29 protein-coding genes and 1 riboswitch are annotated in these 47,654 nt (G+C 69.9%); of the genes, 10 read left to right on the top strand and 19 right to left on the bottom strand.

What is annotated here, in order from left to right:
- Positions 1-515 precede the first annotated feature (515 nt).
- Complete coding sequence (locus ACFO6Q_RS16725) at positions 516-2,321, bottom strand: LTA synthase family protein (protein WP_380022254.1); 1,806 nt, start codon at positions 2,319-2,321, stop codon at positions 516-518.
- Between the two features lie 151 nt (positions 2,322-2,472).
- On the opposite strand from ACFO6Q_RS16725, the gene glnE reads away from it, so the two are divergent.
- Complete coding sequence (glnE, locus tag ACFO6Q_RS16720) at positions 2,473-5,337, top strand: bifunctional [glutamate--ammonia ligase]-adenylyl-L-tyrosine phosphorylase/[glutamate--ammonia-ligase] adenylyltransferase (protein ID WP_380022253.1); 2,865 nt, start codon at positions 2,473-2,475, stop codon at positions 5,335-5,337.
- Positions 5,338-5,515: 178 nt separating this feature from the next.
- On the top strand, positions 5,516-7,378 hold the full coding sequence (locus ACFO6Q_RS16715) for a patatin-like phospholipase domain-containing protein (RefSeq protein WP_380022252.1): 1,863 nt from the start codon (positions 5,516-5,518) through the stop codon (positions 7,376-7,378).
- Between the two features lie 19 nt (positions 7,379-7,397).
- On the opposite strand, the gene ACFO6Q_RS16710 is transcribed toward ACFO6Q_RS16715, so the two are convergent.
- From ACFO6Q_RS16710 to ACFO6Q_RS16700, 3 genes are all read right to left on the bottom strand, one after another.
- Positions 7,398-8,798: an amino acid permease gene (locus ACFO6Q_RS16710; protein WP_380022251.1), complete on the bottom strand. Its 1,401-nt coding sequence runs from the start codon at positions 8,796-8,798 to the stop codon at positions 7,398-7,400.
- Between the two features lie 130 nt (positions 8,799-8,928).
- The gene (locus ACFO6Q_RS16705; protein ID WP_380022250.1) at positions 8,929-12,222 is read right to left on the bottom strand and encodes an amidohydrolase family protein; all 3,294 of its coding nucleotides are present in this window, start codon (positions 12,220-12,222) and stop codon (positions 8,929-8,931) included.
- A 347-nt stretch (positions 12,223-12,569) separates the two neighbouring features.
- Positions 12,570-13,571 (bottom strand): mitochondrial fission ELM1 family protein, encoded by a 1,002-nt coding sequence (locus tag ACFO6Q_RS16700; RefSeq protein ID WP_380022249.1) that lies wholly within the window; start codon positions 13,569-13,571, stop codon positions 12,570-12,572.
- A 360-nt stretch (positions 13,572-13,931) separates the two neighbouring features.
- Between ACFO6Q_RS16700 and ACFO6Q_RS16695 the strand changes: the two genes are divergently transcribed.
- Complete coding sequence (locus ACFO6Q_RS16695) at positions 13,932-14,537, top strand: YceI family protein (protein ID WP_380022248.1); 606 nt, start codon at positions 13,932-13,934, stop codon at positions 14,535-14,537.
- Positions 14,538-14,669: 132 nt separating this feature from the next.
- On the opposite strand, the gene ACFO6Q_RS16690 is transcribed toward ACFO6Q_RS16695, so the two are convergent.
- Positions 14,670-15,917 (bottom strand): Yip1 family protein, encoded by a 1,248-nt coding sequence (locus ACFO6Q_RS16690; RefSeq protein ID WP_380022247.1) that lies wholly within the window; start codon positions 15,915-15,917, stop codon positions 14,670-14,672.
- 189 nt (positions 15,918-16,106) lie between these two features.
- Between ACFO6Q_RS16690 and ACFO6Q_RS16685 the strand changes: the two genes are divergently transcribed.
- Genes ACFO6Q_RS16685 through ACFO6Q_RS16675 form a run of 3 tightly spaced genes read left to right on the top strand, consistent with a single transcriptional unit; the run spans position 16,107 to position 18,715 of the window.
- Entirely contained in the window at positions 16,107-16,316 is a 210-nt protein-coding gene (locus ACFO6Q_RS16685) for a zinc-finger domain-containing protein (RefSeq protein WP_380022246.1), read from the top strand.
- A 22-nt stretch (positions 16,317-16,338) separates the two neighbouring features.
- The gene (locus tag ACFO6Q_RS16680; protein WP_380022245.1) at positions 16,339-17,448 is read left to right on the top strand and encodes a glycosyltransferase; all 1,110 of its coding nucleotides are present in this window, start codon (positions 16,339-16,341) and stop codon (positions 17,446-17,448) included.
- Entirely contained in the window at positions 17,441-18,715 is a 1,275-nt protein-coding gene (locus ACFO6Q_RS16675; RefSeq protein WP_380022244.1) for an O-antigen ligase family protein, read from the top strand. The genes ACFO6Q_RS16680 and ACFO6Q_RS16675 overlap by 8 nt, the downstream gene beginning before the upstream one ends.
- Here ACFO6Q_RS16675 and ACFO6Q_RS16670 read toward each other — a convergent pair.
- Genes ACFO6Q_RS16670 through lpxL form a run of 3 tightly spaced genes read right to left on the bottom strand, consistent with a single transcriptional unit; the run spans position 18,675 to position 23,711 of the window.
- On the bottom strand, positions 18,675-20,060 hold the full coding sequence (locus ACFO6Q_RS16670) for a DUF3999 domain-containing protein (protein ID WP_380022243.1): 1,386 nt from the start codon (positions 20,058-20,060) through the stop codon (positions 18,675-18,677). The genes ACFO6Q_RS16675 and ACFO6Q_RS16670 overlap by 41 nt on opposite strands.
- Positions 20,057-22,759 carry a DUF2339 domain-containing protein gene (locus ACFO6Q_RS16665; protein ID WP_380022242.1) on the bottom strand — a complete coding sequence of 901 codons (2,703 nt, stop codon included), beginning with the start codon at positions 22,757-22,759 and terminating at the stop codon, positions 20,057-20,059. The genes ACFO6Q_RS16670 and ACFO6Q_RS16665 overlap by 4 nt, the downstream gene beginning before the upstream one ends.
- Positions 22,760-22,784: 25 nt before the next feature.
- Positions 22,785-23,711, bottom strand: a complete 927-nt coding sequence (gene lpxL / locus ACFO6Q_RS16660) for an LpxL/LpxP family Kdo(2)-lipid IV(A) lauroyl/palmitoleoyl acyltransferase (RefSeq protein ID WP_380022241.1) — start codon at positions 23,709-23,711, stop codon at positions 22,785-22,787.
- A 150-nt stretch (positions 23,712-23,861) separates the two neighbouring features.
- On the opposite strand from lpxL, the gene waaA reads away from it, so the two are divergent.
- Positions 23,862-25,199 carry a lipid IV(A) 3-deoxy-D-manno-octulosonic acid transferase gene (waaA, locus tag ACFO6Q_RS16655; protein WP_380022240.1) on the top strand — a complete coding sequence of 446 codons (1,338 nt, stop codon included), beginning with the start codon at positions 23,862-23,864 and terminating at the stop codon, positions 25,197-25,199.
- Positions 25,200-25,205: 6 nt separating this feature from the next.
- Here the strand turns inward: waaA and ACFO6Q_RS16650 are convergent, their stop codons facing one another.
- From ACFO6Q_RS16650 to ACFO6Q_RS16640, 3 genes are all read right to left on the bottom strand, one after another.
- Positions 25,206-26,585: a TolC family outer membrane protein gene (locus ACFO6Q_RS16650; RefSeq protein WP_380022239.1), complete on the bottom strand. Its 1,380-nt coding sequence runs from the start codon at positions 26,583-26,585 to the stop codon at positions 25,206-25,208.
- A 52-nt stretch (positions 26,586-26,637) separates the two neighbouring features.
- Positions 26,638-27,291 carry a protein-L-isoaspartate O-methyltransferase family protein gene (locus ACFO6Q_RS16645; protein WP_380022256.1) on the bottom strand — a complete coding sequence of 218 codons (654 nt, stop codon included), beginning with the start codon at positions 27,289-27,291 and terminating at the stop codon, positions 26,638-26,640.
- A 116-nt stretch (positions 27,292-27,407) separates the two neighbouring features.
- Positions 27,408-27,767, bottom strand: coding sequence for a hypothetical protein (locus ACFO6Q_RS16640; protein WP_380022238.1), 360 nt, complete (start codon positions 27,765-27,767; stop codon positions 27,408-27,410).
- Between the two features lie 406 nt (positions 27,768-28,173).
- On the opposite strand from ACFO6Q_RS16640, the gene ACFO6Q_RS16635 reads away from it, so the two are divergent.
- Positions 28,174-28,845 carry a TetR/AcrR family transcriptional regulator gene (locus ACFO6Q_RS16635; RefSeq protein WP_380022237.1) on the top strand — a complete coding sequence of 224 codons (672 nt, stop codon included), beginning with the start codon at positions 28,174-28,176 and terminating at the stop codon, positions 28,843-28,845.
- A gap of 15 nt (positions 28,846-28,860) precedes the next feature.
- Here ACFO6Q_RS16635 and ACFO6Q_RS16630 read toward each other — a convergent pair whose 3' ends face one another.
- The 8 genes from ACFO6Q_RS16630 to rph all read right to left on the bottom strand — a co-directional run bounded on the left by ACFO6Q_RS16630 (position 28,861) and on the right by rph (position 36,954).
- Positions 28,861-29,202, bottom strand: a complete 342-nt coding sequence (locus ACFO6Q_RS16630) for a PilZ domain-containing protein (RefSeq protein WP_380022236.1) — start codon at positions 29,200-29,202, stop codon at positions 28,861-28,863.
- Complete coding sequence (locus ACFO6Q_RS16625; protein ID WP_380022255.1) at positions 29,199-31,340, bottom strand: DUF1631 domain-containing protein; 2,142 nt, start codon at positions 31,338-31,340, stop codon at positions 29,199-29,201. Before ACFO6Q_RS16625 ends, ACFO6Q_RS16630 begins: the two co-directional genes overlap by 4 nt.
- 221 nt (positions 31,341-31,561) lie before the next feature.
- Complete coding sequence (locus ACFO6Q_RS16620; protein ID WP_380022235.1) at positions 31,562-33,400, bottom strand: TonB-dependent receptor domain-containing protein; 1,839 nt, start codon at positions 33,398-33,400, stop codon at positions 31,562-31,564.
- Between the two features lie 141 nt (positions 33,401-33,541).
- A riboswitch (cobalamin riboswitch) is annotated at positions 33,542-33,844 on the bottom strand.
- Positions 33,845-33,864: 20 nt separating this feature from the next.
- Entirely contained in the window at positions 33,865-34,053 is a 189-nt protein-coding gene (locus tag ACFO6Q_RS16615; RefSeq protein ID WP_380022234.1) for a CPXCG motif-containing cysteine-rich protein, read from the bottom strand.
- Positions 34,053-35,222, bottom strand: coding sequence for a radical SAM family heme chaperone HemW (hemW, locus tag ACFO6Q_RS16610; protein ID WP_380022233.1), 1,170 nt, complete (start codon positions 35,220-35,222; stop codon positions 34,053-34,055). Before hemW ends, ACFO6Q_RS16615 begins: the two co-directional genes overlap by 1 nt.
- A gap of 27 nt (positions 35,223-35,249) precedes the next feature.
- Positions 35,250-35,843, bottom strand: coding sequence for an RdgB/HAM1 family non-canonical purine NTP pyrophosphatase (gene rdgB / locus ACFO6Q_RS16605; protein WP_380022232.1), 594 nt, complete (start codon positions 35,841-35,843; stop codon positions 35,250-35,252).
- On the bottom strand, positions 35,840-36,232 hold the full coding sequence (locus ACFO6Q_RS16600) for a VOC family protein (protein WP_380022231.1): 393 nt from the start codon (positions 36,230-36,232) through the stop codon (positions 35,840-35,842). The genes rdgB and ACFO6Q_RS16600 overlap by 4 nt, the downstream gene beginning before the upstream one ends.
- Entirely contained in the window at positions 36,229-36,954 is a 726-nt protein-coding gene (gene rph / locus ACFO6Q_RS16595) for a ribonuclease PH (RefSeq protein ID WP_380022230.1), read from the bottom strand. The genes ACFO6Q_RS16600 and rph overlap by 4 nt, the downstream gene beginning before the upstream one ends.
- A gap of 72 nt (positions 36,955-37,026) precedes the next feature.
- On the opposite strand from rph, the gene ACFO6Q_RS16590 reads away from it, so the two are divergent.
- Together ACFO6Q_RS16590 and ACFO6Q_RS16585 are read left to right on the top strand one after the other, a co-directional pair.
- On the top strand, positions 37,027-37,887 hold the full coding sequence (locus tag ACFO6Q_RS16590; RefSeq protein ID WP_380022229.1) for a YicC/YloC family endoribonuclease: 861 nt from the start codon (positions 37,027-37,029) through the stop codon (positions 37,885-37,887).
- Positions 37,888-38,912: 1,025 nt separating this feature from the next.
- A partial coding sequence (locus ACFO6Q_RS16585; protein ID WP_380022228.1) for a toxin TcdB middle/N-terminal domain-containing protein occupies positions 38,913-47,654 on the top strand: 8,742 nt, incomplete at its 3' end.

Raw genomic sequence — 47,654 nt, 5'->3', positions numbered from 1 at the left:
ACTCGAAGATCGATGCGTGAACTCAAGGGCCTCCCTCCGGGGAGGCCCTTTTTTTTGGAACCGGTTTCGCGGCGACACGCCCGCGGGGCGTGCGCGGACGATGGATGGCCGCGGTCGTGGGAATGACGCTGCGGAAATCTGGTCCGCGCGACGGGATGTCGCGGGAGGTTCGTCGCCGCGTGCGGGGACAATGGATTCCCGCGTTCGCGGGAATGACGGCGGTGATGTTGTACCGATCTGCGTGACGAGAGGGCCGTTGAAGGCTTGCTGTCGAACGGGCGGGATCGATGACGCCGCGCGTCGCACGGACAATGGATTCCCGCGTTCGCGGGAATGACGGCGGTGGGGTGTGGCGGTCCGTGCGTCGGCGCGACGGCTGGTCGTTGTAGACAGGCTGCCGAACCGTGTGGCATCGACGACGAGACGCCATTCCGGCCCGCATCTGATCGCCGCCGCCGCACGTAAATCCGGACGTCATGCCCGCGAACGCGGGCATCCATGGAAGCCGCGGCGCCTCAGCCGAGTTCGTCGGCGTCGGCGAGGTCGAGCGCTTCGTCGATGACCGGTTCCAGTTCGCCGCGCAGATGCAGGCGCGCCAGCGCGGTCAGGCCGGCTGCCGTGTCGGCGTCGTCGGGATCGAAATCGTCGTCGTCGAGCAGCGCGGACAGCAGTCCGAAATAGGAGCGGTCGGCGACGCCAGCGGCGTCCAGCAGCACGGCCGGCAGCGACCAGCTGCGCGCGTCGAGATGGCGCGTGCGCGGCGCGGCGCTGTCCAGCAGCAGCCACGGCACCGGCTGGCGCATCGCGTCGCGTCCGTCGTCGAAGCCGAGCTGCGCGTACACCGGCGCCAGGTCGGGCAGGTGGTCGCCATAGAACAGCAGCAGGGTACGCCGCTGGCGCTGCAGCAGCGCGTCGGCGAGGCGGCCGAGTTCGCGATCGGCATCGTCGAGCAGGTAGAGGTAGTTCGCGAACCAGCCGCGTGCGCCGGCGTCCAGCTCCTCCGGCATCGGCAGCGCGTCGAGCCGCCGCGCGTCCAGGCCGGGCCGCCAGTCGAACGGACCGTGGTTCTCCATGCTGATCGCGAAGACGAACTGCGGCGGGCCGTCGTCGGCGAGTTCGTCGAGCACGCGGTCGGTCATCGCGGCATCGGCGGTGAACAGGCCGACGATCGGCGCGTCGGCGAAGGCGGCGCCGTCGACGAAGCGCTCGAAGCCGAGCGCCTCGTAGGCGCGCGTGCGGTTCCAGAACGCTCCGGCGTTCGGATGGATCGCGACGGTGCGATAGCCCTGCGCTCCGAGCGTGCGCGCCAGGCCCGGGTATTCGTCGCCGTCCAGCTCCAGCCACGGGTACTGCACGCCGCCGAGGCTGGTCAGCGGCACGCCGGTCAGCACCTCGAACTCGGTGCGGATGGTGCCGCCGGCGTAGGTCGGCACGGCAAGATCGCCGTACGTCGCCAGCGGCGTCAGGCGGTGGTATTCGCGCAGCCAGCGGCCGCTCAGCACGCGGCGCAGGCGCGCCGGATCGAACAGCGATTCGCTCTGCACGACCACGATGTCGGGCGGTTCGGCCGCGCTCGCCGCCGCGGTGGCCGCGTTGCGCAGCGCCGGCGCGTGCAGGCGCAGCAGGTTCAGCGCCGCGTCGCGATCGGCCGCCGGCACGCCGTTGCCGGCGATCTCCCAGTGGTAGACCAGCAGGCTGCCGATCAGTCCGGTCTGCAGCACGCTTTCGGTCAGCGCCCACGGGCGGAACGCGGTTTCGGTCGACTGGTACAGGCCGCGCCAGGGCGTCGAGCCGACGGCCAGCCCGACTCCGGCGAGCAACGTGGCTGCGCCGAGCGTCGGGGCGCGCCAGCCCGACAGCACGCGCAGCCGGCGCTCGCGGCACAGCGCCAGGGTCAGCGCCACGGCGACGGCGATCAGCACGAGGTGGAGCAGGTCGACGTGCAGGTACTGCGAGAACAGCCGGAAGGCCGGCCCCGGCTCGGCCAGGAAGCGCAGGTCGGCCGGCAGCAGCGGCGTCTGCAGGCTGCCGAGCTTGACGCTGTTGGCCGCGTACAGCCCGCCGACCGCCAGCAGCACCAGCCAGCTCGCCAGCAGCACGCGCCGGGTCAGCGCGAGCAGCAGGCCGAACACGGTCAGCGCCGGCAGCGCGTTCAGCGCCAGGCGCTGCACGATGTCGTGCTGCGGCAGCGAGTACAGGTCGATGCCCGGATCGAGCTGGCCGACCGCGAACAGGATCGCCAGGGCGCAGGCAAACACGCGCACGCCCTCGCGCACGGCGCGGGGGCGGGACGGGGCGGGAATGTCGAATATGGCGTTCATGACCAGCGCGTGACGATGCCATGACAGGCGCCGGCTTGCATGAATCCCGAGTCATTTTGGTGAAGCCGTGCCGGGATCGACCGCCGCGGCGGGTGGGAGCCGGCCCGCCGCGCGCTGGCCGCCCGTACGAGCCTGCTGCGACAATCCGCGCATGCTTCCGCAAGCGAACTGGCCGCGCGCGACCGCCGCCTTCCTCAACGAACGCCTGTCGCGGCTCGAGCACGCCTGCCGTGAGGCCGGCGTGCCGTTCTACGACGACGCCGGCGTCGACGACCACCTGCAGCGCGTGCTGCTGGCCAGCGACTTCGCCTACGAGAGCTTCCTGCGCGATCCGCGCCTGCTCGGGCCGGAATTGCTGCAGCTGATGAGCGATCCGCGCCACGCCGACGCGCGCGCCGGCGCGCTGGCCGACCTGCACGACGACGAGCTGCGCGCCGAGCTGCGCCACTTCCGCCGCCGCGAGGCGCTGCGCCTGATCTGGCGCGACGTCAACGGCGCCGACGCGGTCGAGACCACGCTGGCCGGCGCCTCGGTGCTGGCCGAGGCCTGCGTCGAAGCGGCTCTGCGCGGCGCCGAACGCCAGGTCGCCGCGCGCCACGGTGTCGTGCGTGACGCGCACGGGCAGCCGCAGCGCCTGGTGGTGTTCGCGCTCGGCAAGCTCGGCGGCGGCGAGCTGAACTTCTCCTCCGACATCGACGTCGTGTTCGCCTTCGCCGAACACGGCGACAGCGACGGCGCCCGTTCGCTCGACGCCGGCGCCTACTACGCGCGCATCGGCCAGGCGCTGGTCGCGCTGCTCGCCGACCACGACGCCGACGGCTACGTCTACCGCGTCGACCTGCGCCTGCGTCCGTTCGGCAGCGCCGGCCGCGTCGCGCTGTCGTTCGCCGCGATGGAGCAGTACTTCCAGCGTGAAGGCCGCGACTGGGAGCGCTACGCCTGGATCAAGGCGCGGCCGGTCGCCGGCGACCGCGGTGCCGGCGCGCGCCTGCTCGATGCGCTGCGGCCTTTCGTGTTCCGCCGCTATCTCGACTACGGCGCCTTCGCCGGCCTGCGCGAGATGAAGGCGCTGATCGACGCCGAGGTCGCGCGCAAGGATCTGGCCGACCATCTCAAGCTCGGTCCGGGCGGCATCCGCGAGATCGAGTTCATCGTGCAGCTGGTGCAGCTGATCCGCGGCGGCCGCGAGCCGACCCTGCGCGCGCGCGGCCTGCTGCCGGCGCTGGCCGCCTGCGAGCAGCTCGGCTTCATTCCCGCGGCGCGCGCGCAGCGGCTGCGCGCGGCCTACCGCTTCCTGCGCCGGCTGGAAAACCGCGTGCAGATGTTCGCCGACCAGCAGACGCACGAGATTCCGGCGGACGCGGCGATCCGCGAGCGCTTCGCGCTGGCGCTCGACCGCGACGGCTGGCCCGCGCTGGAGCGCGAACTGCAAGAACACCGCGCCGCGGTCGCCGAGGAGTTCGGCTCGCTGATGGCGGTCGAGGCGCGCAGCACCGCGCAGCAGACCCAGGCGCACTGGAGCGAGCTGTGGCGTGCGCTCGACGGCGGCGACGGCGTCGACGCGCGCGCGCTCGCCGCGGCCGGCTTCGATCCGCCGCAGGAAGCCGCCGCCGAACTGGAAGCCCTGCTCGGCAGCACGGCCCTGCGCAACATGTCGGCGCGTTCGCGCGAACGCCTCGACCGCGTGATGCCGGCGCTGTTCGCCGCGGCGGCGGCACAGGCCGAGCCGGTGCGCACGCTGACGCGCCTGCTCAAGCTCGCGCATGCGGTCGCACGCCGTTCGGTGTATCTGGCCCTGCTCGACGAACAGCCGGCGGCGTTGCGGCGGCTCAGCCGCGTGTTCTCGGCCAGTGCCTTCCTCGCCGACCGCGTGATCGCCCATCCGCTGCTGCTCGACGACCTGTTCGACGACCGCGTCGACCAGGCCGCGCCGACGCGGCGCGAAGCCGAGGAGGAACTGGCACGCCGTCTCGCCGCGCTCGGCGAGGCCGATCCCGAGGCGGAGATCGAGCTGGTCCAGGAAGTGCGCCAGTCCGCGCTGTTCCGCATCGGCCTGGCCTTCCTCGGCGGCCGGCTCGACGCCGTCGCCACCGCGCGCGCGCTGGCCGAAGTTGCCGAAGTCGTGCTCGCCGCCGTGCTGCGCATCGCCGAACGCGACCTGGTCGCCGCGCACGGGCGGCTGGGCGATCGTGCGCACGACGGCACGGGCCTGGCGATCGTCGCCTACGGCAGCTTCGGCGGCGCCGAGCTCGGTTTCGGTTCCGACCTCGACCTGGTCTTCCTCTACGACGGCGAACTCGCCCAGTCCGAGTCCGACGGTGCGCGTCCGCTCGACGGCCAGCGCTACTACGCGCGCCTGGCGCAACGCATCGTTCATCTGCTCGGCGTGTTGACGCGCGCGGGGCGGCTCTACGAAGTCGACGTGCGCCTGCGTCCGGACGGCAGCAAGGGCATGCTCGTGCTGAGCCTGGCCGCATACGAGGCCTACCAGCGCGAGCGCGCCTGGACCTGGGAGCTGCAGGCGCTGGTCCGCGCCCGTGCCGTCGCCGGCGACGTCGCGCTGGCGCGCCGCTTCTCGCAGCTGCGCGAGGACCTGCTGGCGAACCCGCGCGACGCTGCGGCGATCCGCACCGACGTCGTCGCCATGCGCGCGCGCTGGCGCGCGGAGCGCGACCGCTCCGACGCGCGGCAGTTCGACCTCAAGCAGGGGCCGGGCGGTCTGGTCGACGTCGAGTTCCTGCTGCAGGCGCTGGTGCTGGTGCACGCCGCGCGGCACGCCGAACTGCGCGGCAGCGGCAATTCGTCCGAACTGATCGCGCTGCTGGCGAAAGCCGGCGTGCTCGACACCGCCGATGCCGACGCGCTGTCGCGCGCGCACGCGGGGCTGCTCGAGTGTGCGATCCGTTGCACGCTCGACGGGCGCCCGCGCATGGTCGCGCGCGGCGACGCGGTCGAACGCGACGCGTCGGCGGTGCGCACGCTCGCCGCGCGGCTGGGGTTCGACTGGAGTCCGTAGCGAAGCGGAAGCGTCGGCCATCTCCGATGCCGTGACGCGGTGTCAGTCCAGGGTCGAGGAGCGCAGACGCCTCGACGCGTCCGGTATCGTCGATCGCTTCACGCCGTCGTCATCGGCGTCTGGAAAAAAGCGCGGCGCATCGTCATGTTGGGCGTCGCCCCGACGCCACGAGGACGCCATGAGCGCGAACCATCCCCGCCCCGAATGCGACGTGGTCCTCAAGGGCGGCATCACCAGCGGCGTGGTCTATCCGCTCGCGCTGGCACGGCTGGCCTCGCACTACGTGCTGCGCAGCCTCGGCGGTGCCTCGGCCGGTGCGATCGCCGCGGCGGCTGCGGCGGCCGCGGAGTACGGGCGCGCGCAGGGCGGCTTCGAGCGGCTCGCCGAATTGCCCGAGCAGCTCGCCGCCACCGATGCGGCCGGCGCGACGCACCTGTTCCGCCTGTTCCAGCCGCAGGCGTCGACGCGACGTCTGTACCGCCTGCTGGTCGCCGGCCTGATGCCCGAGCGGCCGCACTGGGGACTGGCGATCTGGCGCTGGCTGTGCGCGGCGGTCACCAGCTTTCCGTTCGCGGCGCTGACGGCGGCGGTCTTCAGCGTGGCGCTGCTGTGGGCGCTGGACGTGCGCTCCGGCGAGGGCACGTTCTGGATCGCCTGCGTGGCGGCCCTGTTCACCGCCGCGCTGGTGTTCGTCGTCGCGCTCGCGCTGTCGATCGTGCTGTACGCGCTGCGCCGCGTGTCCGCCAACGGCTACGGCCTGTGTTCGGGCCTGGGCGAGGCCGATGCGCTGACGCCGTGGCTGCACGCGACCCTGCAGTCGCTGGCCGGCCTGGATCCTTCGCGGCCGCTGCGCTTCGGCGATCTGTGGTGCGGTCCCGTCGCCGATCCCGGCTATCGCGTCGACGCGGCGACGAGCGATGCGCAGCAGCGCTTCGTCGACCTGCGCCTGATGACGACCGCGCTCAATCACGGCCGGCCGTACAGTTTTCCGCTGGCCGACGAATCGTTCTGCTTCGACGCGGACGAGATGCGGCGCCTGTTCCCGGCGGTGATCGTCGACGCGATGATCGCCGACTCGCCGGGCCGCTACACCGACGGCCCGCTCGCCGGCCGCTACCGCCTGCCGGCGATGGCCGACCTGCCGGTGCTGGTGCCGCTGCGCATGAGCCTGGCCTTTCCGCTGCTGCTGTCGGCGGTGCCGCTGTGGCGGCTGCGCGTCGAGCCGCGGCCGCGCCGTCGCGGCGCGTGGCGCCGCGTCGCCGAGAAGGTGTGGTTCTCCGACGGCGGCATCTGCAGCAATTTCCCGATCCACTACTTCGACGTGCTGGTGCCGTCGCGACCGAGCTTCGCCATCGATCTCGTCGACGGCCGCTACCTGCCGGCGCAGGCGGAGGACCCGCGCGATTTCGTCTGGATGCCCGAGCACAACGGCAGCGGCGGCGGCACGCGCGTGGTCGACGTCGACGCCGGTTCACGGCCGCGCCTGTCCGGCTTCCTGCGCGCGATCGTGGTGACGATGCAGGGCTGGGGCGACGGCATGCAGCTGCCGATCCCCGGCTATCGCGACCGCATCGTCGCGGTGCGCCTGCGCGCCGACGAGGGCGGCATGAACCTGCGCATGTCGCCGGAGCTGATCCGCCGCCTGGCGCGGCGCGGCGAGCGCGCCGCCGAATTGCTGCTCGAGCACTACGCCGCCGAGGCGCCGCCGCGCGGCAGCGTGACCGGCTGGCGCAACCATCGCTGGGTGCGCTATCGCGTCGCCATGCGCCTGCTCGGCAAAGCGCTGGAGGAACTGCGCCAGGTCGAGGCGGCCACCGCGGAGAGCGCGGCCGCGCTGCAGCCGATGCACGCCGATCCGCCGAGCTACGATTTCCGCTCCGAACGCCAGCGCGCGGCCGCGCTGGCCGCCTATCGCGAGCTGCTCGCGCTGGCCCAGCGCTACGCCGACGAGGCGGCCGAACTCGGCTATCCGATCTTCGAGCACGATCCGTACGACGGTCCGCGGCCGCGCGCGCTGCTGAGCATCCGGCCGCCGCTGTGAGCGGCGGCGCGGCGGCGAGTCAGGCCGCGTCGCGCCGCCTGCGCCAGCGCCGCGCCAGCTCGCTGCAGGCGGCGATGCCGAGCGTCAGCGCCGCAGTCGACAGCAGCTGCAGGCGCGGGCCTTGCGTGCACATCGCCAGCGCGAAGACCGCGCCGAGCATCGCCAGGCCCAGTCCGCTCAGCCACGGAAAGCCCGGCATGCGGAACGCCAGCGGCGTGCCGGCGCGATCGGCGCGGCGGCGCAGGATCCATTGCGACAGCAGCGAGATCGTCCACACCACCAGGCAGGTGGAGCCGACCAGGTTCAGCAGCGCCGGCAGCACGCGCGACGGATAGAGCAGTTCCAGCCCGGTGGCGAAGAAGCCGAACGCCACGCTCGACAGCACCGCGACGACCGGCACCTGGCGGCGGTCGAGGTGCGCCAGCAGGCGCGGCGCCTCGCCGCGCTCGGCGAGCGAGAAGATCATGCGCGAGGCGCCGTAGAGGTTCGCGTTGAGCGCCGACAGCAGGGCCACCACCGCGACCAGGGTGATCGCCTCGGCCGCGCCCGGAATGCCGGCGTGCTGCAGCACCGCGGCGAACGGCGACTTCAGCGTTTGGCTGGTCCACGGCACGACCGCGATGATCACCGCCAGCGAGCCGACGTAGAAGACGAGGATGCGCCACACCACGGTGCGGATCGCGCGCGCGATGCTGCGTTCCGGATCCTCGGTCTCGGCCGCGGCGACGGCGACGATCTCGGTGCCGCCGAAGGCGAACACCACCACCAGCAGCGCCGCGCCGATGCCGGCCCAGCCCTTCGGCGCGAAGCCGCCGTCGGCGAAGAAGTGGGTCAGGCCCGGCGAGGCGACGCCGGGAAGCAGGCCGAGCAGCAGCAGGGCGCCGACACCGATGAAGGCGAGCACCGCGACGACCTTGAGGATCGCGAACCAGAATTCGAACTCGCCGAAGTTGCGGATGCCGAGCAGGTTGATCGCGGTGAAGACGAGCATGAACACCAGCGAGGTCGGCGCCACCGGCAGTACCGGCCACAGCGTCGCCAGCAGGCCGGCGGCGCCGACCGATTCGGCGGCGATCACGACCACCAGCTGCGCCCACCACAGCCAGCCGACGGTGGCGCCCGCGGTGGCGCCCATCGCGTCGGCGGCGTACACCGAGAAGGCGCCGCTGGTCGGCCTGGCCGCGGCCATCTCGCCGAGCGCGTGCATGACGATGATGACGAGAGCGCCGGCGAGCAGATAAGACACCAGCACCGCCGGGCCGGCGGTCTGCACGCCGATGCCCGAGCCGAGGAACAGGCCGGCGCCGATCGCGCTGCCCAGGCCCATCATGATCAGCTGGCGCGGCTTCATTGCGTGCCGCAGCTGCGTCGGATCGTGGTCGCCGACGGGGGCGGAATGCGCGGGTTCGGATCGGGACATCGTCGGTATCGGGAAAACTCGGGGCGCGCGAACGGTAACCGCAGCGCGCGCCGGCGCCTAGCCCGGCGGGCCGGCGCCGACGCGAACCGTCACGGTCCGCGCCAGCCTCGCCGGTCCGCGCGAGGGCGGATCAGTGCACGTGGCGCGTGCCGGACTTCGGGCAATGGCACATCGCCGTCGGTCCGAACTCGACGCCGAAGCTGCGGCCGTCGCGATGGCGCTGCCAGTAGAACTCCGGCGCCTTGCGACCCTTGCCGCCGACCTCGGCCATGTCCGCGTCGACGTCGAACACGCGGCCGTTGACGGCGACGTAGCGCGTGTCGGCGGTGGCGCGGATGTTCTCAAGCGGGTTGGTGTTCAGCACCACGAAGTCGGCGCGCTTGCCCGGCTCGAGCGAGCCGATCTGCCTGGACAGGCCGAGCAGGTCGGCGCCGTCGTAGGTCGCCGCGCGCAGCGCTTCCCAGTTGCTGAAGCCGCTCTGCGCGAGCATCCAGATCTCCCAGTTCTCCGACAGGCCCTGCAGCTGGCCGTGGCCGCCGGTCTGGATCTTCACGCCGGCGTCGCGCAGCTTCTTCGCCGCGGCGCCGACGGTCTGGTAGTAGTAGTCCCAGTCGGGCGCGGTCTCGCGGCGGATCGAGCGCGCGTCGAGCGTCTCGCGGGGGAAGAACCGGTTGAGCTTCTTGTCTTCCCACACGTTGTCGCGCGCGTACCAGTAGTACTCGCCGGACAGGCCGCCGTAGTTGACCACCAGGGTCGGCGTGTTGCGCACGTCGGTCTGCTTCCACAGGCCGATCACGTCGGCGTACAGCGGCGCGACCGGCAGGTTGTGCTCGATGCTGGTGACGCCGTCGAGGATCATCGGCAGGTTGTGGTTGAGCGTGGAGCCGCCTTCCTCGACCACCAGCATGCCCAGCTCGCGCGCGGCCTGGTTGATCTGCTGATGCTGCTCGCGGCGCGGCTGGTTGTAGCTCTTCACGCTGAAGGCGCCGTTCGCCTGCATGCGGCGCAGATGCGCGCGCGCGTCGTCGAGCGAGTTGACCACCGCCTTGAAGTCGCCGTCGGCGCCGTAGAGGATCGTGCCGGTGGAGAACACGCGTGGTCCGGCCAGGTCGCCGGCCTTGACCAGCTCGGCCTGCGAGAACACCGTCTCGGTGGTCGCGGAAGGATCGTGCATGGTCGTGATGCCGAACGACAGGTTCGCGTAGTAGGCCCAGTTCGCCTGCGGCACCACGCCGGTGAAGAAGTGGTTGGCGTGTGCGTGCGCGTCCACGTAACCCGGCGTGATGGTCTTGCCCTTGGCGTCGATGACTTTCGCGCCCGGCGGGATCGCGACGTTCGCGCCGACCGCCTTGATGGTGTCGCCTTCGACGAGCAGCGTGCCGTTGTCGATGACTTCCTGTTCGCCTCCTTGCGCGTTGCGCATCGTGACGATGCGCGCGCCGGTGAAGGCGAACACGTCGCTCGGGCGATCCATCGGCACGGTGAGGCCGACGTCGACGCCCTTGTCGCTGCCGGGCTTGGGCAGGTCCTTCGGCGCGCCGGGCACGAAGGCGAACGCGTCCTTGAGTTCGCGCGTGTGGTAGTCGCGGCCGACCATCCAGTGCAGCGCGCGCGAGTCGTCGGACCAGTGCAGGTAGGAGCCGACGTCCTTGCTGACCGGCGTCACCGGAATCGCCTTGGTGTCCTTGCCCAGCTCGATCGCGCCGCCGGTCTGCGGCAGCGGTGCGACGTAGGCGTTGAAGAGTTCGGTGAAGGCGACCCACTGGCCGTCCGGGCTCAGGGAAACGAAGTCGACGTACTTGAGGTCGAACACCTCGCGCGGTTCCTCGCCGTTGACGCCGACGCTCATCAGCTTCTTCTTCAGCCCGTCGCCGACGAGATAGAACACACGCTTGCCGTCGGCGGAGAACTGCGGGTTCGCGCCGGACCTGGCGATGCGTTTGGGCTCGCCGCCGGCCGCGGGCAGCAGGTACACGCCGGTCTCGCCGGAGTTGAGGTTGCCGGTGATGGAGGCACCGGCGGTCTTCGCGTAGACGATGCGCGCGCCGTCGCGCGAATAGCGCGGGCCGTAGTAGAAGCCGGGCTCGCTCGTCAGCGTGCGCGTCTGGCCGCCGGCGAGATCGCGTTCGACGATCGCGCCCTGCCGGGCGTCGGACCAGGTCGTGTAGAGCAGCTTGCGGCCGTCCGGGCTGAAGGCCGGCTGGTACTCGAACTGTGCCGCCTCGCTGGTCAGGCGTTCGGGCGCGCCGCCCGGCAGCGACTTCTTCCACAGATGGCCGACCGCGTGGAAGACCACGGTGCGGCCGTCCGGACTGGTGGCGACGTCGCGGATCATCTTCGGCGCGAAGCTGCCCTGGTCGAGCTTCTGCTCGAAGCGCAGCGGCTGCGCGACGGTCTGCTCGACTGCGGCGCTGAACGGGATCTGCGTCGGCTTGCCCTGATCGGCGTCGACGCGCCACAGCTTGCCCTGCGCCCAGATCACCAGGTTCTTCGAGTCCGGCGTCCAGGCGAAATTCGAGTACGGCCCGAAGATCGCCCAGGCCTCCTGCAGGTCGTGCGAGAGGCCGTCCCACAGCGGGCGCACGTCGCCCGAGTCGAGGTCGACCACGTGCAGCACGCTCTTGTCGCGCACGCGCTTGACGAAGGCCAGCGACTTGCCGTCCGGCGACGGCTGCGGGCGCACCGCGCCGCCCGGTGTGGCGACGATCGTTTCGGTCTCGCCGGTCTGTCGGTCGAGGCGCTTGATCGCGTAGATCACGTCGTAGGGGTTCTTGTTGTACTGGAAGAACGGTCCCGCCGTGACGTCCTCGGAGTAGTAGACGTAGCGGCCGTCCGGGCTGACCGCCGGTTCGCCGAGGTCCTGCTGGTCGTTCTTCTGCTTGGTCAACTGCAGGCCGGCGCCGCCGGCGCGGTGGTACATCCACAGTTCGCCGGCGCCGAGCGAGCGCTCGCCGGTGAAGTGCTTGCGGCCGATCAGGTACTGGCCGTCCGGCGTCCAGGCCGGATTGTTGAGCAGGCGGAAGTCCTCCTTGGACACCTGCGTCGGCGCGCCGCCGCCGACCGGCATGCGCCACAGGTTGTTGCCGCCGCCGCGGTCGGAGGTGAAGGCCACTTCCTTGCCGTCGGGCGAGAAGCGCGGCTGCACGTCCCAGGCGGGACCGGACGACAGGCGCTTGGCCGCGCCTCCGTCGATCGGCAGCAGATACAGGTCGCCGAGCAGGCTGAACACGATCTGCCGTCCGTCCGGGCTGACGTCGAGGTCGAGCCAGGTACCCTCGTCGGTGGTGAATTTCACCGTCCTGGTCGGGCCGTGCGCGGCGTTGACGTCCCATGTCGGCTTGTCGTCGCCCTTGTCGGCGGCCTGGGCACAGACGCAGGCGAAGGCGATGCAGGCGGCGAGGGCGGTGCGGCGAAGCGAAGGCATGACGGGGCTCCCGGGACAAATTCCGCCGAGCTTAGGCGATGCGCCACGCGGGCGGGCGGGCCGAAAGTCCCGGTTGCACGGCGGTTCTCTCGCAGAGGCGCGAAAGGGCGCAGGGAGAGAAAATCGAAAGGGCTTTTTCTCGGCGTTCTCCGCGCCTCCGCGAGAAACCAGCCTTTCGATCTCTGCCGTACGGGCACTGCATCAGGCGGCTGGAGGGCGAGGTCGTGATTGAAAAGCGTTGTCTCGCAGAGGCGCAGAGGTCGCAGAGAGAGAAAAACCGAAAAAGCTCTTCTCAGCGTTCCCCGCGTCTCTGCGAGAAATCCGTCTTCTCGACCCAGGCCGCGCGCCTACTCGGCGGATGAGGCGAGCCGCGACGCGCCTGCCGCCTTCCAACGCTCGCGCACCAGTTCGGCGATCGCGGCCGTTTCCGCCAGCGGCGGCGGCTGCGGCGGGCCCTGCAGCGGATCGTCGAGGCGGCGCAGATGGCCGCTGCCGGAAAGTTCGGCATGGAACGCGGCGAGCTTGCCCTCGATCATGCGCGGCGCGAAGGTGTAGACCGGCTTGCCGGTCGCGCAGGCCTCGGAAAGCATGTTGACCGAATCGGGCGTGACGACGATGCGGTCGGCCCAGCCGAGATAGCCGGCGTACGGATTCTCGCCGTCCTGCGTGCCGCTCCAGAACCGGCCGGGAGACGTGCCGAACGCGGCGCGCAGCTCGGCGGCGAGCGCCGGCGGCGTGCGCCGCGACACGCTGACGAGGAAGCTGCCGCCTTCGTCGGCGTGGCGTGCGGCGAGGCGTTCGATCAGCGCGGCCAGGTAGATCTCGTCGATGCGCTGCGCGCGGTTCGAGCCGCCGATCAGCACCGCCGTGCGCGGCGACGGCAGTTCCGACAGCGCCGGGAAATGCGTGCGGCCGGCGCCGAGCCAGTCGGCGTCGACCGCGTTGAGCGCGCCGATGCTGCGGATCACGTTGGCGCCGTCGATGCCGTCGTGCTGCGGCGCCACGACCAGATCGAAGGCGCCGGGATCGATGCGCGGATCGAGGATCTGCACGGTCCAGCAGCGCCGCCCGCTCCAGTCGCGCAGCAGGCGCGTGACCAGTGCGGCGCGGCGGCCGCAGCCGATCGCGATGTCGGGCCACGGAGGCGAAAGCGGCGCGCCGTCCTGGTCGCGGATTGCGGCCGCGGCGCCGAGGATCAGGCGCGGCGCGAAGGCGGACCAGGGCTGGCGCAGGCGCACGCGCAGCACGCGCGGCGGCAGCCCCAGCGCGCGCGCCAGCGCGACGGCCTGGTTCTCGTTGCCGGCGGCGCCGTCGCTGATCGCCCAGCAGGTCGGAAGGTGCGAAACCATCCGGGCAGGTTAGCCGACGCGCGCGGTCACCGCGACCCGCCTTGCGCCGGCGCGATTGTGCTCGTCACGGAAACGATGTTTCCTGCCGGCGTCGCTTGTCGGAAGCGTCGGCACGCTCCACTCTCGCAGGCTGCGGGAAAACGCCTCCGGAACGACCTTCGTCGCGCCGGGTGCGCCGGGGTCGGGGAAAGGCGGGAAACGCTTTCCGACGCCTCCGCCGGCCGGTTTCGCTTTCGGGAAGGTCTGTCGTATCGTCGGGGAACTGCCCCGGCGTCACGCGTTCCAACCGGATCCGACATCGACGATCGATCCGTCTTTTCCTTTCCGACCCATGCCTGCTCTGCCTACAGGAGTTCATCCATGATCCGCCGCATCGCTCTCGCCGCCGCCGTCGCGCTGGTTTCCGCTCCGGCCTTCGCGGCCAACACCGCCTATACGCTCGATCCGGGCCACACCCAGGTCGTGCTGCAATGGAGCCACTTCGGCTTCTCCAACCCGGAAGCGCAGTTCGGCAAGATCGAAGGCACGGTCGAGTTCGACCAGGCCGATCCGACCAAGGCTTCCGTCAACGTGAAGATCGACACCGCCAGCATCAACAGCAACGTCGCCAAGTTCGACGAGCACCTCAAGAGCGCCGATTTCTTCGACGTGGCCAAGTATCCGGACGCGACCTTCAAGAGCACCAAGGTCGAGAAGGGCGCCGCGCCCGACCAGCTCAAGGTCAGCGGCGACCTGACCATCCACGGCGTGACCAAGCCGGCCACGCTCGACGTCACGGTCAACAAGGTCGGCGAGCATCCGATGCGCAAGGCGCCGGCGGTCGGCTTCGACGCCAAGACCACGATCAAGCGTTCGGACTTCGGCATCGGCAAGTACGCGCCGAACGTCAGCGACGACGTGAAGATCAACATCACCGTCGAGGCGATCGAGGCCAAGGCCTACGCCGAGAGCCAGAAGAAGAAGTGATCGTCGGGCGGCGGCGCGCGAGGCGCGGCGCCGTCGTGACGCGTCATCCGGCGTGAACGCCGGGCGACGGCTGCAAGCCAAGCCGCGAGCGGGAAGCCGCCGCGGCTTTGTTTTTTTTCCGGACCCGCAGCGTCAGCCGTTCTTGACGCCCTGCGTCTTCAGCGCTTCCAGTGCGCCGAGGTCGACGCCGCCGACGGCGGCCTTGAGCTGGTCGATGCTGTCGGCCGCGCCGCTGGCCTTGACCGAGAAGCGCTCGCCGACGACGACCGCGTACTCGCCGCGCTTGTCCTGGCCGTCCCACTGCTCGTGCACGAGGCGGCCGTTCTGCTTGTAGGTCTTCTCGTAGCCGCGGTCGGTTTCCTTCTGGCTGTCGAGCGCGGCCCAGCCGGCCAGCGCCATCAGGCCCTTGGCCGATCCCATGTCGACGACTTCCAGCTCCAGGCTGCGGTTCGCGCCGTCGGAATAGGTCGCGCGCGCCTCCGACACCTGCATGCCGAGCGCGCCGTTGCGCTCGGCCGAGAATTCGGTGCGCTTCAGGCCGGCCAGCGTCTCCGGCACGAACGGCTTGAGCACTTCCGGCGCCAGCGCCTCGACCTGGCCGCCGCCGGCTGCCGCGCCGATCACCGCGCCGAGCGCCTGGCTCTGCGCGTGCGCGTCGCCGGACTTCTGCGCCGCTTCCAGCTGCTTGCCGGCCGCCTCGACCTTCTTGCTCCAGGCGTCGAGCTGGCCGGCCGCGCTGTTGGGATCGATCGACACCTGGCCGCCGGCGCCGCTGACCGTGGCGCCGCCCATCATGGCGTTGGTGCCGACCACGCCGGCGACGACCAGCGAGATGATCCAGCCGAGCACGAGCGCGGCGAGGATGCTCACCACGGTGTAGCCGACCGCCTTCTCCTGCGGCGCCTTCATCGTCTGCGGCAGGCCCAGGTACAGCAGGTAGATCGCGTAGATGCCGCCGGCGAGGGCGATCAGGAAGCCGATCCACGGCAGCAGCAGGCCGACGTTGGCGATCCAGCTGGCGGTGTAGGCGTAGGCGACGGTCTTGAGCGCCTGCACCGGGCTTTTCTGGGCGCCGAAGGTCGGGGCGAGGGCGTCGATGATCAGCGCCATCACGTAGACCAGCGCCAGCGACAGCACGTAGCCGAGGATCGCCGCGGTCAGGCCGGCGCCGACCGGGATGCGCACGGTGACGCCGAACGCGCTGTAGCCGATCAGGCTGCTCTTGATGAAGCCGACCACGGCGGGAATCAGCGCCAGGATCGCGATGTAGTTCTTGTACAGGTCGGGCACCGTGGCCGGCTCGGCCGCGATCACCGGCCATTCGGTTTTCGGCGTCATGAGGATCGCCTTGACGCGCGCGATGAGCTTGTTGAAATCCATGAAAAATCCCCTCGTCGTATGGAAACTCCGCGGCGGCATTCTAGGGCAGAATTCCGGCATTCTTGTTCAAGCGGTCTTCACGCCGATCGCACGGTGCCGCGCGGCGGGCCGGCGGGCGGCGTGCTGCTAAACTCGCGCTCCCGCCGCGGCGCCCCGCGAACCGCGCGGTCACCACCGATGGAGTCCCTCATGTCGCGCCCCAATCCCGCGGCGGAAAAGACCATTCCCGCCAATGCGGAGAACCGCTATCGCATCACCCGCGCCGATCTGCCGCTGTCCTGCCCGATGCCGGGCATGTCGCTGTGGAATTCGCATCCGAAGGTCTACCTGCCGATCGCCGAGGAGGGCGGCCACGCGAAGTGTCCGTACTGCGGCGCGGAGTACGACCTGGCCGATTGACCCGCACCGATCGAAGCCGCCCGTGTCGCGCAAGCTCACCGTCGTGCAACTGGTTCCGGCGCTGGACGCCGGCGGCGCCGAGCGCTCGACGCTCGAGATCGCGCAGGCGCTGGTCGCCGACGGGCATCGTTCGATCGTCGTCTCCTGCGGCGGGCGCCTGGTCGAGCGGCTGGTCGCCGCCGGCAGCGAGCACGTCGAGCTGGACGTCGCGCGCAAGTCGCTGGCGAGCCTGGGCCGCGCGCCGAGGCTGCGCGCCCTGTTCGAGCGCGAGCGCGTCGATCTGGTGCACGCGCGCTCGCGCGTGCCGGCCTGGCTGGCGTGGTTCGCGCTGCGCGCGTGGCGCGAGCGTCCGCGCTTCGTGACCACCGCGCACGGCCTCAACAGCCCCGGTTTCTACAGCGCCGTGATGACGCGCGGCGAGCGCGTGATCTGCGTGTCCAACACGGTGCGCGACTACCTGCTGCGCCACTACCCGCGCACCGATCCGGCCAAGCTGGTGGTGATCCCGCGCGGCATCGATCCGGCGCAGTTCCCGTACGGCCACCAGCCGGACGCGACCTGGCGCGAATGGTTCTTCGCCGAATTCCCGCAGCTGGCCGGCGCGCCGCTGCTGACCCTGCCCGGCCGCGGCACCCGCCTGAAGGGGCATGCCGACGCGATCGAGCTGATCGCCGACCTGAAGGCGCGCGGCATCGACACGCGCCTGCTCCTGCTCGGCGCGCGCCAGGTCGGGCGCGAGGCCTACATCGCCGAGCTGGAACAGCTGGCCGCCGCGCGCGGCGTGGCCGACCGTCTGGCGATCAGTGCGCAGCGCGACGACGCCCGTGACGTGTACGCCTGCTCGGCGCTGGTGCTGCAGCTGTCGAACAAGCCCGAGTCGTTCGGCCGCACGGTGGTCGAGGCGATCGCGCTGTGCCGCCCGGTGCTCGGCTACGACCACGGCGGCGTCGGCGAGCTGCTGGCCGACCTGTATCCGGCCGGCCGCGTGCCGCCGGGCGACCGCGAGCGGCTGACCGAACGCGCCGCCGAGCTGCTGCGTTTCGCGCCGGCGATCGCGCCGCTGCCGCGCTATCGCCTCGCCGACATGCAGGAAGCGACGCTGGCGCTGTACCGCGAACTGGCGCATGCCTGACGTGCCGGCGCGCCGGTTCCTGTCCGCCTGGCCGGTCGCGCTCGTGCTCGCGGTGGCCGTGCTGCTGCCGTTCGGGCGCGGCGCCGAGGCGCCGGTGGTGCTCGGCGCGATCGCCGCGCTGGTGCTGCTGGCGCGCGGACGGCTGGACTGGCGCGCCGACGGCAACCGCCTCGTGCTCGTGCTGTTCGCCTGCTACTGGCTGCCCGCCCTGGTTTCCGGCATCAACGCGATCGAGCCCGGCAAGACCTGGTCGACCGTCGCGGTCACGCTGCGCTTCCTGCCGTTCGCGCTGTTCACGGTGTGGGCCCTGCGCCGCGACGCGAGCTGGCCGGCGGTGCGCACGACGGTCGCCGTGGTGGTGCTGTGCTGGGTGGCGGATGCCTACGTGCAGATGGCCAGCGGCCACAGCCTGGGCGGCGCGGCCGAGAAGGAACGCCTGTCGGGCATCTTCGGCGCCGCCAACCTCAAGCTCGGACCGACGCTGGCGGTGCTGTCGCCGTTCGTGCTGCTGGCCGCGCGCGCGCGCTTCGGACGCAGCGGCCTCGCGCTCGCCTTCGTGCTGCTGTCGCCGCCGATCCTGCTCGCCGGTTCGCGCGCGGCCTGGCTCGCCTACGGTCTGGTCTGCCTGCTGCTGGCCTGGCGCGAGACGCGCAGCCATCGCCAGTTCCTCGTCGTGCTGGCGGTCGCCGCGCTCGGCGTCGCCGCGCTCGCCACGCTCGCGCTGCGCGATTCGGAGCGGTTCGGCGCGCGCATCCAGCGCAGCCTGCTGGCCCTGGATGGCACCGAATCCGCGGTCGACGCCGCCTCCGCCGGACGCATCCGCATCTGGCGCACGGCGGCGAAGATGGCGCTGGCGCATCCGTCCAACGGCGTCGGCGTGCGCGGCTTCCGCTACGCCTATCCGCAGTACGCCGCGCCGGGCGACCAGTTCGTCGACACCGCCAGCGACGTCGGCGCCTCGCACGCGCACCAGATCGTGCTCGAGGTGCTCAGCGAGACCGGCGTGTTCGGCCTGCTGCTGTGGCTGACCGGCGCCGGGTTCGCGCTGCGCGCCTGGAGGCGCGCCGACGCGGCCGCGCGCGAGCGCGCGCTGGCGCCGGGGCTGGCTTTGGTCGCGATGTGCTTTCCGCTGAACACCCACCTCGCGTTCTACTCGGCGTGGTGGGGCCTGCTGTTCTGGTGGCTGCTCGCGCTGTACTGCGCGGCACTGGCCGTGCGCGAGCCGGCTAGTCCTGCGGGTCCCGCTTCCGTTCGCGCAGCAGGCTGAGCGCGAAGCCGCCGACCAGCGCGGCGCCCGCGGCGAGCACGCCCCACAGCAGCCAGCGCCGCCACGGCAGCGGCGGCTCGGGTTCGCGCAGCGCGGCTTCGCCGGCGCCGACGCGTGCGGCACCGAGCGTCGCGCGCGGCGGTTGCCAGTCGCGGCCGAGCTTGCCGCGCAGGCTGGCCAGCGCGGCGGCGACCGGATAGTCCGGATGGCGCGCCTGCCGGCTGCCGGCCGCCAGCACGTACGGACCGGCACCTTCGGCGAGGAACACCAGCGTGTCCGGCCGGTAGCCGAGCGTCAGGCGCGGCGCTGCGGCCAGCGGTGTGCGCGCCTCGATGCGCCATTCGCGCACGCGTCCGCCGGGCGGCAGGTCTACGTCGTCGTTGTGCAGGACCTGCTCGCCTTGGCGCAGGCGGAACGCATCGAAGCGCACCAGCGGCCGCCACGGCTGCGCGTCGTCGCCGGTCCTGGCCGAAAGCGCCAGCGGCGCCAGCGCGTTGTCGCCGGCCAGCTCGACGCGCGCGCGTTCGACCGGCAGCGCGGCCGGCAGCGCGTAGTCGAATGCGCCGCCACCGCTGGTCGTCGTCGCGCCGCTCGCGGCAACGGGTTCGGCGCGCAGCCACGCCAGTGGCGTGTCGGCCTGCGTGCGATCGGTCGAGCGCGCCTGCGCCGACAGTCCTTCCAGGTCGACGCCGTCGTCGAGGCGGCGCAGGCGGAAGTAGCGCGCGCGCACCGGCTCGAACGCGAGCGTGCGGCGGTCGATGCGCGTGCCGTTCTGCTCGAGCGCCAGCACGCTGCCGTCGCCGAGTTCGCGCCAGTCCTGCAGGTCGTCGCCGGCGGCGATCGAGAAGCGCGCCGACACGCCGGATTTCGGCTCCGTCCATTGCAGCTCGAAGCCGTCGACGGAACGGCCGAGCGCGCTGGCGTCGATCAGCCAGTCGCGCGAACGCCGGGCGGTGGCGGCCTGCTCGCCGGCGTCGATGCGGCGCAGGCGGCCGTCGGCGTCGCGGTCGATCACCAGGCGCAGGTCGTTGCCGCCGGCCGCGGCCGCGGGCAGGGCCAAGGTCGGCAGCGCGAGGAAGCGTTCGCGCGCGACCGGCTCGGGCGCGGCATCCAGACGCGCGAACGGGACCGGCTGCCCGGCCGCGTTGAAGATCGCCAGGTCGCGCAGCTCGGCGTCGCGCGTCCAGGCGTAGACCTCGGGCGTGAGTTCCACGCGCCAGGCACTGCTCGCGCCGGCCGCGCCCGTGTCGATCGGAAAGGTGTAGGCGTAGTCCGCCGGCGCCGCGGCGGCGGCGGTGCGCAGCAGCGCGGCTGCGGCGAGGGCGAGCAGCAGGCGCGGCATCATGCGTTTTCCTTTTCGGCCGGCGCACGCGCCGGTGCCGGCGCGAAGTAGCCGATCACCGTGCACAGCAGGCCGTAGGCGATGAACGAGGCGATGCCGAACAGGTTGCCCAGGCGCAGCCGGTCGATCAGCAGCAGCTTGGCCAGCACCAGGCCCATCAGCACCGCGCCGGCCAGCCACAGCGCGCGCTGGCCGCGGCGCGAACCGCGGATCCAGGCGAGCACGCCGCCCAGGCTCCAGACCACCGTCAGCGCGGTCTGCGCGGGATTGGAATCCCACAGCGGCGCGCCCCACGACACGCCCTCGTAGTGGTGCACGGCGCGCAGCGTCGCCATCGTGACGAAGGCGAAGCCGGCCACCGCCAGTGACAGCGTGCGCAGCGGCGGCGGGAAATCGGCCGTGGCCGGATCGGACAGCCAGCGCGCCAGGCACAGCAGCAGCCCGATCTGCGCGAGTTCGACCGGGTTGAGCAGCGGCACGAACGGCAACGGCGCCGCGCCGCCGGCATGCGCGAGCAGGGCGACGAAGACGATCGCGCCCGCAATCGCCTGTGACACGAGTAGCGCAGGGCGGTGCTCCGCGAAGCGCTCGCCCACCGGCGGGGCGAGCAGCGCCGGGCGCAGCAGCGCGAGGGCGAAGGCGGCGACCAGCGGCAGCGCGGCCAGGCCCAGGCCCCAGCCGTCGGCGAGCTGCGCGCGCGCGGCGAGCTGGAACAGCAGCAGCGCGGCGGCGGCGGTCCAGGTCCACAGCCAGCACAGGTGCGCCACGCGCAAGGGCAGCGCCGGGCCATCGCGCAGCACGCGCAGGGCGTAGCCGCCGAAGACGGCGTATGCGGCGAGCGCGGCGAGCGGCACCGGGCGGTACAGCGGCGAGCCGCCGTCGACGCCGTCGAGCACGAACAGCAGCGCGACGGCAACCATCGCGGCGGCCGTCCACGCCAGGGCGGCGGACGACAGGCGCCGCCACGTGAGCGCGGCGAGCAGCGCCGTCAGCGAGGCGAACGCGAACGCGGCGTGCACCTGGAAGGCCGGATCGACGAAGCGGTCGATCTCGCCCAGGCCCGCGCCCAGCCACCAGGCCAGGCCCCACAGGTACAGCGGCAGCGCCAGCGGCGGCCGCGTCGGCGTGCGGCCGTGCAGCCAGGCGCTGACGAAGGCCGCGCCGGCGATCAGCAGGGCGCCGATGAAGTTGCCGTTGGCGATCGGCATCGCGCCGGCGGTGCCGTCGACGAACAGACCGAAGCCGAACGCCGCCGCGGCCAGCGCCTGCAGCAGCAGGCCGCTCAGTCGCGGCAGCAGGCGCCCCTGGCGCAGGCCGAGCCAGACCAGGGCCGCGCCTTCGAGCGCGAAGGTGCATGCGGTGGAACGCGCGCTGAGTGCGAGCGGCACGGCCAGCGTGGCGAAGCCGACGGCGAGCACGGCGAACGATTCGCCGAGCACGCGCAGGCGCTCGCGCGGCAGCAGGCGCCAGGCGAGCAGGGCGTAGATCGCCGCCAGCGCCAGCGCCGAATACGCCAGCGGCAGGCGCGCGCCTTCGAGCAGGGCGGCCTGCAGGGCGAACGCGACCAGCGGATTGCCGAACACCAGGGTGCCGTCGACGAGGTCGCGCCGCTGCGGATCGCGGCGCCGCGCGTACAGCACCGGAATCGCCAGATAGATCGCGAAGTAGATCAGCAGGAACGGCTCGGTGCTGGCGAACAGCTCGCTGCGGTAGCGCAGCACGCCCCAGGCGGTGCCGATCGCGTAGGTGAAGAAGAATCCGAGCAGGTTCAGCGCGCGCCACGGCCGCAGCCAGGCGATCGCCAGCACGGCCAGGTTCAGCAGCGCGTAGTAGGCGAACAGCACCACGTGGTTGCCGCTGCCGGTGGAGATCAGAATCGGCGCGGCGAAGCCGGCGAGGATGCCGAGCACGGCGAGCGCGAGCGAATCCTGCAGCACGGCGAGCACGCCGGCGCCGGCGACCAGCACGAGCATCAGCGCGAACGCTGCGCCCGGCGGCAGCAGGCCGTAGAGGCGGAACGCGGCGAAGACGGTCAGCAGCAGCACGCCGATCGCGCCGCCCTGCAGGCCGAGCGCGAAGCTGCGCCGCAGACGGCGCTGGCGCCAGCCGAACGCCAGTCCGGCGATCGCGGCGGCGGCGACGCCGGCCAGACGAAATTCGATCGGCACGCTGAGCCAGCCCTGGTCCGAGGCGAGCTTGAGCAGGGCGGCGACGCCGGCGAACAGCACGAGCATGCCGATCTTGACCGGCACGTTGCCTTCGGTGAACCAGCGCTTGAGCGCCGCGGCGAGGTTTTCGACGAGGCCCGGCGCGCTCGGCGCGGCTTCGGCGGCGCGCGGCGACGGAACGCGCAGCGGCTCGGCGGCCGGCGTCGCGATCGGCGCCGCCGGTGCGGGAGCGGCTTCTTCCGGTATCGATGTCGCGATCGGTGCAACGGCGTCCGTCGCGGCTTCCTGCGTCGGCGTCGGCGGCGCGGCGACGCTCGCCTCGGGCGCCGGCGCAGCCGTGCGCGGACCGGCCTGCGCACGCCGCAGCTCGGCGATCTCGCCCTGCAGGCGGGTCACGGCCTGCGTCAGCGTCTGCAGGCGTGCCAGCACGAAGCCGATGCCGATGCCGCTGAACAGGCCGATCGGCAGCGACTCGGTCTGGAACGCGATGACGGCGCCGGCGACGAAGGCGGCCAGGATGCCCAGCAAGGTCATGCGATCTCCCCGGTCGGTGTGCGCGTCATCGACGGTACACGTCCGCCTCCCCGGGCGGTCGCGTCTTGAAGCGCTTGTGCATCCAAAGGTACTGCGTCGGTGCCGCGCGCACCATGCGTTCGATGCAGGCGTTCACGCGGGCGGTGTCGGCGACGACGTCGGTGCCGGGGAAATCTTCCAGCGGCGCTTCGAGGCGGATCTCGTAGCCGCCGTCGTCGAGGCGGCGATGAAAGAACGCGATCACCCGCGCGCCCGACAGCCGCGCCAGGTGATGCGTCGCCGTGATCGTCGAAGCCGGCACGCCGAAGAACGGCGCGAACACTGCGTCCTTGCCGCGCATGTCCTGGTCGGGCGCGTACCAGATCGTGCCGCCGCTCTTCAGCCAGCGCACGCTCTGGCGCAGCTCGTCCTTGGTGAACATCGCGTCGGCGTAGGCCAGTCGCGCGCGCTTGATCGCCCATTCGAACGCGGCGTCCTCGTGCTCGCGGTACATGCCGGCGATGCGCACGCGCTGCGAGACCAGCCGCGCGCACAATTCCAGATGGGAAAAATGCGCGCCGACCAGCAGCACGCCGCGGCCCTGCGCGCGGGCGGCTTCGAGATGATGCAGTCCCTCGATGCGCAGCGGGATGCGCCCGATCGCGCGTTCCGAGCCCATCCAGGCCAGCGCGAACTCGACCAGCATGACGCCGCTGTCGCGCAGGTTTTCCTCGAGCATGGCGGCGCGTGCGGCCGGGTCGAGCTGCCGATAGCACAACTCCAGGTTGCGCGCGGCGACCTCGCGGCGGTCGCGCAGGCCGCGCGCCGCCAGCCAGCCGAAGCCGCGGCCGATCCTCAGCAGCCAGCGGTACGGCAGGAGAGCGGCGAGGCGGATCAGGCCCAGGCCGATCCAGGCGGGCCAGTGGCGCGGTGCGAGCAGGGCGGGGCGGAACGGCGGGGCGGGCTGCGGCATCGGCGCGATTGTAGCGGCACGAGTGCGGCGGGATCGTCGCGGCGGACCGCGATGCCGCGGGCGGCGGGAATCCTGCCGCCGCGAACGGCGCGACGGTGCCCGGCGGCGCGAAAGCTATACTGCGCCGTTTTCCCGCAGCCGAACCGAGCCGTGTTCCAGCGCTTCATCTACACCCTGACGCTGTACCTGCTGACGCCGTTCGTCGTCTACCGGCTGGCCGCGCGCGGCTTCAAGTACCACGGTTACCTCGCGCGCTGGCGCGAGCGCTTCGGCTTCTTCGCCGACCCGGGCATCAAGGACAGCATCTGGATCCACGCCGTCTCGCTCGGCGAGGTCAACGCGGCCGTGCCGCTGATCGAGGCGCTGATGTGCCGTTACCGGGACACGCCGTTCGTGATCACCACGGTGACGCCGACGGGATCGGATCGCGTGCTGCAGCTGTTCGGCGATCGCGTGTTCCACGTCTACCTGCCGTACGACCTGACCACCGCGGTGCGGCGCTTCCTCGACCGCGTGCGGCCGCGGCTGGCCGTGATCATGGAAACCGAGATCTGGCCGAACCTGTTCATGGCCTGCGCCGAGCGCGGCGTGTCGATCGTGGTGGCGAACGCGCGGCTGTCGGAGAAGTCGCTGCGCGGCTACTGGCCGATCCAGCCGCTGGTGCGGCGCGCGATCCGCTGCGCGAGCTTCGTCGCCGCGCAGTCGGCTTCCGACGAGGAGCGTCTGCGCACGCTCGGCGCGGCCGAGCCCAAGCTTGCCGTGGTCGGCAACCTGAAGTTCGACATGACCGTCCCGGAAGGCGTGGTCGAGAGCGGCGTCGCCTTCCGCGCCGCCGCCGGCGGCGGCCGTCCGGTGTGGATCGCGGCGAGCACGCACGAGGGCGAGGAGCTGGTCGTGCTGAAGGCGCACGCAGCGGTGCTGCGGCGTTTTCCCGACGCGCTGCTGCTGGTCGCGCCGCGCCATCCGGAGCGTTTCAAGCCGTTCGCCGCGGCCTGTCGCGCGTTCGGCTTCCGCACGCTCACGCGCAGCGAGAAGGGCGGCGCGGACCCGACCTGCCAGTGCTTCGTGATCGATTCGATGGGTGAGCTGCTCGCGTTCTACGCGGCGGCGGACGTCGCCTTCGTCGGCGGCAGCCTGGTGCCGGTCGGCGGCCACAACCTGCTGGAGCCGGCGGCGCTGGCGCGGCCGGTGGTCGTCGGTCCGCAGACCTTCAATTTCGCCGAAGTGACCGAGGACCTGATTACGGCCGGGGCGGTGATGCGCATTGCCGATCCCGATGCGCTCGGGCCGGCGGTGGTGCGTCTGCTGTCGCGCGACGTCGAGCGTCGCAGCATGGGCGAGGCGGCGCGTGCGGTCATGGAGCGCGAGCGTGGAGCGGTCGCGCGGACGATGGCGATCGTCGAGGACGTGCTGGCGCAGGCCGGCAATGCGGAATCGGGAGCCGGGAATCGGAACCAGCGTCCGATGCCCGTCGCTCCCGATCCGTAGCCTGCGTCACTCCAGCAGGGCGTTGACCGCTTCGAGATCCTTCAGCTCGACCACGCCGGCCGCCTGCTTGAGCAGCAGGCCGTTCATGACGAACGCGTGGCGCGCGGCCGAGTACTGGCTCTGCGCGTTCAGCAGGGTCTGCTGGCTGATCAGCACGTCGACGATGGTGCGCGTGCCGACTTCGTAGCCGGCCTGGGTCGCTTCCACCGAGCTCTGCGCCGAGACCACGGCCGCCTTGGTCGCCTCGACCTGGCTGGCGCCGGCGATGACCGAGCGATAGCTGTTGCGCGTGTTCGCCTCGACCAGGCGGCGGTTGAACTCGAACTGGTCCTGCGCGAAGTCGCGCTGGTGGACTGCCTGGCGCACGCGCGACTGCGTGTAGCCGCCGCTGAAGATCGGCACGCTCAGCGAGAGCGTGACCGACGGACCCCACTTCGGGTCGCCGGCACCGTCGTGGAACGGACCGCCGAGGCCGCCATAGCGGGTGTCGCCCCACTGCGAGCTCTTGGAATAGTTCAGCCGGCCGGTGATCGTCGGCAGGTGGCCGGCGCGCGCGGTGTTGATGTCCGCGTTCGCGGCGTCGACCTGCAGCGCGGCCGAGCTCAGGGCCGGATTCTGCTTCAGCGCGACGTCGACCCAGGCGGTCGGATCGTCCGGCGTGGGATGGTCGAGCGGCAGGCTCTCGCGCAGCTTCTTGAATTCGCCGGGCTCCTTGTTGGTGAGCCGGCGCACGGATTCGCGCGCGGTGTCGACGTTGTTCTGGTTGCTGATCACGCTGGCGACGGCCTGGTCGTGGTTCGCCTTGGCGTCGTTGACGTCGGTGATCGCGGCGAGGCCGACCTCGAAGCGCTGCTGCGCCTGCTCCAGCTGACGCGCCAGCGCCTTCTCGTTGGCATCGGCGAACTTCAGCGCGTCGATCGCGGAGAGCACGTTGAAGTACGCCTGCGCGGCGTCGATCATCAACTGCTGCTGGGCCGCGGTATACGTGGCGTCGCCGGCCTGCGCGGTGTACTTGCTCGACTTCAGCGCAGTCCACTTGCTGATGTCGAGGATGCTCTGGTTCAGCGACACGCCGTAGGTGCGCGTGTGGCTGGTCGTGGTGGTGCTGGTGTACGGCAGCGGCAGTTCGTTCGGGTCGTCGCTGCGCAGCGTGCCGTCGGCGTCGTTGCCGGTGCGCGAGCGCGTGTAGTCGATGTTCGCGCCGAGCTGCGGCAGCAGGAACGAACGCGCCTGGTCGACGTTCTCGTCGGTCGCCAGCTTGGTCGATTCGGCCCCGGCCAGGGTCGGGTCGGATACGCGTGCCTCCTGGTAGACCTGGATCAGGTCGTCGGCCTGCGCGGCGGATGCGCCGCACGCCAGCAGCAGCGCCAGCGACAGTGAACTCATGCGTATCATTCGATGATCCTCGGGAAGTTGGGGCTTTCCTGTGCCGCGCGCTTCAAAGGGAGAAGCGGCGCGGCGGCTCGGCATTCTTCAGGTACGGCACATCGGTTTCGAACAGGACTTCGTGCTGCCAGTGCGTCTCGTCGACGCGCCGGAACAGCGTAGCCTGCATCACCGGCGAATCGCCGACGATCGCGAACAGGCGACCGCCAGGTTTGACCCAGGAGCGGAAGCGGTCCGGCAGCGCGTGCACCGCACCGCCGACGACGACCGCATCGAACTGTTCGCCGGTCGTGAAATCGCGGACGGCGTCGGCGATTTCAAGGCGGGCGTTGCGAATCTGCGCCGCGGCCAGATGGGCGCCGGCGGTCTCCGACAGGTCGGCGTGCCGCTCGACGCTGACCACGAAGTCGGCCAGGTGGGCCAGACAGGCGGTCAGGAAGCCGCTGCCGGTGCCGATCTCCAGCACGCGGTCACCGGCTTCGGGGGCGATCGCCTGCAGGATGCGGCCCTCGACGATCGGCTTGAGCATCGTCTCGCCGTGGCCGATCGGCAGCGCCAGGTCGGCGAAGGCGAGGTTGCGGTGGCGTGCCGGAACGAACTCCTCGCGACGCACGTTGCGCAGCGTGTCGAGCACGCGCGCATCGAGCACTTCCGAGGGGCGTACCTGGTTCTCGACCATGTTCTGTCTGGCCAGCTCGGTGTTCATCATCGCGGGCAACTCCAACCGGCAAACAAAAGGATCGGGAGCATAGGCACTCCCCGAGCTTGCTGCAATCTACCTTGACGCGTTGCGAAACCGCGAAGTGCCGGAAGTCACCGCGTTCAAGCGGCCGTTCCGGTGCCCGCAGGGAACAGTTCCTCGCGCGTGCGCACCAGCGCGGCCCCGATCTGCGCGGCCAGGGCGGCATCGACCCGCGCGAACAGGCGCAGCGCGTCCGCCGCCTGGGCCCCGCCGCTGGCCAGCTGCAGCCCCAGCCACCGCTGCAGGTGCGCGTGGTCGTCCGCGGACAGTGCGGACAATGTCCGCCGCGCCGCGCTGCGCAGCTGCGCGAGGCGGAACGCTCCGGTGGGGCCGCGTCGCGCTTCGGCCAGCGCGGCGAAGGCCCGCTGTGCCAGGCGCAGCGGCAGAGGGGCGTTTCCGCCGTGGAATTGCTCGCTCGCAGCGGTCGCGGTCGTGTTCATGGAAGGACCCTCGAACCGGCGGCCGTACGGACTGCGACATGGAGATGCTCGATACGCCGACAAGGTTGCATGGTGTCCCTCCTAGCAAGACACGCGCCAATGCGGAAACGGGTTGTCCGGATATGAAAAGGTCCGGCGTCGAGAGATGCCGGACCACCTTGGTGCTGATGCTCTCGACCGCGTCGTCCGGGTGCGGGAGGGGAGATTTCCCGGGCGACGCGGCGAGAGACTTGAACTGGGGCACGGGGACAGGATCTTTCAAGGGCCGCCGGCAGCTCCGAAATCTCCGTCCGGAGCCCCTCCACCTGTTCGGCCGTCGTGCGCAGGCTTTAAAATCGCGCTCGAACTGTTCATGTACCGACCGGTATAGTATAGTAAATGAACTCAGCAGTCCAGTAGTGATGCCATGACTCTAGCCATCGCCAAGTCCTGCGGCCCGGGCCGTCCGAAGGACCTCGAAAAGCGTGCCGCCATCCTCGAGGCGGCCAAGCGCCTGTTCCCGCATTCGGGTTTCGAAGGCACCAGCATGGATGCGATCGCCGCCGAAGCGGGTGTGTCCAAGCTCACGGTCTACAGTCATTTCACCGACAAGGAGACGCTGTTCGTCGCGGCGATCCGCGAGCGCTGCCAGGAGCAGATGCCGGCCACGCTGTTCTCGATCGACCGCAAGGCGCCGGTGCGGCGCCAGCTGGAAGCGATCGGGCGCGCGTTCTTCGCGCTGATCACGCGGCCCGAATCGATCGCGCTGCATCGTCTGATCACGGCCGGCACGGCGTCGTCGCAGAAGCTCGCGCAGCTGTTCTGGGATTCGGGTCCGCGCCTGGTGCACGACGACTTCGAGAAGTTCCTGCGCCAGGAAATCGAGGACGGCCAGCTCGACATCGACGACGCCTCGCGCGCGACGTCGCAATTCTTCGCCCTGATCAAGGGCGAGCTGCACGCGCGCATGCTGTGCGGCTGCTCGCAGCCGATGACGCCGGAGGATGTGGACGCCCACGTGCGGGCGACGGTCGAGTTCTTCCTGCGCGCCTACGCGCCGTGCGCGGAGCGCGCGGCGATGATCAAGCCGGTCGCCTGACGGCCGCGGCGGTCCTCAGGGGGCCGCCGAAAGCCCCAGCCATTTCCGCAGGACGCCCGCTTCGGCCTCGCCGAGGTCGATGAAGCGGAACCCCGCCCAGTAGCGGCCGGGGCGGTGCGTCGGATCGCTCCAGAGCTCGTGCACGCCGACCTCGATCGGCTGCAGCCGGCCGTGTTCGTCTGGCAGCTGGAACGAGAACTGGTACAGCGCGTCGTCCGTGATCGCGACGTCCGCCAGCAGCATCATGCCCTCCAGCGAGAGATTGCCGATCTGGCCGACGACCAGGCCGGTCATCGCGTCGATCACCTGCAGCGGAGCGGCCGGGCGCTTGCGCGGAAGCCGACGTTTCTCGATCACGATGCCTCCTGTTGCGACAGCGCCTCGACGATGGCCTTCCAGGCGCGGTCGATCAGCGAAGACTGCGGCGGCACCTCGATGCGCACCTGGCCGCGCACGATGTCGCGCGCCAGCTGGTCGAGCGTGCGGTCGTCGCAGCGCGCGCCGCGCTGGTTGACGAACAGGCAGCGCCGCGTGACGGTGGAGAACCAGGCGAGCTTGCGCCGCACCGAGGCGCCCTGCTGGTTCAGCGTGAAGACGAACCAGGTACCGAACGGGACTTCGCGCAGGCGTTCGAGCGTCGCCGTCTCGACCGCATTCAGCGGGATCGGCTGCGGCTTCACGGCAGCTTCGACGGGCGCGATCTGTTCGCCGAAACGCGCCTTCACCGGCGCGGTGTCGTCGGCGGGCTGCGGTTGCGGCGGCGTCCCGGCCGCGCCCTCGATTGCGCGATCGAGGCCGGCGATCAGGCGTGCGGTGTCGTCGGCGTGCACGCCGACCTCGCCGAGGCCGGCTTCCAGCTCCTGCCGGATCGCGGCGTCCAGCGCCGCCGGTCCGCCGCTGCGGACCAGGGCCGAGGCGACGGCGAGCCGGCGCCGGAATTCCGCGCTGCTGCTGCCGTGGCGCAGTGCGCTGAGCGCGAGGGCGTCTGTCCAGGCCTGGTCCAGCAGATTGCGTACCGCGTCTGTCGGTGAGCCGTCGCGCAGCGCCTGCGCGATCGCGCCGCGCGCCGTGGCGCGTGCGACCTCGAGCTTCTCGCGGCCGCGGGCGGCGTCGACCTGGCGGCGCTCGAACACCTCCGCGCGCCGCGCCAGCAGCTGCATGTGCCGGCCGAGGTCGGAGAGCAGATTCTCGAACAGCGTCAGGTCGCCGTCGTAGTCGGCGCTGACGCTGTCGACGACGAGGCGCATCTTGGCGGACAGGTCCGGGTCGGAATCGCTTTCGTCGATCCAGCGCTCGCCGGTCTCGGCGATCGTGTTCAGCAGTTCGCGCGCGGGGTGCGAGCGGCGGGTGAAGAAGCTGCGATCGCCGAGCGCGACGCGCAGCACCGGCACGTGCAGTCGGTTCAGCAGCGCGCGTGCGCCGCTGTTCGCGCGCAGGTTCGCGCCGATGTACTCGAACAGCAGGCCGACCAGCTCGATCGTGTCGACGTCGTCGTCGACCAGACGCAGCGCGCTGCCGTGCGGGCCGGCCTTGCGCAGGCGGTCGAACAGCTCGCGCTTGAACTGCGCGGTGTCGTGGGGCGGTTCGTCGCCGCGCGCTTCGAAAGGCGCGGACTGCTCCCGCTGCAATGCGCCGAGCAGGCTCTGCAGGTCGTCGCGGCTGGCCGGCGTGGCCGAGGGCGTCGCGGCCTGCGCCGGGCCGTCGCCGCGGCGGCGGCGCGTGGCGAGCAGCCGGTAAAGCGTATCGAAGAGGCCGGCATCGTCCGCATGCGCCGGCTCCGGCGCTGGCGTTCCGGCGGATGGCGGTTGCGTCGGCGGCGGCATCTCCGCCGAAGGCGTCGACGCGGCAGGGCGCGGGCGCGTGGCGCTCCAGTGCAGATGCGGCAGGATGCCTCGCGCCGCGAGCTGCGCGTTGATCGTCTCGTAGAAGCGCCCGAGCGTCGCCATCGCCGTGCGATCGAAGATGCGGCAGGCATGCACGCGCCTTTCGACGCCGAAGTCCAGATCGCCGAGCGCGTGACGGAATGCCTCCACCAGTCGCGCCGGCCCCAGCGGCAGCACTTCGTAGGGCAGCGCCGGGGTCGCGCCGAGCACGCCCAACCGGTGCGCGATCGCGTACAGCGCCTGGCTGTTGCGGATCTCCGACTTGCCGGCGATCTCGCGCAGGGCCAGGTCTTCCTCGAGCACCGAAGGATCGACCAGTTCGAGCGCGGGCGTGGGGAGCGGAGCGGGTGCCTGCGGAGGCGCACCGCTGCGCAGCCGCGCCAGAGTCGATTCGGCGTGCTGCAGGAAACGCGGCACGAGGTCGGTGCGCTTGCGCCTCAGCTCGCCCAGGCTTTCGAACAGGGTCTGTTGCTGCGCGTTGCTGGCGGCGCGCTCGGCCAGCTTGAACAGCGCGCGATCGATCTCGTCCAGGGCCTGCGGCAGAGCGGCTCCGAAATGCGCGCAGGCGGTGCGCAGCAGATCGTCGAGCGCCGCGCGTACCCGCGGCGGCAGGTCGGTTCGCTGGGACAGCGAAGCAAGCGTTGCGCCGTAGTCGCGAATCGTCCTTCTCCCTGCGGCGACGCACGGGCGGGCGCCGCCGGACGAGATCCTCGTTTACGCCGGGCACGCATCGCGCGGCCCAGCGCCCCCTGCGTCCGGGCGGAGGCCGTCCGGACGGGGGCTATTCTGGCACGCCGCCGCGTCCTGCGGCGGCCGTGTCACATCACGTCACATCAACGCGACGGCTGCCAGATCACCTCGAGGAAGCCGGAGCGCCCGGTCGTGTTGTAGCCACGCACCAGTTCGTAGTCGCGATCGGTCAGGTTCTCGACGCGGGCGGCAAGGCTCCAGTCCGGGCTGAGGGTGAAGCCGGCGCGCAGGTTGAGCAGCGTGTAGGAGGCCAGGTCGACGGTTCCGCTGCCGCCGACGTCGTCGCGGCGCCCGGCGTAGACGATCTCCGCGCCGGCGCGCCAGCGTTCGCCGAACGAGCGCTCGATCACGCCGGTGACCTTCTGCTTCGGCCGCCGCAGCAGCGGCTGGTCGGTGTCGCCGTTGCGCGCGTCCATCCAGGTGTAGTTGGCGCGCAGCGACCAGGCGTCGAGCTTGAGCTGGTACTCGAACTCGGCGCCGTCGATCTCGGCCTTGGCGATGTTCTCGGCGCGGTTCTGCGGACCGGTGAAGCTGATCAGGTCCTTGACCCGCGCGGTGTACAGGTTGGCCTTGAAGCGCTGGTTCGCGTCGGGCGCGAACTCGACGCCGACCTCGGCGCTGCGCGAGCGCTCCGGGTCGAGGTCCGGATTGCCGGCGAAGTAGCCGCCGTAGCCGGGATGGAACAGCTCGTTCATGGTCGGCGCGCGGAAGCCGCGGCCGACGTTGGCGTAGGCGCGCAGCAGCGGGCTGAAGCGCCAGCCCAGCGCCAGCGAGCCGGTGGTGGCGCCGCCGAAATCGCCGTTGTCGTCGTGGCGCAGCGCGATCTCGGTGTCGAGTGCGCCGAAGTCGCCGCGCCAGCCGCCGAACGCGGCGCGGTTGTCGCGTTCGCGTTCGTAGACGGTGGTGCCGCTGAAGGTGTCGCGCGTCTCGCCCTTCTCGCGCACGAAATCCACGCCGGCGACCAGGCGCTGGTGTTCGTCCAGGCGGAACTCGTTCTGCCACAGCAGGCTGTTGCGGCGCGTGCGGTGCAGCGTGGTGAACGCCGGGGTTTCCAGATCCTCGCGCGAGTTGCCGAAGGCCAGGCGATGGTTCCAGTTCTCGCCGAGCGCGCCCTCGAGGTTGACGCCGCCGGACTGCTCGATGACGTCCGAGTAGCCCTGGTCGAACTGCACTTCGGCCTGGCTGCGGTACAGCGAGGCCGACAGCACCTGGCTGCCGAATGCGTGCGCGGCGCGGCCGGTGAAGTTCTTGTTGCGGTAGCTGTCGTCGTCGGGGTTGAAGATGCAGAACGGGTCGTCCGGCCCGTTGCAGATGCGGCGGTTGGTCGCCGAGAAGCCGCCGACGTGGCGCGCGCCGACCTGCACGCTGTAGCCGTCCGTGCCGTTCCAGTGGCCGATGCCGGCGCTGCCGTCGGCGTCGCCGTAGCTGCCGTAGCCGAGCGCCACGCGCGGACCTTCCAGCTTGCGCGTGAAGATCTGGATCACGCCGCCGATCGCGTCGGAACCCCAGTAGCTGGCGCGTGGACCGCGCACGATCTCGATGCGCTCGACTGTGTCGAGCGGCAGCTGCTCGAACGCGAATGCGCCGGTGTTCTGCGAGGACACGCGCACGCCGTCGATCAGTACCAGCACCTGGTTGGAGTTGGTGCCGCGCAGGAACAGCGAGGTCTGCTGGCCGGCGCCACCGGTGCGGTACAGGTCGACGCCGGCTTCGAGGCGGAGCAGATCGATCGCGTCGCGTGCGACGCTGGCGTCGATGTCCTCGCGCGTGATGACGCTGACGTCGGCCAGGGCCGAATCGACCGTCTCGGCGACGCGCGAAGCGGTCACCTGCACGGTCGGCTGCAGTTGTTCCTCGTCGGCGCTGGCGTTTGCGCAGAGTGCGCCGGAAAGCGCGATGAAAAGCATGGAACGGCGAAGCATGATGGGTTTCCTCCTGTCGCACACCCGCGTGGCCAGGCTGTGGAGGAGGAACGCGCACGACGACGGACGCCCGTGCCCGTCCGTTGCCCGCCGCAACGCCTGGAGCTGATCGTCGTCGCGCCGGCGGGAGTTGCCCGGGCACGAACGACGAGAGCGCAGGCCGGTCTCCGGGCTCGCGAGCGACGCGTCGGAAGAGTCTGCGACCGGGGTCGCGGAGCCTTCCGGCGCGTCGACTCGATCGCCTTCCCGCCGCGGATGCGGCAGTGGCATTGGATCGAGTCGGACTCGCCTACCGTTGCGGGGGCAGCGTGGGCATCGACGGCGGGAGCGGATCGCTCCCTGTTTCCGCGATCGGGAACGATCGCCGGAAACCCATCTCACCCACTTCCCGTTTCACCCCGGCGCGATGGTCCGCGGCGGGGCACCTGCGGCGGCGCGCAGTGTAGTCGCCGCCCCGGTGCGGTTCAATCGCGATCGGTGCGCAGGTCCACGCCGAGCAGCTCGCCGTCCTCGTCCACGCGCACGGCGATCTCGATCGGCCGGCAGCACACCGCGCAGTCCTCGACGTAGCTCTGCGAACCCGCCGAGAGGTCGACCTGCGTGGCGTAGCGCTCGCCGCAGTAGGGGCAGTCGATGGTGATCGTCTCGAGCATCAGGTCGCTCCGAGAAAGAGTTGAAGCAGATCGTTGAGCAAGCGCCGGCCGTCGGCGGTCGGCTGCAGGCGGGTGTCGTCGTCGACCAGCCAGCCGCGCCGGCGCGCCCGTTCGAGCGGGGCGGCGATCGCGGTCAGCGGCAGGCCGGTCCGCGCCTCGAACAGGTCGGCGTCGACGCCGACATTCAGGCGCAGCGCGTTCAGCATGAACTCGAACGGCCGCTCCGCAGCCGGTACCGGATTCGCGCCGCCGAATGCCTCGCCGCGTGCAGCGCGCTCGAGATAGCTGCGCGGCAGTTTCAGCTTGGTCGTGCGCACGATCGAGTCCGCGCGCGCGTCGCCGAGCTTGCCGTGCGCGCCGGCGCCGATGCCGAGATAGTCGCCGAAGCGCCAGTAGTTGAGGTTGTGCGCGCATGCGCGCCCCTCTCGCGCGTACGCCGACACCTCGTACTGCGCGTAGCCGGCGGCGGCGAGCCGCGCCTGACAGGCTTCCTGCATGTCCCATGCGCTGTCCTCGTCGGGCAGCGGCGGCGGCTTCGCCGCGAACAGCGTGTTGGGTTCGAGCGTGAGCTGGTAGTGCGAGACGTGCGCCGGCCGCAACGCGATTGCGTGTTCGACGTCGGCGATCGCGCCGTCCGGCGTCTGCTCCGGCAGCGCGTACATCAGGTCGAGATTGAGATTGGTCAGGCCCGAGTCCTGCGCCAGCTTCACGGCGCGCTCGGCCTCTGCGGCGGAATGGATGCGGCCGAGCCGGCGCAGCTTGTCGTCGTCGAAGCTCTGTACGCCGAAGCTGATGCGGTTGACCCCGGCGCTCAGGTATTCGTCGAAGCGGCCGTGCTCGACGGTGCCGGGATTGGTCTCGAGCGTGATCTCGGCGTCGCGCGGCAGCGTGATGCGCGCGGCGACGCCGTCGAGGATGCGCGCGATCGCCTGCGGCGCGAACAGGCTCGGCGTTCCGCCGCCGAAGAACACGCTGTGCAGCGGCCGGGCGCCGATCGCCGCCGCATGCTCGCGCAGGTCGCGATCCAGATCGGCCAGCAGCGCCTCGACGTAGGCGTCGACCGGCAGCGCGCCGCCGCGCTCGTGCGAATTGAAATCGCAGTACGGGCATTTGCGCACGCACCACGGGATGTGCACGTACAGCGACAGCGGCGGCGGAATCATCGGCATGGCGGGACGGCGGACAGCCGCGGCGGCTCAGACGCCGCGTTCGAGCAGGGCGCGCAGCTGCGCCAGTGCCTGGCCGCGATGGCTGACGCGGTTCTTCGTCGCCGGGTCGAGTTCGGCGGCGCCTCGTCCCAGCGCCGGATCGAAGAACACCGGGTCGTAGCCGAAGCCGTGCGCGCCGCGCGGCGCGGCGAGGATGCGGCCGTCCCAGCGCCCGTGCGCGAGCAGCGGGGCGGGATCGTCGGCGCTGCGCAGCAGCGCGATCGTGCAATGGAAATGCGCGGTGCGCTGCGCTTGGTCGACGTTGCGCAGCGCGTCGAGCAGCTTGGCGATGTTCGCGCCGCTGTCGCCGTGCGCGCCGGCGTAGCGTGCCGAGTACAGGCCCGGCGCGCCGCCGAGGGCGTCGACGCAGATTCCCGAATCGTCGCCGAGCGCCGGCAGCCCGGTCGCGCGCGCCGCGTGGCGCGCCTTCAGCAGGGCGTTCTCGACGAAGGTCGTCGCGGTTTCCTCGGCGTCGGCGACGCCCAGCTCGCTCTGCGCGACGAGTTGGATGTCGAGCCCGGCGAGGATCTCGCGCATCTCGGCCAGCTTGCCGTGGTTGCCGCTGGCGAGGACGAGTTTCATTGGGGCGGCCCGATCAGGTCCCAGCGGTTGCCGTAGAGGTCCTCGAACACGATGACGGTGCCGTAGGCCTCGTGGCGCGGCGCCGCGTCCATGCGTGCGCCGGCGGCGGCGAGGCGCGCATGGTCGCGCGCGAAGTCGTCGGTGTGCAGGAAGAAGCCGACCCGGCCGCCGTGCTGGCGTCCGACCGCGGCCCCCTGCTCGGGTGTCGTCGCGCGCGCCAGCAGCAGCTGGAACGCGGCGTCCGCGTCCGGTGCGACGCGCACCCAGCGCTTGCCGCCGCCGAGGTCGCTGTCCTCGACCAGCACGAAGCCGAGCGCCTGCGCGAACCATGCGATCGCTTCGTCGTAGTCGCGCACCAGCAGCGCGATATAGGCAATGTGGCGGTTCACCTCGACAGAGCCTCGCGTTGCTTCGCGCACAGCTCGGTCACGCCGGCCGAAGCCAGCGCGAGCAGGGCATCCAGTTCCTCGCGGCGGAAGGCGTGGCCCTCGGCCGTCCCCTGCACCTCGATGAAACCGCCGCCGTCGTTCATGACGACGTTCATGTCGGTGTCGCAGGCCGAATCCTCGGCGTAGTCGAGGTCGAGCACCGGGGTGCCCTGCCAGATGCCGACCGAAACCGCGGCGACGGCGCCGAAGACCGGATCGCGCTTGATCGCATTGCGCGAGCGCAGCCAGTTCACCGCGTCGACCAGGGCCACGTAGGCGCCGGTGATCGCCGCGGTGCGGGTGCCGCCGTCGGCCTGCAGCACGTCGCAGTCCAGGGTGATCGTGCGCTCGCCGAGCGCGTGGCGGTCGACGCAGGCACGCAGGGCGCGGCCGATCAGGCGCTGGATCTCCATCGTGCGGCCGCCCTGGCCGCCGCGCGCGGCTTCGCGCTGCGTACGCTGGCCGGTCGCGCGCGGCAGCATGCCGTACTCGGCCGTGACCCAGCCTTCGCCCTTGCCGCGCAGGAACGGCGGCACCTTTTCCTCGACGCTGGCCGTGCACAGCACGCGCGTGTCGCCGAACGCGACCAGCACCGAACCCTCGGCGTGACGCGTGTAGTGGCGCTCGATGCTGACCGGGCGCAGTTGGTCGGCGCGGCGGCCGGAGGGGCGGGCGAGGCTCATGCGGGAGACTTATGCTTTGGGATCGAAGCCGCGCAGTTTACCATTGCGGCCCTTTCGTTCCGGGATACGCCCATGTTGCGCAGCATGACCGCCTTTGCCAGCGCCGAGGCCGACGACGGCCAGGGCACGCTGGCGATCGAGCTGCGCTCGGTCAATCACCGCTATCTGGAGCTGGGCCTGCGCCTGCCCGACGAGCTGCGCTCGCTCGAGCCGGTGATGCGCGAGCGCGTCGCGGCGCGGCTCGCGCGCGGCAAGGTCGACCTGGGCCTGCGCTGGAGGCCGGCCGTCGGCGCCGCGTCGATCGCGATCGACCAGGAGCGCGTCGGCCACCTGGCCGAGGCGGCACAGGCGATGGCGGCGAAGTTTCCGCAGATGCAGGTCGAATTCACGTCCCTGCTGGGCTGGCCGGGCGTGCTGATCGAGCGCGGTACGGATCTGGAATCGCTGCGCGAGAAGGCGCTGGCGGTGCTCGACGCCGCCCTGGACGACATGACCGCCGCGCGCGGACGCGAAGGCGAGCGCCTCGGCGGCTTCCTGCGCGAGCGGCTGGACGGCATCGAGCGCATCGTCGCCGACGTGCGCACGCACCTGCCCGAGGTGCGCGCCGCGTTGCGCGCGCGTTTCGACACGCGGCTGGCCGAGCTGAAACAGCCGCTCGAGCCCGGCCGAATCGAGCAGGAAGTCGTGCTGCAGCTGCAGCGCATTGACGTGGACGAGGAACTCGACCGCCTGACCGCACACGTAGCCGAGGCGCGCCGCATCTTCGGCCTGAAGGAAGCGGTTGGCCGCCGGCTCGACTTCCTCATGCAGGAGTTCAACCGCGAGGCGAACACGCTCGGTTCCAAGGCGGCCGACCCGCGCACGACCAACGCCGCGGTCGAGCTCAAGGTGCTGATCGAGCAGATGCGCGAACAGGTCCAAAATTTGGAGTGATTTTCCATACCGTGCCTTGCCATCCAATGTGGTGTGAAGAATCAGCGTTTCAGGCAGGCGGTTTGGTTCACCGCAGCCCAGTCCATCCCACGGTAGCGCAGGCTTTCTGTGCGGGCAGGTGTGGGAAGTTCGCCGTTCTCGGCGCTTCCCCGATTTCATCCCCCACGGACCCCCTCAATGTCTCGCGGAGATCGCTATGGGAAGGTCCAAACGCTCGGAGCGGATCACTGATGAAACGTTGGCCGAATGCGTTGACCGACGTCGGTTCGGTACGCAGGCGTAGAAGGGGCTGACCTGCCCCGTCGCGCAAGGGCTCACCCGCACGAGATCACTCTCATCGCCGGCCTGCGCACGGATGCTCCCTGACCGCCGTGTACGAAATTTCGTACACCGGTCGCGCCGATGTCCTACACGAAAATCCGAAATCTGCCATAGAGCGCCGCCGTGCACGTCCCGATACTCGCGACCGGATAGCCCGCCTGCCGAGCTATCCGAGCGGGCGGGAACGTACGAAAATGTGCATGGTCCTTGCGAATGTGTGAGATTGCGGGAAGGCCAACTTCCTTCGATACTCGCGCGCCGATCGAGCACGCCAAAGGCGATGCGCCGATCCGCAGACTGTGGGTTTTCAGGAAACTGAAAATGGGTGGGGTAACGGGACAGGGGTGTCTCTGGGGATCTCAAGGCGTGCGTGGGGTGGCCGGGCCGTGAGGCCGGCTGTCTAGACCTGCAGCAAATCCACTTCGTGTCGATGGCGTGCTCCTTTGCCGGATCGCGAGGCGGTTTCTCGTTGCGTGTCGGCAGGCGGCGCTCAGCGACGACGCGCTGTGCTGGCTGACCTGCCGCACAGTCTCCGTACGGCTTCCTTCCTTGTGCGAACTCGCGCGTTCGTCGCGTGGCGGGTACCCATTCCCATGGATTCTTCGATTCCCAGAGCGATCCGGATCGGCAATCGACAGCGCAGCGGTACCCGGATCAGGCAGTGCTGACGTGCGTGTAGGCAATAACGGACAGAAGGGGCGGTAGTGATCAAGCGTAAGGCGGGGGCGGTGTGGGCGTTCGCTGCAATGGCGATCGTGGGTTCGGCCAGTTGGGCCTTGGGGTGGATCGGTGCGGAGCGGACGGATACGGCGAGCGTGTCGCTGTCCCCCGGGGCATCCAACGAGCCGCCGATAGCGGACGCCGCCGCCGGCACACCGGCCGCCTTGGCCGCCGCCTCCTTGCGTGATGCCGAGGCAGCGTGGGCGGCCGCCAGTGCGGCCCCGGGCGTGGGGGCGCCCTGGATGGACGCTTCGTTGGCTTGGATCAACACGGAGCCGAGTCCGGTCGGAACGACAACGCAGGCGAGCGAGAAGGACGATGAGGTCGATGAGCCCGACTTTCAGAGCCTGACAACGGAACTGTTGAACTGCCCCTCGGTCATGCCTCCGCAAAACGACCCGGGCGATCCCGTCAGTGGCGCCTGGGCGTCACCCAATCAGCCGAGTACATCCTGGTCACTCTTCAAGCTCTGGACCCCAGCGAAGGGCAACCAGATGCAGGTGGTGTGGCATACCTACTACCCGAAGATCGGTGGAGGAGCGACGTGGCTCATCTCGGATCCAGCAGTGTACGGTGCTGGTGAGGATCAGGACGGGACCGTCGTCTATAGCGCCGCTTTGCGGCGGCCGCGCTTCAATGTCACCGATCTTGGACCGCAGGTCGGGCGGGTCGACATCGTCTTTCCTTCCAACAGCGCCACACGGGCCTCCGTGAGGTGGACGTGGTACGCAGACAACAAGGAGGACGGCACGACAGCGGGGAGCTTCGGGGCTACGCAATGCATCTATCTGTTCGGCTCGGACACACCACCGGCATCGCTGCGTGGGCCGGATCTCCTGGCCCCGCCGCCGACGTTGGCCGCTCCACCGGACCTGACGGCACAGGGAGCCATCTCGGGCATCTGGAACGATCCGTCCGTCCCGGGCTATCAGATCGTCGCGCATCAAGTCACCGCGACCGAGCTGGCGGTGTGCGCGCCCGGAGCCCCCGTCGTTGACTGCGTTCCCAGCGATGCGGGCTTTCCCGACAACCCGAACAAGCCGGGCTTCAAGATCGGGTATGCACAGTTCTATGGACTGGATATCTATACCCACCACAACGTCAACGCCAAGCGCAGGCCACTGTGGCTGTATGCACAGATGGGGCCCTATCCGAACGAACCATCAACTCTCTGGAAGGACAAAGCTCCGTCGGACTATGAGTCGACGGTGGTGGAGATTTCGTATCTGACCGCCAACTATCTCATTACCGAGGAGTGCACCGGACCGAACTGCGTAACCCCGACCGTTCTGGCCAAGGCCAGTCCCTTGCAGAACGGGCACTTCTTCGGGCGCGCGTTTCACACCGCTCGACAAGGGGTCATCGGCCTGAAGGCCGATTTATCGAGTTCGACATCGTCTCCCAATCTGCCCAGCATCGACTGGCCGCCCTCGTGGCCAAGTTATGTGCCTGACGCCAGTACGGCCGGCTGCAATCTTGGCACTGACATCTGCCGCCCGGTCCGCATGGCAGAAGAATCGCAGATCATCGTCCCAAGTCGAACAACGTGCGACTTGCTCACGCCGACGTCGTCTTGCGACGTGACCCTGCAGTGGAACTCAATGATCGGTACGACAGTCGAGCGCGTGAGCCAGGCATCCAATGCGCTGGTGTCGCACGGGGGCGATGGAGGTTTGGTGAGTACATCGCCCTGGGGGGCCTACACGGACACTCTGAGCGACGGGGAGTTTCTCAAGTACCGGCTCAAGAACAACGGCAAGTTCATGTCCGAAGTCAGTGTCAGCGCTCGCTACAGCACCATCACGGCGTCCAATCGATGCTTGCTCGTACCGGTGCCAGGCAGCAACACGAGCAAATGTGTGGTCAAGGTCAATTGGAGGACACCGGACCCGGACGGCAGCAATCTGATCGTCGTCCAGCGATTCACCAGCGTGGACAACGGGCAACATTGGCAAGGTGCCGGGCTGTTGAGGAATGGCGTCGCCAATGGCACCGACGTGGAGGACACGATCGAAGTCCAGGGCACGGGCAACGGCCCTTGGGTGTACTACGCCTTGCGTCGCGCTGCGACGCCGCTGAGCGATACCTCGCCCAATCCGACGATCACGGTCAGGGCCTCCATCACGGCAACGCCGAGGGTGTGCCCGGTATCGCTTCCGCTGGGACAGACCAGTTGTCCGGTCACCGTCAATTGGATCGCTGCGGAGGGAGCGACGATCTACCGCATGAACGTCGGAGCGCCGGGCGGCAAGTGCACGGCGAGCAGCGCCGATTGCGTACGGATCACGCCCACGGCGGACGGAGCCGCCATCGACAACCTGCCGGTCGGCAGCAACGTGTACTACGTCGTCATGTGGGGCGTCAGCAACGTGGCGCAGACCCCGGTGGTGGCGACGGCGACCAGCAGCTTCACGATCGACGGCAACGCTACTGGCTGCACGGTGTTGGGCGACGCGCCGACCTGTTCGATCACCGTGCGCTGGAATTCGGTGGCGGCAGCGAAGGCCTATCGCGTCGATAACGTCAGTGGCGGCCGCACCCAGATCCCGGCCCTGCCGCAGGACGCCTGTGCAGGTGCCTGCGCGGTCGAGCATCTCGCGCCGGGCGAGCGCGTCCACTACGAGCTGATGATCAACGAGGTCCTGCACGCGATCACGCCCGAGATTGTCGGCAAGCTCGACACGGAGGAGGGCGACTCGAACACCGGCAATGAGGAGCCGCGCACCAGTCCCGCAGCGTTCGTGGTGCCCACGCTCGACACCGAGTCCGACCAGGTCGGCGCGATCGCTGGCGAGTTCCGCGTCGACGAGGGCGGCAATGCCGTCTATCGCATTCCGTTGGCGGTGCCCGCGGGAGCGGGTGGACTGTCGCCGTCGATGGCTCTGGTCTACAACAGCAGCGGTTCGGATGGCTCGCTCGGCACCGGCTTCTCCTTGGAAGGCGCCTCCGCCATCCTGCCTTGCCGACCCAGCGCGGAAGCGGGCGACGCGGGCAAACCCAGCGCCGATCCCAACCAGTTCTGTCTGGACGGTCAACGCCTGCTATGGGTCGGTGGATCGCCCCATCGCCAGGCCGGCGCGATCTATCGCACCGAGATCGAGACGTTCCAGCGCATCACGCTGACCGCCATCCAGAATCCGAATGTCCAGGACCACGATGCGACGGGCTTCATGTTCACCGTGGAAGGGAAGGACGGCAGCGTACGCACGTATGGCGGTGCAGCGGGAACGGTGTCCGGCGTCGCCGTGAAGGGCAATACGTCGACCAGCGGAATTCCAGGAGAGAACGGATTCGTCGAGCCTCAACCCATCCCTGGCCGCCGGATCACGGCGCAAGGCTGGTTGCTGACTCAGCTGAGGGATGTGGCCGGCAACGCGATTGCCTTCCAGTACAGCGCCGCCAGCGGTGCGGGAGAACGCTATCTGGAGAACGTCACCTACAGCGGAGGCAGTGTGACGTTCCGGTACATGGATTCGACGACACGCAGGGACGTGGCCTACTCGCTGCTCGGCCCGCATCAGCAATCCAAGTTGATCAGTGGTATCGAGATCAAGGCCGCCAATGGCAGCACGCTTCGCTACTACGAGCCGTCTTACAACACGACGGTAACCGATCCCTACATCCCCTCCTGGTCGCGTACCCGCCCCATTCTGACCTCGCTCAAGGAGTGCTCGAGCCAAGGTGGGGTCTGCTATCCCGCCACGACGTTGACGTGGAGTTTCGCTTTGGCGCCCACCGATGATTTTGAAGGCACCGCGACGTTGGCGGCCAACGCCGGCGGCTACTACAAGCTGGGGGACCTGAACGGCGATGGGCGCACGGATCTGTGGTGGACCAGCAGTCCGAACGGCAACGACAACGCGCGATTGCACATCAGCGCGTTCACCGGTGACGCGGGATCCGGCGCGCCGACATTGCGGGAAGTGTTCACCAGCGCCTCCCTGTTCCCGGACGGGTACAACAACGGCGGCCTCTGGGAGGTGCTCGACTTCAACGGTGATGGGCGGGATGACCTGCTGTTCGCCTATGCCAGTTGCGGTGAAGTGCAATGCTGTCCGCCGGGAAGTAATTCGTGCCCGGAGCCCACACGGATGAACTGGAAGCTCCGACTGTCCACCGGTGCCGGCTTGGAGACCCAGGAGCACGTCCTGTTCTGGGTGGATCTAAGCCCCGGTCAAGTGACGAAATGGGCCAATCGACTCGCGGCCCTGCCGCCCTCGCCCAACGGAACCCTCCGCGCCCTCGGCAGCAGCATGCTGGCCGACGTCGACGGAGACGGAATGTCGGATCTGCTTTTCCGCGCCAATGACGGCGCGTTCTGGGTCGCGCTCATGCGGCGGACAGGCGTCAGCAGCGCGCCATACCAATTCCAGGTCCTGCCAACGCAATTCTTGAACGAATCAGGCAACCCCATCGGAGAAGACCCCAACACCTGCTATGTGCCGGGGGATCTGACGCGCACGGAAGAAAACTACAGCCAAGCCACGGATTTCGACGGCGATGGGCGCGCGGACTTGCGTTTCCTGGTCAACGCGCAACGGGTCGGTGGCGTGGGCTGCGGAGGATGGAACGAGATCGACCTGCAGATCTTCCTCGCCAAGGGCGTCCAGACGAACGCGGGGCCATTCGTGTTCCAGGCAGCGCGTCCGTTTGGCGCTTTGCCGGCGATCTATGGCGACGTCTACGACGAAGAGGACAACCCAAACCACGACAATCCTGCCCCGCGGGTGCGCACGCTCGACGTGAATGGCGATGGATTGGCCGATCTCGTCTATCGGCCGACCAAGGACGCCCAGTGGCGCTACCGCCTGGGCGGCCCCTATGCCGCCGACCGGGACCTTCGTGTGATCGACAGTCTGGACCCCGACGGAACGGTCACGGACCACAACACGCTGCAACTGCTGGACTTCGATGGCGACGGCAAATTGGACTGGTGGGAGAAGGAAGGGGCGCAAGGCCGTGAAACGTACACCGTGCGCCTGTGGCGCGGAGACAATTGGACTGGCGGCGCGAACACGAGCTACAAGGTGCCGCAACCCGGTTGGACGCAGGCCATGGGCGATTTCGACGGCGACGGTGCGGTGGACAGCCTCAAGCTCAAGCTCGGCGATCGTGACTGGAAACTCCAGCGATCCAAAGGCCACCACAAACCGCGCGGCGTGGTGACGGAAATCACCAATGGCTTCGGTGCCAAGACGACGATCGACTATGCGCCGCTGACGTTCTCCTCGGTCTACCGGCGCGACTACGATGCGCCCTTGACGACGTCGGGTCGTGGCTCACCGGTGTTCGACGTCGCCAGCCCGAACTACGTGGTGCGCAGCGTGACCAGCAGCGCACCCACGCAGAGCAGCGGCAGTGCGGAATCCCAGATGCTCTATCGCTACGCGGGGCTGAAAGTCCAGGCCGGTGGGCGCGGATCGCTGGGTTTCCGGCGCGTGACGTCGTACGACGTGCAAAACAGCATCGAGGTCAATTCGCACTACCAGCAGAGGTTTCCCTATTCGGGCCTGCCCGACTTCACCGAAACCCGAAATCTGGACACTCTGGGGTTCCCGGGGGACGCGTGCGCGGGTGGGCAGAATCCGGCCTCCCGGGGGGTGCAGACAGCAGATTCCACGCAATGCATGCCCTATACGCCGCCGTGCACGACGGGCCTGGCCAGCTGCGATTCCGATTTGCGCGACATCACCAATACGACGCGCCTCATTCGGAGCGCTTCCGATACGTGGCAATGGCGCAAGAGTAGCCAGGTCGGCGCGTTGACGGGCATCTGCGCGGATCGGGTGGTGGGGACCTTCGTGGAAGGCATGGAGATTCCCCAGTCGGAACCCGACCCCAACACCGAGCCTTCGGGGTCCCCCTGCTCAGGCGTCTGGCTGGAACCCGATGAACGGGATCGGCGCTCGCTGAGCACCTCGGTCGCTCCGATCTTCCTGGCGCGGCTGCAATCCCAGATCAGCCACTACGACCTGGTCGGCGGGGCGAATGCGGGCCCGGTCAGTTCGGAAACCGCCGAATTCCTGCTGGCCGACTACGACAGCTACGGCAACCCGAAGGCCGGCAAGACGAGCAAGAGCGACGACAAGGTCACCGTGACGACGGCGAGCAAGTTCGCCTACGACAACACCGAGTCGAACTGGCGATTGGGCCGGCTGAGGACTGCCTCGGTGGTCACGACGCGCGTAACCAAGGAGGGCAGTGCGACGACCATCAGTTCCAATGCCCGAAGGTCCAGCTTCGGATACGACGACAAGGGACGGCTGGCGTCGGAAAAAGTCGAGGGTGTCTCCGGAGCTTCACCGGATGGGCCGGTCGACGCTCAGGTCCCTGCCGTCGCCAAGTACTACTACTACGACTCCGTCTTTGGAAATCGAACCAAGACCTTCGCCTGCAGCACGACGATTCCGGAGCAGCAGTGCCGTCTGCAGGACGGGTCCGGAAGCAACGCCTATTCGTTCCACCCGGCCACGGAAGGGCAGGTCATGCGGCATAGCTGGACGACCTACGACTCCTCCGGCCGTTTCGTGGACGAATCGTCGGAGCTGTTCTCCAGCGGCCTCGGTGCCGTGGCGGCGCAGAAAGTCGCCTCCAGGGTGGGAGCGCGCAATGCCGCGGGCGATCCCACGCAGCTGACGGACGTCAACGCAGTCCGCTCGGAGATCCGCTACGGCGCGCTGGGCCGAAAGCGCTACACCTGGACTGCGGACGGTTCCTCGACGCGCTGGGACGCACGCTTCTGCGAGAGAACCGGCCTTCCGGCCGGGACGCCCACCGTGCCGTGCCCGCAGAACATGGGCCTGGTTTATCGCGCAACGACGACCAAGGTTGGCGCGCCGGCCGGCATCGCGTTCTACGACCGGCTGGGCCGCCCGACGATCACGCTCACGCAAGGCTTCGCCGCCAACAGCTGGGTGGGATCCATCGTGCAGTACGACGATCACGGCAACGTGTCGCGGCAGTCCGATCCGTATTTCGCCCGTGATACCGGCTTGTATGCGCACTCCTCCGTGACCGCCTCGATTCCCTTTACGGAAACCACCTACGACGCGCTCGACCGCCCGACCAGCGTCTATCACACGGGGACCGGCGCGACGACGACGATCGCCTATGCCGGCTTGAAGACCACCACGACGTTGCCGCCGAACAAATCCGGTGCGGTCCAGACGAAGATCGAGTTCAAGGACGCCCTGGGCGAAGTGGTGCGGACGATCGACGCCAACAACTTCGAGGTGCTCACGCGCTACGACGCCGGCGGCAATCCGGAGGAGGTTCGTCGCGGCAGCCAGGTCACGTCGATGACCTACGACAGCCTGGGGCGCAAGAAGACGATGTTGGATCCGGATGCCGGGTCCGGGCTGTGGGTCTATCGGGTCAACGGCGCCGGCGAGGTCATCCGGCAGACCAGCCCTCAAGGTACCTACACGACGCAGGAATACGACGGTCGCGGCCGGGTATGGCGGCGTCGCGACTACACCAGCGCGGGCGTGACGGAGTCGGAATCGACGTGGACCTACGACACCGCTCTCAGCGGCAAGGGCGCGCTGGCGCAGGAGTCCAACGGGCAGGTCACGCGCCTGCTGGCCTATGACGACCTGGGGCGGCCGCAGCGGCGGGATACCACGCTGGACGGCAAGAGCTATACCGAGAAATGGGTGTTCGACGCGTTTGGCCGTCCGTTCCAGTCCCTGTTCCAGGCGCCGGGTCAGCCGTGGACGGGCGAGCGCCAGGTGTACAGCGACGGCGCCGACGCGGTGCCGGGAGTGAACGGCGGCTACCTGCGCCAGGTGCGCTCGGCCTATCCGACCAGCGATGGCCGCTTCATCGTGTATCGACAGATCGAGGCGCTGAACGCGCGCGGGCAGGTGGAGCGCGAGCAAGGTGCCGCCGGCTCGGAGTACACGCAGACGCGCGAATTCAACCCGAACACGGGACGGCTGGAACGTCTGCTGGCGCAGTCGCCGACGGCGGGGGTTCTGCAGGACATCCACTACTCCTACGACCTGCTCGGCAACCTGGACAAGCGCATCGACTCCACCTCGATGCAGGTGCTGAACGAGGAGTTCCACTACGACCGCCTCCAACGATTGACCACCAGCGCGGTCACCGCGGGCGGAGTTACGTTCTACGCCCGCTCTCACAGCTACGCCCTGGACGGCAACCTCACCAGCAAGACCGACGTGGGCACCTACGTCTACGGAACGCGGCCGAACGGCTGCGGCTCGGGCGCCTTCCCCGGACCACACGCGCTCAGCGAAGTCGGCACGACCGGTCAGTGCTACGACAAGAACGGCAACGTCGTGCGTCAGGTGGATACATCGACCGGCCGTGAGGTGCGCAAGATCACCTACAACGCCGCCGACCAGGCGGTGGACCTGGTGCACAACGACACGGGTGCGCGGGTGGGCTTCGCCTATGGCCCGAACCGCGAGCGCGTCCGGCGCCTGGACTACGACGGCGCGCTCGCGCAGAGCGCGAGCACGGTGGTGCACTACGTGGGCGGCGCGGAGATCCGCTACCTCGCCACGGCCAACAACGGCGCGGGCGCGCTGAGGGAGGTCCGGCGCACCGTCGGCAACGTGCTGGTCGTCCAGGACGTGAGTCGCGGGGCCTATCAGCTCAAGCGCCTGACCCTGCTGACGGACTTCCAGGGCAGCACACACCGGGTGTTGTCGGCGATGACGCAACAGCCGGTGGCGCCGGTGGCGTCGACGAGCTTCGACGCA

Source organism: Dokdonella ginsengisoli, from assembly GCF_042652785.1.
Lineage (GTDB): Bacteria > Pseudomonadota > Gammaproteobacteria > Xanthomonadales > Rhodanobacteraceae > Dokdonella_A > Dokdonella_A ginsengisoli.
The sequence above is the reverse complement of the archived record's forward strand: the minus strand, read 5'-3'. Positions and strand labels throughout refer to the sequence as shown.

What these genes read in the sequence shown, in the direction of transcription:
- ACFO6Q_RS16725 (WP_380022254.1), bottom strand. Translation starts at nt 2,321, where the DNA reads ATGAACGCCATATTCGACATTCCCGCCCCGTCCCGCCCCCGCGCCGTG.
- glnE (WP_380022253.1), top strand. Translation starts at nt 2,473, where the DNA reads ATGCTTCCGCAAGCGAACTGGCCGCGCGCGACCGCCGCCTTCCTCAAC.
- ACFO6Q_RS16715 (WP_380022252.1), top strand. Translation starts at nt 5,516, where the DNA reads ATGAGCGCGAACCATCCCCGCCCCGAATGCGACGTGGTCCTCAAGGGC.
- ACFO6Q_RS16710 (WP_380022251.1), bottom strand. Translation starts at nt 8,798, where the DNA reads ATGTCCCGATCCGAACCCGCGCATTCCGCCCCCGTCGGCGACCACGAT.
- ACFO6Q_RS16705 (WP_380022250.1), bottom strand. Translation starts at nt 12,222, where the DNA reads ATGCCTTCGCTTCGCCGCACCGCCCTCGCCGCCTGCATCGCCTTCGCC.
- ACFO6Q_RS16700 (WP_380022249.1), bottom strand. Translation starts at nt 13,571, where the DNA reads ATGGTTTCGCACCTTCCGACCTGCTGGGCGATCAGCGACGGCGCCGCC.
- ACFO6Q_RS16695 (WP_380022248.1), top strand. Translation starts at nt 13,932, where the DNA reads ATGATCCGCCGCATCGCTCTCGCCGCCGCCGTCGCGCTGGTTTCCGCT.
- ACFO6Q_RS16690 (WP_380022247.1), bottom strand. Translation starts at nt 15,917, where the DNA reads ATGGATTTCAACAAGCTCATCGCGCGCGTCAAGGCGATCCTCATGACG.
- ACFO6Q_RS16685 (WP_380022246.1), top strand. Translation starts at nt 16,107, where the DNA reads ATGTCGCGCCCCAATCCCGCGGCGGAAAAGACCATTCCCGCCAATGCG.
- ACFO6Q_RS16675 (WP_380022244.1), top strand. Translation starts at nt 17,441, where the DNA reads ATGCCTGACGTGCCGGCGCGCCGGTTCCTGTCCGCCTGGCCGGTCGCG.
- ACFO6Q_RS16670 (WP_380022243.1), bottom strand. Translation starts at nt 20,060, where the DNA reads ATGATGCCGCGCCTGCTGCTCGCCCTCGCCGCAGCCGCGCTGCTGCGC.
- ACFO6Q_RS16665 (WP_380022242.1), bottom strand. Translation starts at nt 22,759, where the DNA reads ATGACCTTGCTGGGCATCCTGGCCGCCTTCGTCGCCGGCGCCGTCATC.
- lpxL (WP_380022241.1), bottom strand. Translation starts at nt 23,711, where the DNA reads ATGCCGCAGCCCGCCCCGCCGTTCCGCCCCGCCCTGCTCGCACCGCGC.
- ACFO6Q_RS16650 (WP_380022239.1), bottom strand. Translation starts at nt 26,585, where the DNA reads ATGAGTTCACTGTCGCTGGCGCTGCTGCTGGCGTGCGGCGCATCCGCC.
- ACFO6Q_RS16645 (WP_380022256.1), bottom strand. Translation starts at nt 27,291, where the DNA reads ATGAACACCGAGCTGGCCAGACAGAACATGGTCGAGAACCAGGTACGC.
- ACFO6Q_RS16640 (WP_380022238.1), bottom strand. Translation starts at nt 27,767, where the DNA reads ATGAACACGACCGCGACCGCTGCGAGCGAGCAATTCCACGGCGGAAAC.
- ACFO6Q_RS16635 (WP_380022237.1), top strand. Translation starts at nt 28,174, where the DNA reads ATGACTCTAGCCATCGCCAAGTCCTGCGGCCCGGGCCGTCCGAAGGAC.
- ACFO6Q_RS16620 (WP_380022235.1), bottom strand. Translation starts at nt 33,400, where the DNA reads ATGCTTCGCCGTTCCATGCTTTTCATCGCGCTTTCCGGCGCACTCTGC.
- ACFO6Q_RS16615 (WP_380022234.1), bottom strand. Translation starts at nt 34,053, where the DNA reads ATGCTCGAGACGATCACCATCGACTGCCCCTACTGCGGCGAGCGCTAC.
- hemW (WP_380022233.1), bottom strand. Translation starts at nt 35,222, where the DNA reads ATGCCGATGATTCCGCCGCCGCTGTCGCTGTACGTGCACATCCCGTGG.
- rdgB (WP_380022232.1), bottom strand. Translation starts at nt 35,843, where the DNA reads ATGAAACTCGTCCTCGCCAGCGGCAACCACGGCAAGCTGGCCGAGATG.
- rph (WP_380022230.1), bottom strand. Translation starts at nt 36,954, where the DNA reads ATGAGCCTCGCCCGCCCCTCCGGCCGCCGCGCCGACCAACTGCGCCCG.
- ACFO6Q_RS16590 (WP_380022229.1), top strand. Translation starts at nt 37,027, where the DNA reads ATGTTGCGCAGCATGACCGCCTTTGCCAGCGCCGAGGCCGACGACGGC.